The organism is Pseudomonas sp. CFSAN084952, assembly GCF_009648855.1.
Lineage (GTDB): Bacteria > Pseudomonadota > Gammaproteobacteria > Pseudomonadales > Pseudomonadaceae > Aquipseudomonas > Aquipseudomonas paracarnis.
Genome location: NZ_CP045767.1, coordinates 1 through 57,671, shown reverse-complemented (window position 1 = coordinate 57,671; position 57,671 = coordinate 1). Strand labels below are relative to the sequence as shown.

The 57,671-nt window shown below is 56.5% G+C and carries 48 protein-coding genes, 4 tRNA genes and 5 pseudogenes (1 of these 57 running past the window's edge); 25 read left to right on the top strand and 32 right to left on the bottom strand.

Features of this window, described 5'->3' with window-relative positions:
• Positions 1-2,145 carry the 5' portion of an S-type pyocin domain-containing protein gene (locus tag GH769_RS00285; RefSeq protein ID WP_153649392.1) on the bottom strand. Its footprint begins 15 nt before the window's first position, so the window shows 2,145 of its 2,160 coding nt (coding positions 1-2,145); it begins with the start codon at positions 2,143-2,145; its stop codon lies beyond the left edge, outside the window.
• 366 nt (positions 2,146-2,511) lie between these two features.
• On the opposite strand from GH769_RS00285, the gene GH769_RS28910 reads away from it, so the two are divergent.
• Positions 2,512-2,625: a helix-turn-helix domain-containing protein gene (locus tag GH769_RS28910; RefSeq protein ID WP_256670330.1), complete on the top strand. Its 114-nt coding sequence runs from the start codon at positions 2,512-2,514 to the stop codon at positions 2,623-2,625.
• A gap of 421 nt (positions 2,626-3,046) precedes the next feature.
• Here the strand turns inward: GH769_RS28910 and GH769_RS00275 are convergent, their stop codons facing one another.
• The 5 genes from GH769_RS00275 to GH769_RS00250 all read right to left on the bottom strand — a co-directional run bounded on the left by GH769_RS00275 (position 3,047) and on the right by GH769_RS00250 (position 9,056).
• A complete protein-coding gene (locus tag GH769_RS00275) occupies positions 3,047-3,241 on the bottom strand; it encodes a heavy-metal-associated domain-containing protein (protein WP_153649391.1) in 195 nt (64 codons plus the stop codon).
• A gap of 1,157 nt (positions 3,242-4,398) precedes the next feature.
• Positions 4,399-5,817 carry an efflux transporter outer membrane subunit gene (locus tag GH769_RS00265; RefSeq protein WP_153649389.1) on the bottom strand — a complete coding sequence of 473 codons (1,419 nt, stop codon included), beginning with the start codon at positions 5,815-5,817 and terminating at the stop codon, positions 4,399-4,401.
• 8 nt (positions 5,818-5,825) lie between these two features.
• Positions 5,826-6,737, bottom strand: a complete 912-nt coding sequence (locus tag GH769_RS00260) for an HlyD family secretion protein (RefSeq protein ID WP_153649388.1) — start codon at positions 6,735-6,737, stop codon at positions 5,826-5,828.
• A gap of 7 nt (positions 6,738-6,744) precedes the next feature.
• Positions 6,745-6,939, bottom strand: coding sequence for a DUF1656 domain-containing protein (locus GH769_RS29305; protein WP_153649387.1), 195 nt, complete (start codon positions 6,937-6,939; stop codon positions 6,745-6,747).
• Positions 6,933-9,056 (bottom strand): FUSC family protein, encoded by a 2,124-nt coding sequence (locus GH769_RS00250; RefSeq protein ID WP_153649386.1) that lies wholly within the window; start codon positions 9,054-9,056, stop codon positions 6,933-6,935. Before GH769_RS00250 ends, GH769_RS29305 begins: the two co-directional genes overlap by 7 nt.
• A gap of 288 nt (positions 9,057-9,344) precedes the next feature.
• On the opposite strand from GH769_RS00250, the pseudogene GH769_RS28905 reads away from it, so the two are divergent.
• A pseudogene (locus GH769_RS28905) lies at positions 9,345-9,866 on the top strand (transposase); the annotation flags it as partial.
• A 141-nt stretch (positions 9,867-10,007) separates the two neighbouring features.
• Here GH769_RS28905 and flgB read toward each other — a convergent pair.
• A pseudogene (gene flgB / locus GH769_RS00240) lies at positions 10,008-10,423 on the bottom strand (flagellar basal body rod protein FlgB).
• A gap of 757 nt (positions 10,424-11,180) precedes the next feature.
• Between flgB and GH769_RS00235 the strand changes: the two are divergent.
• The 6 genes and pseudogenes from GH769_RS00235 to GH769_RS00215 all read left to right on the top strand — a co-directional run bounded on the left by GH769_RS00235 (position 11,181) and on the right by GH769_RS00215 (position 16,347).
• Complete coding sequence (locus GH769_RS00235; protein WP_153649384.1) at positions 11,181-12,938, top strand: copper resistance system multicopper oxidase; 1,758 nt, start codon at positions 11,181-11,183, stop codon at positions 12,936-12,938.
• Between the two features lie 12 nt (positions 12,939-12,950).
• Positions 12,951-13,199, top strand: a complete 249-nt coding sequence (locus tag GH769_RS00230; RefSeq protein WP_153649383.1) for a hypothetical protein — start codon at positions 12,951-12,953, stop codon at positions 13,197-13,199.
• Positions 13,171-14,211: a copper resistance protein B gene (locus GH769_RS00225; RefSeq protein WP_153649382.1), complete on the top strand. Its 1,041-nt coding sequence runs from the start codon at positions 13,171-13,173 to the stop codon at positions 14,209-14,211. Before GH769_RS00230 ends, GH769_RS00225 begins: the two co-directional genes overlap by 29 nt.
• Before the next feature lie 156 nt (positions 14,212-14,367).
• Positions 14,368-14,816 (top strand): annotated as a pseudogene (locus tag GH769_RS00220) (DUF411 domain-containing protein).
• 336 nt (positions 14,817-15,152) lie between these two features.
• Positions 15,153-15,335: pseudogene (locus GH769_RS28900) on the top strand (transposase); the annotation flags it as partial.
• A gap of 271 nt (positions 15,336-15,606) precedes the next feature.
• Complete coding sequence (locus tag GH769_RS00215) at positions 15,607-16,347, top strand: FadR/GntR family transcriptional regulator (RefSeq protein ID WP_153649381.1); 741 nt, start codon at positions 15,607-15,609, stop codon at positions 16,345-16,347.
• 401 nt (positions 16,348-16,748) lie between these two features.
• Here GH769_RS00215 and GH769_RS00210 read toward each other — a convergent pair.
• A pseudogene (locus GH769_RS00210) lies at positions 16,749-17,045 on the bottom strand (integrase core domain-containing protein); the annotation flags it as partial.
• A 54-nt stretch (positions 17,046-17,099) separates the two neighbouring features.
• On the opposite strand from GH769_RS00210, the gene GH769_RS00205 reads away from it, so the two are divergent.
• Positions 17,100-17,417: a hypothetical protein gene (locus GH769_RS00205; protein WP_153649380.1), complete on the top strand. Its 318-nt coding sequence runs from the start codon at positions 17,100-17,102 to the stop codon at positions 17,415-17,417.
• 155 nt (positions 17,418-17,572) lie between these two features.
• On the opposite strand, the gene GH769_RS00200 is transcribed toward GH769_RS00205, so the two are convergent.
• The gene (locus tag GH769_RS00200) at positions 17,573-17,935 is read right to left on the bottom strand and encodes a LexA family transcriptional regulator (RefSeq protein ID WP_256670271.1); all 363 of its coding nucleotides are present in this window, start codon (positions 17,933-17,935) and stop codon (positions 17,573-17,575) included.
• A 198-nt stretch (positions 17,936-18,133) separates the two neighbouring features.
• On the opposite strand from GH769_RS00200, the gene GH769_RS00195 reads away from it, so the two are divergent.
• Genes GH769_RS00195 through GH769_RS00175 form a run of 5 tightly spaced genes read left to right on the top strand, consistent with a single transcriptional unit; the run spans position 18,134 to position 22,774 of the window.
• Positions 18,134-18,565, top strand: a complete 432-nt coding sequence (locus GH769_RS00195) for a TIGR03757 family integrating conjugative element protein (RefSeq protein ID WP_178128906.1) — start codon at positions 18,134-18,136, stop codon at positions 18,563-18,565.
• Positions 18,562-19,503, top strand: a complete 942-nt coding sequence (locus tag GH769_RS00190; protein WP_153649378.1) for a TIGR03756 family integrating conjugative element protein — start codon at positions 18,562-18,564, stop codon at positions 19,501-19,503. The genes GH769_RS00195 and GH769_RS00190 overlap by 4 nt, the downstream gene beginning before the upstream one ends.
• A 22-nt stretch (positions 19,504-19,525) precedes the next feature.
• Positions 19,526-20,884, top strand: a complete 1,359-nt coding sequence (locus GH769_RS00185) for an integrating conjugative element protein (protein ID WP_153649377.1) — start codon at positions 19,526-19,528, stop codon at positions 20,882-20,884.
• Positions 20,885-20,897: 13 nt separating this feature from the next.
• Positions 20,898-21,266: a hypothetical protein gene (locus tag GH769_RS00180; RefSeq protein WP_153649376.1), complete on the top strand. Its 369-nt coding sequence runs from the start codon at positions 20,898-20,900 to the stop codon at positions 21,264-21,266.
• Complete coding sequence (locus tag GH769_RS00175; protein WP_153649375.1) at positions 21,263-22,774, top strand: conjugal transfer protein TraG N-terminal domain-containing protein; 1,512 nt, start codon at positions 21,263-21,265, stop codon at positions 22,772-22,774. The genes GH769_RS00180 and GH769_RS00175 overlap by 4 nt, the downstream gene beginning before the upstream one ends.
• 65 nt (positions 22,775-22,839) lie before the next feature.
• Here GH769_RS00175 and GH769_RS00170 read toward each other — a convergent pair whose 3' ends face one another.
• The gene (locus tag GH769_RS00170; RefSeq protein ID WP_153649374.1) at positions 22,840-23,190 is read right to left on the bottom strand and encodes a hypothetical protein; all 351 of its coding nucleotides are present in this window, start codon (positions 23,188-23,190) and stop codon (positions 22,840-22,842) included.
• A 455-nt stretch (positions 23,191-23,645) separates the two neighbouring features.
• Between GH769_RS00170 and mobH the strand changes: the two genes are divergently transcribed.
• Together mobH and xerC are read left to right on the top strand one after the other, a co-directional pair.
• Positions 23,646-25,532: a MobH family relaxase gene (gene mobH / locus GH769_RS00165; RefSeq protein WP_153649954.1), complete on the top strand. Its 1,887-nt coding sequence runs from the start codon at positions 23,646-23,648 to the stop codon at positions 25,530-25,532.
• A complete protein-coding gene (gene xerC, locus GH769_RS00160; RefSeq protein WP_153649373.1) occupies positions 25,529-26,848 on the top strand; it encodes a tyrosine recombinase XerC in 1,320 nt (439 codons plus the stop codon). Before mobH ends, xerC begins: the two co-directional genes overlap by 4 nt.
• Positions 26,849-27,020: 172 nt before the next feature.
• Here xerC and GH769_RS00155 read toward each other — a convergent pair.
• The 7 genes from GH769_RS00155 to rluD all read right to left on the bottom strand — a co-directional run bounded on the left by GH769_RS00155 (position 27,021) and on the right by rluD (position 32,209).
• Positions 27,021-27,097: transfer RNA gene (locus tag GH769_RS00155), tRNA-Pro, on the bottom strand.
• Between the two features lie 189 nt (positions 27,098-27,286).
• A tRNA-Lys gene (locus GH769_RS00150) sits at positions 27,287-27,362 on the bottom strand.
• A 5-nt stretch (positions 27,363-27,367) separates the two neighbouring features.
• Positions 27,368-27,444, bottom strand: a tRNA-Pro gene (locus GH769_RS00145).
• A gap of 9 nt (positions 27,445-27,453) precedes the next feature.
• Positions 27,454-27,529, bottom strand: a tRNA-Asn gene (locus GH769_RS00140).
• Positions 27,530-27,824: 295 nt separating this feature from the next.
• Positions 27,825-30,389, bottom strand: a complete 2,565-nt coding sequence (gene clpB, locus GH769_RS00135; protein WP_014716867.1) for an ATP-dependent chaperone ClpB — start codon at positions 30,387-30,389, stop codon at positions 27,825-27,827.
• A gap of 135 nt (positions 30,390-30,524) precedes the next feature.
• A complete protein-coding gene (pgeF, locus tag GH769_RS00130; protein WP_032903989.1) occupies positions 30,525-31,250 on the bottom strand; it encodes a peptidoglycan editing factor PgeF in 726 nt (241 codons plus the stop codon).
• Complete coding sequence (gene rluD, locus GH769_RS00125) at positions 31,247-32,209, bottom strand: 23S rRNA pseudouridine(1911/1915/1917) synthase RluD (RefSeq protein ID WP_003188422.1); 963 nt, start codon at positions 32,207-32,209, stop codon at positions 31,247-31,249. The genes pgeF and rluD overlap by 4 nt, the downstream gene beginning before the upstream one ends.
• Before the next feature lie 149 nt (positions 32,210-32,358).
• On the opposite strand from rluD, the gene GH769_RS00120 reads away from it, so the two are divergent.
• Together GH769_RS00120 and GH769_RS00115 are read left to right on the top strand one after the other, a co-directional pair.
• Positions 32,359-33,384, top strand: a complete 1,026-nt coding sequence (locus GH769_RS00120) for an outer membrane protein assembly factor BamD (RefSeq protein WP_003188421.1) — start codon at positions 32,359-32,361, stop codon at positions 33,382-33,384.
• Between the two features lie 127 nt (positions 33,385-33,511).
• A complete protein-coding gene (locus GH769_RS00115) occupies positions 33,512-33,745 on the top strand; it encodes a PP0621 family protein (RefSeq protein ID WP_014716865.1) in 234 nt (77 codons plus the stop codon).
• Here the strand turns inward: GH769_RS00115 and thiO are convergent.
• The 5 genes from thiO to pilV are packed head-to-tail and all read right to left on the bottom strand — an operon-like array spanning position 33,732 to position 37,039.
• Positions 33,732-34,841: a glycine oxidase ThiO gene (gene thiO, locus GH769_RS00110; protein ID WP_014716864.1), complete on the bottom strand. Its 1,110-nt coding sequence runs from the start codon at positions 34,839-34,841 to the stop codon at positions 33,732-33,734. The two genes, GH769_RS00115 and thiO, sit on opposite strands and share 14 nt — an antisense overlap.
• Before the next feature lie 59 nt (positions 34,842-34,900).
• A complete protein-coding gene (locus GH769_RS00105) occupies positions 34,901-35,305 on the bottom strand; it encodes a type IV pilin protein (protein ID WP_020302966.1) in 405 nt (134 codons plus the stop codon).
• A gap of 11 nt (positions 35,306-35,316) precedes the next feature.
• Positions 35,317-35,847, bottom strand: a complete 531-nt coding sequence (locus tag GH769_RS00100; RefSeq protein ID WP_032903988.1) for a PilX N-terminal domain-containing pilus assembly protein — start codon at positions 35,845-35,847, stop codon at positions 35,317-35,319.
• A gap of 5 nt (positions 35,848-35,852) precedes the next feature.
• Entirely contained in the window at positions 35,853-36,560 is a 708-nt protein-coding gene (locus tag GH769_RS00095; RefSeq protein ID WP_014716862.1) for a PilW family protein, read from the bottom strand.
• On the bottom strand, positions 36,557-37,039 hold the full coding sequence (gene pilV / locus GH769_RS00090; protein ID WP_014716861.1) for a type IV pilus modification protein PilV: 483 nt from the start codon (positions 37,037-37,039) through the stop codon (positions 36,557-36,559). Before pilV ends, GH769_RS00095 begins: the two co-directional genes overlap by 4 nt.
• 196 nt (positions 37,040-37,235) lie before the next feature.
• Between pilV and GH769_RS00085 the strand changes: the two genes are divergently transcribed.
• Positions 37,236-37,817 (top strand): GspH/FimT family pseudopilin, encoded by a 582-nt coding sequence (locus GH769_RS00085; protein WP_032903987.1) that lies wholly within the window; start codon positions 37,236-37,238, stop codon positions 37,815-37,817.
• On the opposite strand, the gene ispH is transcribed toward GH769_RS00085, so the two are convergent.
• From ispH to murJ, 6 genes are all read right to left on the bottom strand, one after another.
• Positions 37,771-38,718 carry a 4-hydroxy-3-methylbut-2-enyl diphosphate reductase gene (ispH, locus tag GH769_RS00080; RefSeq protein ID WP_003188409.1) on the bottom strand — a complete coding sequence of 316 codons (948 nt, stop codon included), beginning with the start codon at positions 38,716-38,718 and terminating at the stop codon, positions 37,771-37,773. The genes GH769_RS00085 and ispH overlap by 47 nt on opposite strands.
• A gap of 181 nt (positions 38,719-38,899) precedes the next feature.
• On the bottom strand, positions 38,900-39,337 hold the full coding sequence (locus tag GH769_RS00075; protein WP_169855857.1) for a peptidylprolyl isomerase: 438 nt from the start codon (positions 39,335-39,337) through the stop codon (positions 38,900-38,902).
• Positions 39,338-39,344: 7 nt separating this feature from the next.
• Positions 39,345-39,857 carry a signal peptidase II gene (lspA, locus tag GH769_RS00070; RefSeq protein WP_014716859.1) on the bottom strand — a complete coding sequence of 171 codons (513 nt, stop codon included), beginning with the start codon at positions 39,855-39,857 and terminating at the stop codon, positions 39,345-39,347.
• Positions 39,850-42,681, bottom strand: coding sequence for an isoleucine--tRNA ligase (gene ileS / locus GH769_RS00065; RefSeq protein ID WP_019817502.1), 2,832 nt, complete (start codon positions 42,679-42,681; stop codon positions 39,850-39,852). Before ileS ends, lspA begins: the two co-directional genes overlap by 8 nt.
• Before the next feature lie 14 nt (positions 42,682-42,695).
• Entirely contained in the window at positions 42,696-43,634 is a 939-nt protein-coding gene (ribF, locus tag GH769_RS00060; RefSeq protein WP_003188404.1) for a bifunctional riboflavin kinase/FAD synthetase, read from the bottom strand.
• Positions 43,635-43,753: 119 nt separating this feature from the next.
• A complete protein-coding gene (murJ, locus tag GH769_RS00055) occupies positions 43,754-45,292 on the bottom strand; it encodes a murein biosynthesis integral membrane protein MurJ (protein WP_014716857.1) in 1,539 nt (512 codons plus the stop codon).
• Positions 45,293-45,545: 253 nt separating this feature from the next.
• Between murJ and rpsT the strand changes: the two genes are divergently transcribed.
• Positions 45,546-45,824 (top strand): 30S ribosomal protein S20, encoded by a 279-nt coding sequence (gene rpsT, locus GH769_RS00050; RefSeq protein WP_003188401.1) that lies wholly within the window; start codon positions 45,546-45,548, stop codon positions 45,822-45,824.
• 277 nt (positions 45,825-46,101) lie between these two features.
• Here rpsT and GH769_RS00045 read toward each other — a convergent pair whose 3' ends face one another.
• Positions 46,102-46,587, bottom strand: a complete 486-nt coding sequence (locus tag GH769_RS00045; protein WP_003188398.1) for a peptidylprolyl isomerase — start codon at positions 46,585-46,587, stop codon at positions 46,102-46,104.
• Here GH769_RS00045 and GH769_RS00040 point away from each other — a divergent pair.
• From GH769_RS00040 to GH769_RS00030, 3 genes are all read left to right on the top strand, one after another.
• Positions 46,586-46,873, top strand: coding sequence for a DUF3565 domain-containing protein (locus tag GH769_RS00040; protein ID WP_102666761.1), 288 nt, complete (start codon positions 46,586-46,588; stop codon positions 46,871-46,873). The two genes, GH769_RS00045 and GH769_RS00040, sit on opposite strands and share 2 nt — an antisense overlap.
• A gap of 79 nt (positions 46,874-46,952) precedes the next feature.
• Positions 46,953-49,052 carry a phosphate acetyltransferase gene (gene pta / locus GH769_RS00035; RefSeq protein ID WP_003188396.1) on the top strand — a complete coding sequence of 700 codons (2,100 nt, stop codon included), beginning with the start codon at positions 46,953-46,955 and terminating at the stop codon, positions 49,050-49,052.
• The gene (locus GH769_RS00030) at positions 49,053-49,952 is read left to right on the top strand and encodes an acyltransferase (protein ID WP_014716856.1); all 900 of its coding nucleotides are present in this window, start codon (positions 49,053-49,055) and stop codon (positions 49,950-49,952) included.
• A gap of 194 nt (positions 49,953-50,146) precedes the next feature.
• Here GH769_RS00030 and cysN read toward each other — a convergent pair whose 3' ends face one another.
• The 3 genes from cysN to GH769_RS00015 all read right to left on the bottom strand — a co-directional run bounded on the left by cysN (position 50,147) and on the right by GH769_RS00015 (position 53,983).
• Positions 50,147-52,045, bottom strand: a complete 1,899-nt coding sequence (gene cysN, locus GH769_RS00025) for a sulfate adenylyltransferase subunit CysN (protein ID WP_003188392.1) — start codon at positions 52,043-52,045, stop codon at positions 50,147-50,149.
• A 9-nt stretch (positions 52,046-52,054) separates the two neighbouring features.
• Entirely contained in the window at positions 52,055-52,972 is a 918-nt protein-coding gene (cysD, locus tag GH769_RS00020; RefSeq protein WP_016971196.1) for a sulfate adenylyltransferase subunit CysD, read from the bottom strand.
• A 252-nt stretch (positions 52,973-53,224) separates the two neighbouring features.
• Complete coding sequence (locus tag GH769_RS00015) at positions 53,225-53,983, bottom strand: Nif3-like dinuclear metal center hexameric protein (protein WP_014716853.1); 759 nt, start codon at positions 53,981-53,983, stop codon at positions 53,225-53,227.
• A 101-nt stretch (positions 53,984-54,084) separates the two neighbouring features.
• On the opposite strand from GH769_RS00015, the gene algW reads away from it, so the two are divergent.
• Together algW and GH769_RS00005 are read left to right on the top strand one after the other, a co-directional pair.
• On the top strand, positions 54,085-55,245 hold the full coding sequence (gene algW / locus GH769_RS00010; RefSeq protein WP_003188388.1) for a Do family serine endopeptidase AlgW: 1,161 nt from the start codon (positions 54,085-54,087) through the stop codon (positions 55,243-55,245).
• Positions 55,246-55,357: 112 nt separating this feature from the next.
• Positions 55,358-57,451 (top strand): TonB-dependent siderophore receptor, encoded by a 2,094-nt coding sequence (locus GH769_RS00005; protein WP_020302960.1) that lies wholly within the window; start codon positions 55,358-55,360, stop codon positions 57,449-57,451.
• The last annotated feature ends 220 nt before the right edge of the window (positions 57,452-57,671 follow it).

Here is a 57,671-nt window from a genome sequence, read left to right as displayed (position 1 = left end):
TTTTGGGTGCGTATACTTTTTGTCTAGCTGTCGGCGGGTGAATATCCCCGAGTCCAACGGCTCGCTGAACATCAAATAAATCGGTTCAAGCCCCGAATTCGCTGGGAAGGAAATGATCAGGTCACTAACATCCGTCACCACGCCTGGATACGTCTCAGCCTCAATGACCAAGGGCTTTAGCTCCACGCCTGTGTAGGTAGGCACCGTTGGCGTTACTGCTAGTGTAGTGGCCGTCAAGGAATGCTCTCCGGGAAGATTCGCCGGTGTCCAGGTCAACGTAATGCCAGGCTGGTCAACCACCAAACTCGGCACAGTCAGGCTATAGAGCCCCGTCTGAAGATCAAGCGTTGCTCCTCGTACGGATACACTCGAAGGGACATTCACCTCATCCACCTTTACCAACGATACGTAGGAACGGCCATCACTGAGGGTCTCGTTGATCAACCTGAAGGGCAAGTCCACGCTGCCTTGGACCGCTGCGGCACTGGCCAAATAAGTACCCGAAGGTAATTCCAACAGATCGGGTGACACACCTAACGCGTAACGAAAACGGGCTGGTCGTTCATCTTGCTCTGGACCGGCCATGGAACTGGAATAAGCGAGTGTAAACAGCCCTACGGTGGACGCCGCGCTCGCAGCTGCGAAGTCCACTTCTCCCATTAAGGCAACAACTCCCTTGATGGCTTGACACAGAGCAGAGGCGGCCTCCCCCAATGGCACTACGCCCTGCCCAGGGATCGTCAGTGCTGTAGTTACAGAGGCGTTAAAGCAATAGGTATTGGCAACACGCGCTAACCCAGCCTGCACACTGTGAGGAATCCCCTGCAAGCTGGCTTGGGCGGTCTCCTGAGCCAGGCGCAGTGCTGCGGTGGTCTCTTCTGCCTTTGACCGTACTGCGGCTTCTGCCTGATAGGCCTGCGCATTGACGTTGGCCGAGGCCGCGTCAGTGGTTTGTTGCAAGAGCTGTTGCGCATTCTGAGCTGCAGCCCGTGTGGGAGTGGCTTGCACTTGTGCGCCAAGCTCGCTCAAACGCACGGACATCTGCTTTGTTTCGTTTTCAATTGATTGATTTAAAGAGCTCTTTTGGGTTCCAGCAAATGCGGTTGCCTCAGTGATCAAGCGGTTGGTGTTGTGGATAAACCTGGGAACACTGCTTTCCCTTTGGGCTTGCGCGTCTTTAATAATCATATCCAGTTCCCCGGCATTGATTTGACCGGTAGCAGCTGAGACAAGCTGAGTGACCTGCGCCTCTACTTCATTGAAGGTTTGTTGTGTTGACTGGTATACTGAGTTTAGCGTGTTGCTGATCTGCTCAGCGACTACGGATATAGCGGTATCAACCTGTTTGGCAAGTTGTGTCACTTGCTGCTGCATAGGCGCAGTAATAGCAGTGAGTTGGGTTCCCAATTGCAGGAGTACTTCTTGCGCCTCCTGCTGGGTAGCTCGTTCGGCATCGATACGTGCCTGTTCGTCTGCCAAACGCTTAGCTTCCACCTGTGCAGCGACTCTTCCCGCCTCATCGGCAATACATTTGGCCTCAACGTTTTCGCATGCTTGATTAGTCTGCGCTTGAAGGTTCTGCTTCAGGATATTAAAATAATCGATCTCGCGGCTGCTATATTTTGCAGCAGACGCACTCTCAAGCAAGGCGTACCATTCTTTATAGTTTTTATCCTGAGGGTAATTTGTCTTGCTTACGCTGATTACATCTTTAATAAATTGCATAGGCGAAAATCGAAATAAGTCTCCATAGCAATACTTATCAGCAATCATTTTTTGAGCAGCAGACGCTTGTGTTTTTTTAGCAATTAGTGGTTCAACTGAAAGAATATGCTGTTCTATTTTCGCGACTTCACTCTCGGGACTTCCTTCATTCTGCTCTGTTGCACTGATGCTATTTGCAACAGATTCAGGCATCATCGGAAGCTTCATGGAAAAGCTCGCCTCTAGATCCTTAACACTTTGTAAAATGATGGCAGGGCATGTATTTAGTACATAGGTATGCGTTGCAACGTTAATGAGCTGTCCGGTGTAACTATGGGAAAAACCACTATCTCCACCATCGCCTGCGAATTTCTGAGGTTCATATTTATTAATAAAGTTGATTTCGATTTCTGGAAGACAAATCGTATCGCCATTCGACATAGTGAATTTTCCTTTTAGCTAGTTCCGACATAAAGGTTCTGTATATGTCAGCGGGAAAGACGGCTGATTTTCCCGTTACCTAATTACGCTCTGATGAACGGCTTCTGCTCTTAAAGGTTCTGTTTTCTCGAGCAATTGGTGATGAGCTTGCTGCTCGTTGCGTGAGATTGCAGATCGGGACCAGTGTTCCTGACCCATCCGATCCGACGGGCAAGCTGTTCTTCAATATTTTCGCCACGTTCGCAATTCGCGTCGAACATCATAAGGCTGCGAACGCGAGAGGGAATATCCATCGCACGGGCCAAAGGTCAGCTGCGAGGCAACAAATCACAGCTTTCCGATCGTCAGCAGAATGAACTGCGCCGCATGCACGACCCTGGGGAGTATTCGAGCAGTGATCTTGCCAAGGTGTTTTCGATATCAAGATCAACCGCCTATCGGGCACTTGCGCGCCAAGCCAACGGAGTAGCTGGGAGATGAGCTCTAGACCTTGGCAGGCCGCGAGCCACCAAGGCCCCTCACTGGCCTTAAGCACACTTTCGGTCCCGTTGCCCCCAAGTACAGCATGTTCAGATTGTTGCGGAAGCCGTAGCACATCTCGATCGCTCATAACATCACGAGGTTACATGTCGACATGGCTCAGGGCCGATGAGCAAAGCAAAGAGCAAATATCAGTGCCCGTGCTGAAAGCCGGAATGTTGGTGGTCATTCCTTTGGGGTCAAAAGATTAAACGATCATCACAAACTACTGCGCACCGATATGTCAATGTGGGGGGATGCCTCAGTGCGAGCCCAGCCTGTACGGCAAATGGCCGCAACTGGATTCTCATGGAGACCGGGCAGCGCGTTGACACCGCCGACGCAGCTCACGGCACATCGAATCGATGGGCCGTGAGGAATATTACTCCGCGCGGGAGGGGAAACCGGCTTCGACCAAGGCCTTAGCGATCTGCTCTCTGGAAGCCGAGGAGTGCACCTCGACACGCCGGGTCGGTGGGTCCGTAACGATCTTGGCATTGGGGTCGATCGTCCGGATAGTCTTCGTCACAGTGCGAGCGCAACCGCCGCAGGTCATGTCATCGAGTTGGAATTGCATGGAAAACTCCTTTCTGATTTGGGTGTTCAAAGTCTTGTGGTTGCCACGGTTGGAATGTCAAGCGCTATTTGGATCAACATCACTGCCTAGCTGGCAATTTCTCAGAGCGGCAACACCGTTGTGCTCTTCACGCGGTCAAGAACGAAAGCTGGCCCTGCAGCCCCGCAAGCTCGGTTGCTTTAGCAGCGTGTTCAGCACACAGCGGTAGTAGCGGGCCATGTTCTATGGGTAGTGTCGGAACTGCTTCCCAGTCTGCCGGCACCGGACTGTGAAGCAACCGGTTATCGCGAGTCATTCATTGCACTGGCTGATAAAGTTGTATTGGCCCTGATGGGAGCTGGCTGGTGCCCCATTATGACCTTTGCAGGGTTTATTGCCCTGCTACCCACTACCTCTGGCTGGTCATTGCCATATTTGGTGATGCTTTTGGCCACGGCTGTAATGGGCCTTGGTGGTGCAAACCTGTTGACTGACACGGCTGTCGATATGATGGGCTGTGGCTCCAGACCTGGGGCAAACCAGCACGGCGCGCTCCACTGAGTCCAGTCAGCCTGCCGTTGTAGGCTTGCCGCTAATAAAACACCCACGGCACCAGATCTGTAAGATTCGGTAGGCAATCCTTTTAACCCGCCCGAATTGGCGAGCGTTTCGAAGCATAGATAGTGCTCATTGCATTCAGCAGTATTAGAGGAACGAAAAAGCCACTGTTGCCAAATTAGCTGGTCGATACAAGGGGCGCGCTCTACGTATGAATATATACTATAGAGTAAGCGTTAAGAAACTAAGGCAAACTTGCTAAAGATGTAGAGCACTTGCATGCGCAATCGGCCATATGATGCGCGCGATCAAAGTCGCCCACCTCCCGAATAGAATCAAACATTGCGCTGGGAATGCTCGTGCAGTACAGAGTAGCGTGCAGTAGCATCGGTCACGGCTACTTGACACGCTATGCGATCCAGCAGTCGAACTGACAGCTTCGACAAATGTCCTAGATTTTTCAAACAGACAGATGCAGCGCTCCAACAGCTCGGATGGGGTTCTTGCTCTAAACCACCTGTCCGTGAATTTGCATCACTTCAACACTTCAATCCTTGAAGACACTGCACGCGTATCTAGCCGAACAAACATGTTAACTTTCGCCGGGTTGCTGCCTTCGCTTACTGAAAAGCAGAATCGGGATATAGATTTTGCCAGCCACCACCTAAGGCTTTACTCAATGCGATAATGCCCTGCAACTGCTGGCCGCGGCTCGCCATAGCAGCATCCTCTACGGAATATAAGGTACGCTGCGCGATTAACAGCTGCAAATAATCGATAGTGCCGACTTTTTGCTCTCGCTCGGCACGATTAACGGCAACCTGATGATCTTGAACGGCGGTCATCAGTGCATTTTGTCGAACGCTCTCTTCGCGCACTGAGCTCAAAGCATCCTCGACATCCCGCAGCGCAGTACGAATGCTCTTTTCGAATTCAATGCGCTGCAACTCCGTGACGGCTTTAGCTGCCTCGATGCGTGCTTGTCTACGATCATTATCAAACAGTACATGCGAGCCAGAAAGTGCGGCACTCCAGACAAAGCTTGGGGCGGAAAATAGCGACCCGACGCCGCTGCTGGCGGTACCTAGGCTAAGTGGTATGCGAAAGTGGGGGAAAAGGTCTGCAATAGCTACGTTGGCGCGTGCAGTGGCTACCGCCACTTTGCGCTCCGCGCCGCGTACATCGGGCCGCGCACGCAATACATCCGATGGAACTGAAGCTGGAGTGACTGGAACCTGCGGTAGCGTGTTGCCGGAGGATTCAAAGCTAGCTTTCAGGTCATCCGCCGCCCCCCCGACCAGTAGCCCGATCGTGTGGGCATGCTGAGCAATACTGGCGCGCCATGTAGGCAGTAAGGCAATGGCAGTTTGCATTTCCGCACGCGCCAAAGCTACGCTCGTTTCGCTGACCAAACCAGCGCTGTACAAGCGCTTGTTTGTATCGAGCGTCTCTCTCAGTTTTGTGACATTTCGCTCTGCAATGGCCAGCCGCTGCTGTTTGATACGCAAGTCTATGTAATTCGCTGCGATTTCAGCAAGAAGACTGGTAAATATCGCCCTACGGTCTTCCTCAAGTAGGGCGATATTGGCATCCTCTGCATCGACCGCATAGCGGATACGGCCAAATAGATCGGGCTCCCAACTGGCATCGAGCTGTAGCGTCTGAGATCTAGAGCGACCAATACCTTTTGGCCAGTCCAGCTCTTTACTTGAACGTTGCTCCATAGTTTGTCCTGATACGCCTATAACTGGACTACTTTGGGCAGCAACAGCCTGGCGGTCAGCTCGGGCAGCCAGCAAACGCTGAGAGGCGATTTTCAGGTCTAGGTTATTACAGAGTGCATGCTCAACTAGTTGGTTTAGGACCGGGTCATTGAAATTCTTCCACCATTCACGCAGATCCAGTCTGGCTGTGTTGCTAGGTGGGGCCTCTGACCAATTGGCGGGGGTCTTGTCAGAGGGGCTCTTGTACTCAATGATGTGTGGAATGCTGCAACCCGAAAGAAAAATAACAACGGCAGCTGTTAACAATTGTTTCATGTCGAACCTCACAAGTACGACTGAAGGAGGCGTTGCATCCGCCCTTTCGGCACTTCATTACCCACGGCTACGCTACAGGTCATGCCCGCTGCTAGGATGATATCGTCTGGCACGTCCTCTATCTCGATCCTGACAGGGATGCGTTGCGCGAGGCGGATCCACGTGAACACCGGGTTTACATTGGGAAGACCGCGATGGTCCGGGTTATCGTTCGCATCGGCGATTCCATGAGCAATACTCGCCACGTGGCCTTTGATGGGAGATTCGAAGCCCATTAATCGAACTGCAACCGGGTCGCCCACTTTGATGTTTGCAAGCTTGGTCTCTTCGAAGTATCCCGTTATCCAGAAGCTATTGGCATCCAGGACGGTCACATTCGTGACTCCATCCTGCGCATAGTCGCCAGGGCGCAGCCTCATGTTAGTTACATATCCGTCTACTGGCGCTTTCACGGTTGCACGCTCGAGGTTAAGTCGAGCGACATTCAGGGTTGCGAGCGCACGGCTGTAAGCCGCCTCGGCAATGCGAATCTGCCCGATGCTTTGGTCAATGGTCTCTTTAGCGATAATATCCGCGCCCACTGCGCTTTGTCGCTTCGAGGTCATCTGCCTTAGGGCTAGTTCAGCCTTGCGCCCGTTGACCTCGGCTTCGGCGGCATCCACGGCAAGCTGGAAGCGGACCGGATCTAGTTGATACAGCACCTCACCTTTGTTGATGAACTGGTTATCGCGAACTGCGACTGATTGGACAGTTCCGGAAACCTCCGGCGCAATTTTGACGACCTCTGCACTGACACGGCCGTCTCGCGTCCAAGGTGATAGTACATAAGTGCGCCATAGCTCAATTACCAAGAAGGCGATGGCGATCAGTATTAGCGCAGAGGCAATGAAACGAATGGATACTTTCATGAGTTTTGTCATAAGTGGCTCAAACATAAAGAATCAAGAGGGCCACGATTCCTATTAAAATCGCGATTTCGACCAAGGCGGGATGCCACACGTTGCGAAATACACCGATATAAGTAAGTGTCTTGCGCACGCCCAGGAAAACTGGCCAAGCCAGCATGACGTATAAAAGAAACGGGGGAATGTACACGCCCGCTATCGAGAACTCACTTAGCACGATGTTTGCCCCTTCAGATTTGCGATCCAGCCCCCATGACGCCTTGTTAGGTGGTCCACGTCTGCGACGGCAGCTGCAGTACGATGAATGATTCGCGTGTCATTGGGGTTGTTATCAACGAGTGCAAGTATTCGGTTTTGTACGCTGGCCAGTAGGTGCGCGCCCTCCTCATTACCTAGGCACTTTTGCGCAATATGGAGAGCTCGTTGTGCCAACACGCGAACCTCGATCGGAGAGGCCGGGTTGATGATGATGTGATGGAGCAACAGTGCTGTGCGCCCTAGGTGTATGGCTCCTAATCCTTGGCTAAGCAGTTCTGATGCATGCTCTGGATCGCTCTTTAGACTAAGTGCAACACCAGCGAGACGGTGGTGTTGGAGGTGTTCCCATACTTTGCGGCGCCCTACAAACCCCTTTTGTAGCGTTTCCAGCACATCTTGGCCCAGGGCATGAGCCAAACGATGAGCCTGCTTGTGTGGGTCATTTGGCAGAATCAGCTTCATTGCCAGCCATGTAGCAATTACAGCAATCATCCAGGCCAGTGCTTTGTTGAAGAATGCTACGATCGAGAAAACCAAAGGGGACGTCGATATAAGGTCGAGCTCCATCGGATTGGTCGCGCCAATAAGGGTGTTGAAGGTGACGAGATAAGCCAGACCTGCGAAGGCATACTTAGGTTTGGTGGTGACGAGCAATCCTGCGATCCAGAAGGGCATCATGCAGAGCATTAAAAGCGGGAACCCCTGGATATTGGGTAGTATGACCGTAACAAAAAAGTAGGCTGGAAAAATCCCTACTAGTGTGCCTTTGACGAAAGAAATTGCGCCTTCCACCGGGTTGCCTGTGGTTGCGAGTAAGATACTATAAGGGGCAAGTAGCAGGAGCAGAGTTGACCAATCGTGCCAGCCCGTCACAATGCCGAACAGCCCGCCCAGAACAATAGCTAAAACAGAGCGAATCCCGTTACGTAGACCACCGCTCCAGTCGCGGTTGTATCGAAAGCCCACGCTTTTATAGGGCCGCCGACGGTGCAGTTTTACCAGGCCAATGATAGCTGCCTCCCAGTCCTCCAGTATTTGCTGCAGGCCGTCCAGCCACGTTAATACATTCGCATCACCATCGTTACGCTCAACTTCATTGACGATCTGACTGACATCACGGCGCATTGCCGACACTGCACTCACTGCACACTCAAGGCTTGGCAGCTCATTGTGCTCGATGAGATGGATCACTTCAGGCAGCTTTTCGCAGAGTACCGAACGCGTCTGTTTAGAGGCAGGGTGATCCTCGGTGTAAGCGTGATTAATTTCGGAAACACCAAGAGCAGCGCTGAACAGTGATGCCATGGATTCTCGAACCCAGCCCGCGCTGATACTGACATCGGGGGACTCATGCCGACTGAGCTCCAGCAAGTCGTCAATTGCAAACAAGCCTGATACGAGATCTGGCTCTACTGCCGTGTAACGGTTTCCACTTGCAACACCTTTCACCTGCTGGAGAAGAAGCTGACCTACCTTTGACAATTGTTGTGCGATCGCTGTTTCTAGGCGTGCGCAGGTAGCACGCTTGCTCAGGACTGCGGTCACAACACCGAGACAGACGACGCCTACCGCAACTGTGGCGATGCGTCCTAGCGCTATATTCAGTGCATGCTCTGGTGCCTCCAGTGCACCATAAGATGCGAACCCAACGGTATAGCCCGCAACGGCTGCACCCACTGCCCAGAAGTGGCGCATGACTGTTGCAGCTACGCTACAAAGCCCCAGCCAAAGTCCAAAACTAAGCAGGAAAAGCAGGGGCGCCTGAATGAAGAACCCCATCAGAACGATGGCCACAAGACCGCCGATGAGCGTGCCCACCAGACGCCACCCCCCTTTGGCCAATACTACGCCCTGGTTCATATGGGTCACGAGCAAGACTGTGTTAGCAGCTGAATAGGGGGTTTCTAGCTGCAAAGCATATGCAATGGCATAGGCCAGCACCGCCGCCAGAACGGAACGAAAAATATAGACCCATTGCGGAGAGAAAAAATCCAATTTCGACATTGCGAATTGCAGTTGTTGTACTGCTGCATTTCTGTGATTAACAACGTTTGAACTGCTGGGTAGCTGCTTCATTGCCTATGTCTCATTTGCACTGTGCCGTTGAGCCCTGCCGTTCATATGCGCGCTATCGTTTTTTCCGGAACCGAGCGCCGCTCACTGAAGCGTACTACCTGATAATAGTAATCATACTTGATGAGAATCATCCTACCTTAGGATGTATGTGCTTTGCAAATCGCTTTTTCAGCGAGAACGGTTTTTTAACTGCCTGAGTTGAGCAAGCGCTACCCGAGGTTCTGTACGAAGATCTACAGAAACAAAGATTTCATTGAAATTCATTGCCGTTCCAGCCTGGAGACAATGGTGGCAAAGCGTTCCAAGGTCCCCGATGCAGCCTGGGATTTGCTTGCCGACATCTTTACTCAAACTCGATCCACTGGGCGCTCGAGTCGATGATCGCCTGATGCTCAAATGGGTGCTTTGAGTGCTCTGCTCGGGAGCGGCTTGGAGAGATATGTCAGAGCGCATTGGCCCTTGGTCGACGGTTTATCAACGATTTCGCGACTGGCATATTTATGACGCTCTCGATCAGAATCAGAGCCCCATCAGGCGTGGAAAAGAGGGTTGAAGAGCCGCAAGATCACGCACTCGGACGCAGCAGGGGCGGCCTGACAACCAAAATGCCATGCTATGCAACGCCAATGGTGTGCCGCTGCGCTGCACTTCCTGTTGTCAGACGGGCAAGTCTACGTATTATCTACCCATCCTTTACTGCGTGAGGCTTGCATCCCAAGCTTGCGCGGCGGTCCCCGCAAACGCTGCCGATGGCTGCTGGCCGATAAGGGTGACGATGCTGAAGTCCTGCGCCGGTACTGTGATCGTTACGGTTTTCGTGGATCGCGCCGCTGGTTAAGTGAGCCTTGAAAGTAGCGAAAACCCAGAGCAGTTCCGTAAACTGCCTAGGCACTCGGTTTACCCTCCCAGATCAGCGCCAGAGGCGCTGACTCCCTAGCTGGGCAAAGTTTATTATTCACCTCGCAGCGCTTTAAGTAGCCTCTTAAATCCTCCATTCAGTCTAGTAAAAGCAGTTTCGAAATGAATTTCATTTTACGCATAATTTGCGACCTCTCCCTGTTGACCCACTGTATTTTGATCAATGGAAGGTCGGCTCGGCGTACTGCAAAGCAAAGCGCCGTCGTGAATATCACTCGCCAACTCGTTTACGGCAATATGTTTTGGATTTGTTGCTTTTAAAGAGAAGGGAATAGCCAACCCTCCTTTTTCCTGGCACGCAAGTACAGCGAAGAAGCCAAAATCTTTTTGCGTTAAAGCTAGGAGTATCGGCGTTAGCGATATTATTACTCAGGACCTCAGCTCTTACGCTAAGATAAGCTAATATCTCTTTCTGCCGAGCCAAGTGCTTTTTCAATATGAATATTCACAAATGGCCACCTAGTTTACGCTGCTATTTCCTTCCATCCCAATCTACATCAAACATCCATCGTATTGAACGTAGAGCGCCTGACCCAAGGCACCATCCTAATTCACATGCAAATAAACTTGGAGCCTCAATCACAGTGAGCGGAAGCCTACAAAACCGCATACGCAATTCTGAAATGGGTAATTGCGGTTACGCTGGACAACTTAGACCGCACAAATAATCACTCAGTATCTCAAGAGAAATATCACAATCTGCGATAACTGTAATGTCGGCCTGAGCCTCCTAATAGGGAATGAACCCTATAGTCCTATTGAGCCTCAAGCGCCCACCCAATAATCAACGACTAATATGAACTCAGGGGTTACCAACCTCATCCGAGGAAACCCACCCCCCCCCTATCAAAACCTTGTTCGTCATCGCCGTACTGACTGTCTCTACTTTGGCTATAGCTAAAGACTTTTTCATGCTTGGAAGCGGCCAAGAATAACTCTGTTGAATCGTATCAAGTAGCTCAAACGCAAACGTCCAACCTCCCGTCGCTGAAAGCAAAGCCAAAGCGATAGACCACAAGAATTGCTAAAAAGCCGGGTGCGCTCCCAAGCTGACAGAATTGTAATCACTTTGATGTTCTAAATGTGGCAATTTCTGAGCTCGCTTGCCGTAAGAGTTCGTCTTTTGTGACGGTGGGCGAAGCTCATCTGGGCAACTCATCTGTTGTTTGGCTCGCGCTCCCTTTTGACTGATTGGACATAAACGACATGCATTCCATAACCTCTAGGCGGACATTCGTAAAAGGCTTGGCCGCTGGTGGCATTCTGAGCGGCCTTGGCCTTTACCGCACTCCTGTATGGGCGGTGACAAGTCCTGGTATTCAGAGCGTTCTCACCGGCAACGAATTTGATCTGTCTGTTAGTGAAACCACTGTAAACATCACCGGTTCGCCACGCACGGCCATGACCATCAATGGAACACTGCCAGGACCCTTGCTGCGTTGGCGCGAAGGAGAGACGGTCACCCTGCGTGTAAAAAACCGCCTGGACCAAGACACCTCGATCCATTGGCACGGGATCATTCTGCCGGCCAACATGGACGGCGTACCTGGACTGAGCTTCCATGGCATTGCACCCGACGGCATGTACGAGTACAAATTCAAGGTTCATCAGAACGGTACGTACTGGTATCACAGCCACTCGGGCTTGCAGGAACAGGCAGGCGTTTACGGGCCAATCGTTATCGAATCGAAAGAGCCTGAACCTTTTCAATACAATCGCGACTACGTGGTGATGCTAACTGACTGGACCGATGAAGATCCTAGTCGCGTCATGGCAAAGCTGAAGAAGCAATCTGACTACTACAACCACCACAAACGTACCGTTGGCGATTTCTTCGACGATGTCAGCAAGCAAGGCTGGTCATCTGCCGTAGCAGACCGGAAGATGTGGGCTGAAATGAAAATGAACCCCACTGACCTTGCAGACGTCAGTGGAGATACTTACACCTACCTGATGAATGGCCAGACGCCTAACGGTAACTGGACCGGTATTTTTAAACCGGGTGAGAAGCTGCGTCTTCGATTTATCAACGGCTCGTCGATGAGCTATTTCGACGTCCGAATTCCTGGTTTGAAAATGATCGTTGTCGCTGCCGACGGTCAACATGTCAAACCGGTCAGCGTTGACGAATTCCGCATCGCCGTAGCTGAAACTTATGATGTGATCGTAGAGCCTGCAAGTGAAGAGGCTTACACCATCTTTGCCCAGTCTATGGACAGAACCGGATATGCATGCGGAACCCTTGCAGTTCGCGAAGGCTTAAAGGCGCAAGTGCCTGCTATCGACCCTCGACCTCTTTTGTCCATGGATGACATGGGAATGGGCGGTATGGCTGGTATGGGCAGCGGCGACATGTCCGGCATGCATGGCATGAATCACAGCAAGATGGCAGGCATGGACCACGGTAAGATGGCAGAGATGAGAGATATGGGTGGAGAAATGCAGACTCACCCAGCCTCCGAAACCAACAACCCTTTGGTTGACATGCAGGCCATGAATCCAACGCCAAAGCTAAACGACCCAGGCATCGGTTTACGGAACAATGGTCGTCGGGTGCTCACATACTCTGATCTGAAAAGCTCGTTCCAAGATCCTGACGGCCGCCAGCCCAATCGCACCATTGAGCTTCATCTGACCGGTCACATGGAGAAGTTTTCGTGGTCCTTCAACGGAATCAAATTTTCTGACGCCGAGCCGCTTCGTCTGAAGTATGGGGAACGTCTTCGCATCACCCTGGTGAACGATACCATGATGACCCATCCCATTCACCTACACGGCATGTGGAGTGACCTCGAGGATGAGAACGGCAAGTTCATGGTGCGCAAGCACACGATCGATATGCCACCAGGTACCAAACGCAGCTATCGAGTCACCGCAGATGCCTTAGGCCGTTGGGCCTACCACTGCCACCTGCTTTTCCATATGGAAATGGGCATGTTCCGTGAAGTACGGGTTGATGAGTAAAGGAGACGATCTGTGAGTACATACCTATATCGTAATTCCCTGGTTGGCTGCCTCTTTGCGGCTGGTCTGCTAGGTGGACTCTCGTCAATTGTGCTGGCAAAGGAAAATGGCAGCGATCATTCAACCATTGCTCCTGCTCAGACAACAGACAAACCAGCAATTACAGCGAGCAATTCGATGCTAGATCACGGGTCAATGGACCATAGCAAGATGAGCCATGAGTCGATGGATCATGACCAAAAAATCAAAAAGGAAGATTGAGATCATGACCGGCAATTTTTTACGCCCCACGCTGATGGCACTTGCAGTTTCTACAAGCCCTGCATTCTTTTTCATGGTCCAAGCTGCTGAAGATATGGATCCGTCGATGGCGACGCCATCAAGTGCGGACGCAAAGCCTTCGGCTGCACAAAAATCCAAACCAGCCAAAGCGAAAGATAATGCGATGGATCACTCCAAGATGGACCACGGCTCAATGGGAACTATGGACCATAGCAAGATGAACATGGACGATGAGAATATGAACGGTATGGCAAGCATGGATGGAGGGGTGACTACCACGAGCCGAACCCCAATCCCCTTACTTACCGACGCTGACCGTGCAGCCGCCTTTCCAGATGTGGCAGGCCATGGTGTTCATGATAAAAAAATTAACTCGTTTATCCTTCTGGATAAGTTCGAGTACCAAGAGGCTGACAACGGTAGTGCGCTGGCATGGGATACCAAAGGGTGGATCGGCGGTGACGTTGATCGCCTGTGGCTGCGTTCAGAAGGTGAACGTACCAATGGCATAACGGAAAACGCGGAATTTCAAGCACTTTGGGGGCATGCCATTGGTCCATGGTGGGATGTTGTCACAGGCGTTCGGCAAGACTTCAAACCCGGATCGCCTCAAACATGGGGAGCGCTCGGTGTTCAGGGCATGGCCCTCTATAACTTTGAAGCTGAAGCGACTGCCTATATCGGTGAGCACGGTCAAACCGCCGCTCGATTTGAAGGCGATTACGACATCCTGCTGACCAATCGCCTGATCTTGCAACCGACAGCCGAAGTAAATTTGTACGGAAAAAATGATTCTCAGCGCGGCATAGGATCAGGATTGGCCAACACCGAAGTAGGATTCAGGTTGCGCTATGAGATTGTTCGCCAATTTGCCCCTTATGTCGGGGTTACCTGGAATCGCTCCTACGGCAAGACCGCCGACCTAGCCAGCGATAATGGCGAAAAGACCAACGAGGCTCGATTTGTAGCAGGTATTCGTATGTGGTTCTGATTGTTTGAGCAACACCCCTACGAATTTTGAATAACGGGGAGTCGTCTCCCCGACTCAAAAGTGCGACCTTCACCTTTGCAGTGGCATTGAACGCTTGAGTGAAGTTCTACTGCTCCGCGGAACGTTTCGCTGCCGCCAAGGGAAAAGGAAATATTCATGACAGGTAGCTTCCGACTTCAAGTCGATTTCTGCGTATCGCAACATTCGCCGCGCTTTTTCATCGGCTCAACGGCTCAAGCCCTGACCATAGATGTACACCGAAATGCAAACTGCAGTTGCTACAAAAATGGATTCAGCACAATGGCTTCACCATCGTGGATCATGTAGGAACTAACATGAGTGCTGTCAAACAAGATCTGGGTGTCGCTCCACTACTCTCGGCTTGTCACACCGCGATGATCAACAGGAAGTGTGTAGAAGGTCATTTGCCCGCAGTGCAAATAATTGTGATGAGTAACAGTGACGACCTTCTCGGAATCGCCCCCCCCTGGCATGCCGGCAGGCTCTCCAGGAATGGAAGTCAATGTATTACATGAGGCGAATCAGATAATCGGCTTGGCCAAAGCAGGTACAGATTAGTCCTTGCTGAATATACTGCAAATTAATCCGATCCTCTACGTCCGATCCCTGCATGGTCAGCTTTTTTCCTAGCCATGCAGTGGGTTAGACGCTATCCATTTTTCGTTCAAGCAAGACGCCTTGGACAACCAGGTACAGTTATATTGAACCCTATCTAACTGCTGCTTTGGCTCCCATAGAGCTCCTTCGCTTGAAAGGGGCGCTCGTGTGGAAGTGAGCGGGGGGGGGACAAACTCTGCGGTCTAGGCTCACTGATGAATGTCGACGGGTCATGGACCCAGGTTTCGTACGAAAACCCACGGAAACACTGATTTCTGTAAAACTCATTGCCATTCCAGCCTGCAGACCAAGATGGCAAAGCGTTGCGAGATCACGATGCAGCCTGGGATTTGGTTGCCGATATCTTTACTCAAGCCCGACGCACTGGGCGCGCTCTAGTCGATGATTGCATGATGGTCAACTGCGTGTGTTGGGTGCTCTGCTAGGGAGCGGCTTGGCGAGACATGCCAGAGCGCTTTGGCGGAAGACCAAAATCTTACTTGCGAGCAAATTTGCCGTAAGCTCGTACCTATGCCCTGTTGGGACTGAGTCCACGTACAGACCGCCAATTCAGGCGGCTTTTATTCCGAAATAAACTGGGCTGAAGAATACGCGTCATTTCCTCACCTAGATGTGGGACCTTCTTATCGGCGGCATAGCCGTCAATCCTTGCAGGCTATTGCGCTATCGGAGAGGAGCCCCTTTTCCCCTAGTGCTGCGAAGTACCAAAAAAAATCGTATGATAGGACGTCACACTGCTCGGTTAACAGGCTCCCTATGAATTCAGTGCTACCTCAGGCTCCAAGGCTTTCTCTTGTTGACTCAGCGATTTCCGTTATCCGTCGCCAGATCGAAAGTGGCGAATGGAGGGTGGGAGAACGCATCCCGAAAGAGCAGGAATTGGCGGAGATGCTTCAAGTAGGCCGCAACACCGTCCGCGAGGCAATCCGTGTGCTTTCCCACGCTCAGGTACTTGAAGTTCGTCAGGGTGACGGGACCTACCTGCTGACTTCGCTCGACCCAACTGAAGTCATGCGCCGAATCAGCAGGTCTAGCTTGCGGGAGCATCTTGAATTACGTTTAATGCTGGAAACCGAAGCCGCTCGACTGGCTGCGCAGAATCGAACAGAAAATGATGTAATCAAATTGCGTCAGTTACTCACTGTCAGAACTCAGACAGAATTAAGCCAATACAAAGAAGCCTTTGCAGATGCTGATACGGACTTCCATGTAGCTGTCGTCGCGATGGGGGGTAATACCGCCCTCACAGAACTGTATCGCTACTTCTCCCATTCCGTGCGACAGAATAGTCTATCAGTGATCAACGACACCAACCTGCAAATACCGGATCTCAAGGCCCATAGCGCAATTGTCGATGCTATTGAGCGACAAGACCGCGACGCAGCAGCAGCAGCCGTAGAAGCGGTCGTCAAGCCGCTACTCAATGCTTTGCGTAACACGAAATTTGATAATTGGGCCGACCCATGCCGTGAGGCTCAATACACAACAACCTATTGAATAGCGGATTGCAGACTAACAACAGTTATACACCAATATTTAAATCGGAGTTTTTTACAACACCTTTTTATTTCGCTACAGCAGTTACCAAATAAAGAGCCATTCAATACTTATTTTCCATTTTGCTAACATTCTAGCATAGCGATCATCTTCCCTGAAATACAGCTTTAATTATTTAATTAGCAATCTATAGCGATCAACCTTACCATTAATAGCTTGGTTTTAAATGTGCCATCCGGTATCGGTATTTCGGACCTTGGGGGAAGTGTTCGCCGACTAGCGAAGTGTCCAATAGGTAAGCTTAAACTCCATCGTTGTTGCCGAGAAGGACAATGGGTGTATGGGCTAAGTCCATCGGAAACACGCTTAACAGCGCCGTAGAAATGATTGCAATGTAGTGGTCAACTAATCCCGGACACGGCTTTAAGTTTTTCTTCGGCCCGAGTTGGCGCCAGCCCACCGTTGAATTGATGGGGGCGAATCCAGTTGTACCGGTGCATCAAGAATTGGCTGATATCGCGCAGGGCTTCTTGAGCCGTTCGGTAACCCGTCGTCGGTATCCACTCCGTTTTCAAGCTGCGGAACACGCGCTCCATTGGCGCATTGTCCCAGCAATTTCCCCGGCGAGTCATGCTCTGGCGCATGCGATAACGCCACAGCCGCTGGCGAAATAAACGACTCGCGTACTGGGCGGATTCAACCGGTCGTCGCAACACCTGATCGAGGTGTTTATGGGACGACCCGCAGGATGGATGCAAAAATTGACGGGCCGGGGAGCGATGCGTTCTTCAGGTGCACCCTCACTTCGTAATACCCTCACTTCAGCAAACCAGGCGACACAACAGACCTTCAATGAAGTAGAGGCGCAAGTTACTCAGCTTGTCTTAACGGCTACCGGTCAAATCAGTGCCGTGGAACTGGATGCAATTGTTAAAGCCGCACAAGCCCAAGGGCAAAGCAGCGTTTCCAGGTTTACCGACAACACCAACCGCTTGATCGCTGAGGCATCAGCATTTGCGGAAGCGGAGCCAATCTTTATCCCAATCGAGCGAGGCGGAATTATCGTGTGATGGCCAGACGCTTACAAGACTGTCGCCGTTGATCCACGAGCACATCAATATGCTAGGGCGGTATTCGTTCGCGGTACCGGAAGAGGTCGAACGTGGGGAATTGCGACCGCTGCGGAGTCCAGAAGATGATCTGTGAACAGGCAGTCACTTGAACGCTACCTGTTGAGTGCATGATTGGGGAGCCAGGGCTTAAGTGCACTTTCTGTTCCGTTGCTCCCCAAACGCTTGCACACGCACTCGGCATTGAGCGCCGCAATGACGATATCGCCATGCCGCGCCGTTTTGCTTCGATCAACTACCACCAGGTCACCGCTGAAAATCCCGGCGCCTTGCATGCTGTCGCCTTGGATCTCGGCCAGGTACATGTGGGGGGCTCGGATTTCGAACAGCTCATCGAGCGATATCAATTTTTCAGGGTGGTCCGCTGCCGGCGATGGAAAACCGGCAGACACCTGAGAGGAATACGACGGGAGTGATACACCACCAGTGGCAATGGGACCAAAAAGGGTCACGCTCATAAACCTGGCCTGAACAAATAACTGTATGGATACACAGTTAACTGCGCCTCAGAAGTCGCGTCAATCTGAGCCGACCAAATGCCCTCTAACCTGAATTGAGCCCAGCCGAAAACCTATAGCACTCGAACTCCTATTTCTTAATGCACTCAACGAGGCCATCCGGTTTCCTGTACCTGAACTCACTTCAGGTACGGTGCGATGCCCCCTATCCATAAGCCTTCCCGCACGACGAAGCATTGGCTTGCGTCCATGGCCTTAACGTTCCTGTCTGCCACAGCACACGCGGAAACGTGGGTCATCACTGATCAGGCACATCCTGTGTCCGTACCTACTGGCGTGCGCATCACTCATCTCGACGACCAGCAACGCCTCGAAGAGCTGCTGTCTCAACAGCTTCCTAACGATCAACGCCAGGCTGAAGCAACCATTCAACGTTACTTAGCAACTCCAGTCGGCAAACGTCTTCAAAGCGACTTGGTTCAAGCACAGCAGGGCATTACAGATGCCTGGAGTGTGGGGGTTGAAAAAATCCCCGCAGTTGTCGTCGACCGCCGCTACGTTGTGTACGGGGAGGCGGAAGTGGCAAAAGCCATAGCGCAGATTGATCGAGCTAGGAACCTGTCACGATGAGACGCTCACGCTTGGCGATCCGCCCACTGTCACTGGCCATCGCCTTCAGCTTGTCCTGCAACGCATCAGCTGCGATCACTTCGGCCACAATCATTGCTTCGACGCTGTCGCCGACCTGTCTGGAATACAAAGTCGTCGGCATTTGCTATTGGCTGCTCTGCACACCCTTCGGTTGCAAGGTCAAAACTTCGACCAAGGTTCGTCACTACGTCCCGGACGCCGTGGTGTCTGCATACTCAAATACGGGGATGAACCCCTGGATAGAGATGTCGCCTCTCGGCACACCTAACCCGATGGCTCAAGCAGGTAACGATGGCACCACCAACCACGTCGCCGAAAACAACATGATCAAGTTCAAGGAAGCCGACGTGATCGGCCATCCTGGTGGTGCGGCACTGAGTCAGTTCGCCAGCGCCTCTGGCTATGTCTGCAAAGGCGCAACGTTACCACTTGTCCCCTACTTCCTCAGCACCCTGGACCCCATAGCCTGGCGGTACGGCGTACCTGAAGCTGTATACCCCGAGGCGCTTATTCCAGGGATGCGTGAGGTCGATAGCCTGCTCACTGCAAGCAGCTGGGGGAATGTCTACCCACGCAGTGGTTTTCTTAATCAAGTCGATGACTACAAGACCGGTGCCGTAATTGCACAGCGCGCCGGTGACGTTACCACCCGACTAGGTCAGGTCCATGTCTACCTACCGATGCTTGCCCTACCCTACCCTGGTTACTGGCCAGCGGGAGCACTGCGCGAAGGTGACGCATCCACCGGTAAGTGGCAGGAACTGACCCCGGTGCTCAATCCCACCTGCGCAACATTTCCAACCATCACACCCAATATCGATGCTCAGGACGGCGGATACGCCTGGGCGCTCTGGCGTCCATATTCGTGCTGCCAACGTCGTGGCCAGACCTTTCTGGGCAGTACGGACTTCCAATGAACTTCAGTGATCGGAGCACTACATGAAACTCACCCCCTTGGCGATCTGCCTAATCTTCTGTTTCAGCAGCGCAGTAGTGCATGCGGCTGACCCAATCAACGTCTCGTCCTCTGGCAGCGTCATTGGTGACGACGTGCTCTACAACATCGGCGGGGGGAACGCCGTGACAATGGGAAGCGCCGGCAATATGGACAGTATTTCCGTCGGCGGTGGCTGGAACAACAACCTGGTCTGCGGAAACATGAGTATGAGCAACACCCTGCAGAACCAGTTGAATGGTGCCACCTCTGGATTCCAGAACATCATGAGCTCGGTGGTGCAGAACGCCACCAGCGCCGTCGCCTCGCTGCCAGCCTTGATCCTCCAACGCGCAAACCCAGCGCTGTACAACCTCATCACGAATGGCATCTTGCAGGCTCGATTGGACTTTGACCGGTCCAAAGGCACCTGCAGGGCCATTGGCGAAAAAATGGCGGATATCGCCGGAAATCAAATGGGTTGGGGCAAGCTCGCAGAGGGTCAGGCGATGAGCCAGGCGCTGACCTCCAACACGGACGCAGTGTCGGCTGTGGAGCAGGTCGAAAAGAAAGGTGGCAACGATGGCGTCACCTGGGTGGGGGGTGATCGAGCAGGAGGTTCCGGCCAGAAGCCAATCCGCATTGTCGGTGACGTCACCAAAGCAGGCTACAACCTGCTGAATAAACGTGCGGCCGGTGACACCGGCTCGATCAGCAAAGACAGCTGCAACAACGGAATGGTCTGCAATGTCTGGTCATCGCCCCAAGAGGCGACCACATTCGCCAATCGCGTGCTGGGAGAACAGCAACAACAAACCTGTGACAGTTGCCCTAAAACGGTGACAGCAGCAGGTGTGGGCCTCACGCCGCTGATCCAAGAAACGTACGACACCAAGCTTAAGGCACTGCAGGAGCTGCTGACTGGCAGCAAAAGTCTATCGGTCGAAAACCTAGAGGCTGCAAGTAGCAACTCTCTGCCCATCACCCGTGGTGTTGTGGCGGCTCTCAAGGATGAGCGAGATCAAGACGTACTCGCTCGCAGACTTGCCTCCGAAGTCGCGCTGTCCGATGTGCTGGAGAAAGCCTTGACCCTTCAACGCACCCTGATGGCAGGTAGCCGAGAACCAAACGTCGCGGCTAACGACCTGGCCGTTCAGGCAGTCGGTCAGCAGAGCTCCTCGCTGCAGCAGGAAATTGGCAACCTGAAGATGGAGCTGGACATGCGTCAGCAGCTCGCGAAGAACTCACCACTGACCATCATTGAGCGTGGCAAAGCTCGGGCCGAAGACTCACGCGGCGTATTTCCAGGAGATCCAGAAACAGATCGCCTGAATCAGTTGCAATCACCTGCGAAGAGCAAATAGTGAGGTGAAGGCCATGACTGATATTCAAGATCCTGTCGCCGCCCCCAACCGCTCACTGATAAGACGTGTCGGGCGGGGCACTCTAGTTGTTCTAGGTACTCTGCTAGCCACTACAGCCCTCGTGGTGTTACTCAACGCCGTCTTGATGAGCATGTTCGACAGTGCTGAGCAATGGCAAGCATGGCGTGTCGTCAACCATTGGCCGCTCTTCACTTGGCGACTGATGCTTTATATCGCACTGACGGTTGCCTGGCTCAAGCTCAAGGCTAGTTTGCCGCTATCGAGGCGCAAAGGCCTGTTGAAGATCGAGGTCATGGTTATCTTGCTGTTCGTCATGATCGAACTGAGCAAAGCTTTTCTCCCTAGTGGAGGCATCCAATGACGCTCTACACCAATGACTATCTAGAGTACTACCTAACGCTGGTGGGCTGGATCATCAACAACGGCATCTGGGACATGATTTCAGATACCGGCCTGTTCGCCCTGCCCTTCTGCATAATCGTTATTCGAGAATGGCTCAAGGTCCGTGGAGAGGGGGCTGACGAGGGCAATAAAGGCGTGCTCTCACTGGCCCGTATCGAGACCCAAATTTACGTGGGTTACATCGTTGTTGCATTCTTCGCAGTCCCTGCCGTCAATGTGAGCTTCGATACCTTGGCGTTCGATCAAAGTAGAGCCCAGCAATGTCAGTACAACTTACCTAAACCAGCTGATACGGGTTGGAACACAACATTCAGCTCTCTGGCTGGAAAGAGTGCGCAGATGCCCATGTGGTGGGCTTTCATGCATGCGCTGTCAAAAGGGTTAACCAACGGAGCAGTCGCAGCCATCCCTTGTGGGACCGACCTGCGACAAGTCCGGATGGAGGTGAACAACACCAAGATCAACAATCCACTGCTGGCCCAGGAAATCGGCGACTTTACCCACGACTGTTACGGACCTTCACGCGCCCGGCTCTTCATGCGTCAACCAGACTGGGGCACTAAAGCCAATGATCCCCAGTTCTTGCAGGACCTTAGTTGGATCGGCTCCCACTTCTTGCTGAACACCTCGGGTTTCTACGACACGGATTACTCCAAGACACCCAGAACGTCCTGGCCCTACAACGCTTCGCGTGACGTGGGGTTGCCACAGGTGAGCGGAGGTGGAGGATATCCAACATGTAAACAATGGTGGTCCGATAGCGGAGTGGGCTTACGAGATCGTATCAAAGATCAGGTATCACCTGACCTCATGACAAAAATGCTTAGTTGGGCGAAGTGGCTGTCCCAGGACGAAGTGAGCGACTCGCTTGTTCGTCAACTGGTCTCGCCGTCGAACCAGGTGAAAGGGAATGTTTATACAGACTACGGTGGGCAAATTAACGGGACGGTGTGGAATGGCGCGGCCCGTGTCACCGGCACCCTAGGGGTAGCACTGGGCTCATTGGCTTATTTCCCGGCCATGGACATGGTTCGTCAGGCGCTACCAATGGTTATGGCGTTCTTGAAGATGGCGATGGTGATTTGCATCCCGCTGGTACTGGTAGTGGGTGCCTATCAACTGCAGGTGGCCATGACCATGACAGTAGTATTTTTCGCGCTGATCTTCGTGGACTTTTGGTTTCAACTGGCGCGGTGGGTAGACACAACTATCTTGGACGCCCTGTATGGAGCAGGCTCACCCCATTTGTCTTTTGACCCTGTCATGGGACTGAACTCAACGGCCCAAGATGCGATTCTGAACTTCGTCATGGGAGCCATGTTCATCATCCTACCGATGTTTTGGATAGGCGCACTGGGATGGGCGGGAATAAGTGCAGGTAAGACGATGGAGGGGCTCACACGTGGGACGCAACCAGTTGAAAAGGCAGGTTCAGCTGGAGCAGACATTATCAAAAAAGCAATATAATAAACTCAGGAAGTTACGGATCCATTCATTCTGGATAGATCCGTAAGCGGGTTCTATGCCTTAAATTAATGGGAAAAATTATCCTCATCAGAAATTTCACCCTCAACATTACCCCATGGGTCTAATGGTTGGCCAAATACGTTTCGCCCGTAAGGCGCATCTCGATCCTCAGAATTGCCTATGCCACGTAGTCTGGAAAAGTCTCCTACAACCAAAGCCAGCAATATAAGACCAACAGTCAGGACAGCCATGAACGTATGAGCCAACCATACCCAGGAATATACAGCTAACGCGATTAGGGCAAGACGTTTGACCCAGCGTAAAGTGTGGTTCTCGCTGCACCAAACGATGCGCACCGCACGACCAAGGCTATAGCCCAAGCGGCTTGCAAAGGTCTGTGAGGTGTAAGCGGTCATCATGCATCTCCTAGCCCTCCGTAAACTGGAGGCGCTTTGACATTATTTATAATCCTGATTTCGCGCTGCCGCAAGACCAATGGATAAACGGATGCGCCGTTATGCGTACGCGGACGCCCTACCCCACCCCACAGTCAAATGGCCCAAAGGGTAAATGGTCTCTAAAAGCGAATGGAATGGTTCACAAGGGTAAAAGCCCTACCCGAAAGGGCTTGCTACGCAAAAAGGTCGTCGCCCTCACCAGCTGTTAGTCGCAACTCCTGGAGCGACACTCAATAAAAAGGGTTCGGAACCTCGTCGTGCAACTGTTCTGCGCAGGCGAAGTCACCTGGAGCGTCACACTGATGGCGTAACGCCTCTCGAAATACCCTAACGCAGCCGGTGACCTTTTCCCATTGAAGTAAACCCACCAGATAGCGGAAAAGCCAGTCCATGATTCATTGATGGAGCTGGTGATGTTCTCATTTTTCCGCCGCAGCAAAATCTTACCTGCTGCCGCCCCTTCACCAAACGGTTTTCTGAAACCTGCCCAGGGACAGGATTTGCTGGCGACGCCACGGCGTCAAAAATTGCTGGAGAACATCTGGCAGCGCGCTTCGTTATCACGCTCACAGTTTGTGGAGCTCTATCGGCGCCCACTGGAGCGCTACGCAGAGTTGGTCCAGCAGCTCCCTGCCTCGCAGAACCACCACCATGCACACCCAGGCGGGATGCTTGATCACGGCTTAGAGATCGTCGCCTATGCGTTGAAGATTCGACAGACCTACCTCCTACCCATCGGTGCACCACCGGAATCTCAATCGGCCCAGGCCGAAGCGTGGACTGCCGCAGCTGCTTATGGCGCTTTGATTCACGACCTCGGCAAGATTGCCGTCGACGTGCACATCGAACTGGAGGGAGGTAAAACCTGGCACCCATGGCATGGCCCAATCAACCGCCCTTATCGCTTTCGCTATGTGAAAGGACGCAACTACCAATTGCACGGGGCCGCTGCCGCACTGATCTACGCGCAGATCCTGTCCTCGGAAATCCTGGATTGGCTCAGCGGGTTCCCCGAAGCCTGGTCGCAACTGATCTTTGTGCTGGCCGGCCAGTATGAGCACGCCGGCATATTGGGCGAGATTGTGGTCAAGGCCGACCAAGCCTCTGTCGCGCGGGAACTCGGCGGTAACCCTGCTCGTGCGTTGTCAGCGCCAAAACAGTCCTTGCAACGTCAACTGGCGGACGGTTTGCGCTACCTGGTGCGTAACACGTTCAAGCTGAATCAGCCTGATGGCCCCTCAGATGGGTGGCTGACACAAGAGGCTCTATGGCTCGTCAGCAAACCGATTGCCGATCAACTACGCGCTTACTTGCTGACCCAAGGCGTTGAAGGTGTTCCCAGCTCGAACGCCCCCTTCTTCAACATGCTGCAGGACCAGGGTGTAATCCAGACCAACGCCCAGGATAAGGCCATCTGGAAAGCAACGATCGACAACGGTCGCGGCTGGAGAAATACCTTCACCCTGCTCAAGCTCTCACCTGCCCTGATCTGGAATGACCCAAATGACCGACCTACAGCTTTCACAGGCACTCTTGAGGTAGAAACCGGCAATCCGGCAGAAGAGCCCTCGATAGAAAACCCTGTCGCTGCACCAGCGAAAACCTCGCCCCTTAACCTTGAACCTAATGCTGATCCAGCGGTTTTAGCGCCGGCAGAATTATCGCCCTTTGAAACTCAGCAACACCCTTCGAACAATCCTGCTGAATTTGACGCACTACTGGCCCTGCTTGGTAATATCAATGAGCCATCAGAAGACACCAAAAACAATCAGGTCTCAGCGGCAAACACCGCGCTCCCGAAACTGGATGACATCCAGCCTTCCCAAACCTCCGAGCAAGGAGGTGCGCCTCATGCAACTGTCGAAGAAGTCGCTCCGATGCCAAGCAATAACACCGAGCTCGGTCAGGGATTTGTTGAATGGCTTAAAAAAGGCATCGCATCCCGCAGCATCGTTATCAACGACACCAAAGCACTGGTTCATACCGTAGCAGGGACCGCCATGCTGGTGACGCCGGGAATATTCAAGCGCTACGTCCTTGAGTTTCCGCACATTGAACAGCAAGCCAAAGCCCAGCAAGTTAACGCTTGGCAGTTGGTTCAGCGCAGTTTCGAGAAGCAGAAACTTCATCAAAAAACCCATAAAAGCCTGAATATTTGGACGTGTGACGTTGTTGGACCTCGAAAATCGAAGCAGCTTAAGGGGTACTTACTCCAAGATCCTCTCACGATCTTCTCGGAGGTCCCCTTCGACAACATCAGCCTGTCCCTTAAGTCAGAATTAATGGAGCCGCCACAATGACGACGCCCTTGACGCTGACGGAGGAGTACATCTTTGCCCACGATCTACGCTCCGCTAGCGCAAAAATCTATCGCGCATCCACCAAAGCGCTACTCAAGCATTTCGGTACTACCCCGATCGAGGAAATCGACCATCGTGCGATACTGGCCTGGCGAAAGAAGCGACTTGAGGGTGGATTATCCAAACGTAGCTGGAACACCTACGCAAATCACCTTCGCACTGTTTGGGGCTATGCAATAGAACATGGCCTGACTACTCACTCCTCGATCAACCCATTCAAAAAAACCAGCGTTATTCCGCCAAAACGGGCCAGCAAGACGGTCAACGGAGAAGCCATCCAAAGAGCACGCAACTGGCTCACCGCTCTCGTAGGACAAGAACGCTGTACCCACGAACGCAGCCAAATAACACCTGCATGGTTCTGGCTTGCTGCTTTCGAGATGTTTTATTACACAGGCATTCGACTCAATGCCCTGCTGTGCCTGCGCTACAAGGATATTGACTGGGACAACCAGATGATCTTGGTCCGAGGTGAAACGGAAAAAACCCATCGCGAGTTTTTCCTGCCGATAATGGAGGGCCTCGCCCCGCACCTATGCAGGATTCTGGGCGAAGCGGAAAAGATAGGATTCTCACCGGACGACCAGTTGTTCAACGTCAACAGATTCTCTCGTCACTATCATGGGAAGGAAATGAACATCGACCAGGTGGAGTCGATGTACCGCAAGCTCACCGATAAGATCGGCGTGCGGATGACCCCTCACCGCTTTAGACACACCCTGGCAACAGATCTGATGAAACAGCCAGAACGCAACATCCACCTGACAAAAAGCCTATTGAACCACTCAAATATAGCGACGACGATGAACTACATCGAGGCCGACTACGACCACATGCGGGCGGTTCTGCATGAGCGAAGTTTGGCTCAAGGTGCTTTAAGCCGGGTTAGGCGGGTAGACCCTAGTGGAACACCCGTACCCGCCACCAGCCATAGAAGGTTACCTCAACCAGAAACGGCCAATCAAGAGCCCAAAAAGTTGCCGATACGACAACATCCGGAGAGCTCCGAAGAAATTATTGTTGATAGGCCAAGCAGATCGGTTGGACCAAGCGCGCTTCAGAGGGCACTTGAATATGCATCAGCGCAACTGCATCGCGGGCCCACGCCATCTGCAATGGATCCCACTGCAGATCAGATAGACCAGAGTCTATTATTGACGCTAATGGCGAGCGGGCTAGGTGTCGGCACATTCAAGAAGCGCACCTCAACTGAGCGATCAATGGGAATCTCATCGTTCTCTCAAGCTTCTCCATAGCACGTCCTAAAAGTCAAAGCGCACCGCTAAAAAGAATTTCGGTTAACCGGAAGATTTTGCGCGCCCGCAAAAAATATTTAGAACGCTTCAACAAAGCATTTCTCTATTAACGAATCATTTTTGATAGAAAAACGAAAAAAGGCGCCATAAAGGCGCCTTTTTTCTTTGAATATGGTCGGGGTAGGGGGATTCGAACTCCCGACATCCTGCTCCCAAAGCAGGCGCGCTACCGGACTGCGCTATACCCCGGAATGCGCATCGCAAAACCGATGCACATTGACATCATGACGAACCGAAACTACTGTTCGCCTCAGACGGCTGCATGTCTACGGCGTTATCTAAGTGCTGCAACACTTTTCCAAAACCGTAAAACCGCCTCTACCAGAGCAACAACCTCTGATTCTAAGATTTGATTCCAGCGCTAACTGGTCTCAAAAATGGTGGGTCGTGTGGGATTCGAACCTACGACCAATTGGTTAAAAGCCAACTGCTCTACCAACTGAGCTAACGACCCAAATATGGTCGGGGTAGGGGGATTCGAACTCCCGACATCCTGCTCCCAAAGCAGGCGCGCTACCGGACTGCGCTATACCCCGGTTTGAAATTGGCTCCGTGACCAGGACTCGAACCTGGGACCCAATGATTAACAGTCATTTGCTCTACCGACTGAGCTATCACGGAACTACATATTTCAAAGTTACTGCTGTGTTGCTTCCTCTTCGACCCTGTCCGTATCGCTACGTTAGCGTCTCTGAGGCGCGCTATTCTACAATCTTAAAAACCCCTGTCAACCCTTTAAATTGCTTTTAAGACAATGATTTGCGCTTCTTTCTGATTTCTTCTTGGGGAGAAGAAACCCGTGGGCTGACGTTGCTGCGGGGCGCACTTTACAAGCCTTTGCCTTACAGTTCAACGCCCTATCGAAAAAAAAGGCCCCGCAATGCGGGGCCTTCTCTGGTTGCGCCAAGCGCAGGCCTTAATGGAAGACGATTTCGTCGTCTTTCACCGTCGCCGTGACGCGGGTGCCAGGCATAAAGCTGCCCGACAGGATCAGCTGCGCCAGTGGGTTCTCGATCCAGCGCTGGATCGCACGTTTGAGTGGCCGTGCGCCATACACTGGGTCGTAACCGACCGCGATCAGCTTGTCCAACGCTTCGCTGCTCAACTCCAGGTCCAACTCGCGCTCAGCCAGACGGCTACGCAGGCGGCCCAACTGAATTTCGGTAATGCCCGCGATCTGATCCCGCGCCAGAGGCTCGAAGATCACCACTTCGTCGACCCGGTTGATGAATTCCGGACGGAAGTGCGTGGTCAACGCATCCATCACCGCCGCACGCTGGGCTTCACGATCACCCACCAATTCCTGGATCTGAGCCGAGCCCAGGTTGGAGGTCATCACGATCACCGTATTGCGGAAGTCCACCGTGCGCCCGTGGCTGTCCGTCAAGCGACCATCTTCCAGCACCTGCAGCAAGATGTTGAACACATCCGGGTGCGCCTTCTCGACCTCATCCAGCAGGATCACCGAGTAAGGCTTGCGCCGTACGGCTTCGGTCAGATAACCGCCCTCTTCGTAACCCACATAGCCTGGTGGCGCACCGATCAGACGAGCCACCGAGTGTTTCTCCATGAATTCGGACATATCGATCCGCACCATGGCCTCTTCAGTATCAAAGAGGAACTCGGCCAGGGCCTTGCACAACTCGGTCTTACCCACACCGGTTGGGCCGAGGAACATGAACGAGCCGCTTGGACGGTTCGGGTCGGACAAACCTGCCCGGGAACGCCGTACCGCGTTGGACACCGCCACCACTGCCTCTTCCTGGCCGATGACGCGCTGATGCAACAGGCTTTCCATCTTCAGCAACTTGTCGCGCTCGCCTTCGAGCATCTTCGACACGGGAATACCGGTCCACTTGGAGACCACTTCGGCAATTTCTTCCTCGGTCACCTTGCTGCGCAGCAACTGGTTCTCAGGCTTGCCGTGCTGGTCAACCATCTGCAGGCTGCGCTCCAGGTCCGGGATCACCCCGTACTGCAACTCGGCCATGCGGTTCAGGTCGCCTTTACGGCGCGCCGCTTCCAGTTCCTGACGGGACTGCTCGATCTTTTGCTGGATCTGCGCCGAACCCTGTACTTCGGCTTTTTCCGAGGTCCAGATTTCTTCGAGGTCCGAATACTCGCGTTCCAGGCGAACAATTTCTTCCTGGAGTTTTTCCAGACGCTTCTTGGCCGCTTCGTCTTCTTCTTTCTTCAGCGCCTGGGATTCGACTTTCAGTTGAATCAGGCGCCGATCCAGGCGATCAAGCACTTCCGGCTTGGAATCGATCTCCATACGGATGCGGCTGGCCGCTTCGTCGATCAGGTCGATAGCCTTGTCCGGCAACTGACGATCAGTGATATAGCGATGGCTCAACTTGGCCGCCGCGATGATCGCACCGTCGGTAATAGCCACCTTATGGTGGACCTCATAGCGCTCTTTCAGGCCCCGCAGGATCGCGATGGTGTCTTCTTCGCTGGGTTCTTCCACCAGAACTTTCTGGAAGCGACGCTCAAGGGCTGCGTCCTTTTCGATGTACTGACGGTATTCGTTAAGCGTAGTTGCACCGACGCAGTGCAACTCACCCCGCGCCAAGGCGGGCTTGAGCATATTGCCGGCGTCCATGGAGCCTTCGCCCTTACCGGCGCCGACCATGGTGTGCAATTCGTCGATAAACAGAATGATCTGCCCTTCCTGCTTCGACAATTCGTTAAGCAAGGATTTCAAGCGCTCTTCGAACTCACCCCGGAACTTGGCTCCGGCAATCAGCGAGCCCATATCCAGAGACAGCAGGCGCTTGCCTTTGAGGCCGTCCGGCACTTCACCATTAATGATGCGCTGAGCCAGGCCCTCGGCAATCGCGGTTTTACCCACACCAGGTTCACCGATCAACACGGGGTTGTTCTTGGTGCGACGTTGCAACACCTGGATGGTGCGACGAATTTCGTCGTCACGGCCGATCACCGGGTCCAGCTTGCCTTCTTCGGCACGCTTGGTCAGGTCTACGGTGTACTTGTCCAAGGCCTGGCGCGACTCCTCATGGTTAGGGTCGTTCACCGCCTCGCCGCCACGCAGGTTGTTGATGGCGTTTTCCAGGGCTTTCTTGCTCACGCCCTGGCCCAGCAACAACTTGCCGAGCTTGCTGTTGTCGTCCATGGCGGCGAGCAACACCAATTCACTGGAGATGAACTGGTCACCTTTCTGCTGGGCCAGGCGGTCGGCCTGGTTGAGCAGGCGCGCCAGATCCTGGGACATATTCACGTCCCCGGTGGGATTCTGGATTTTCGGCAGTTGGTCGAGCTCTTTGCTCAACTCCTTGCGCAGGCTGTTGACGTCAAAGCCCACCTGCATCAGCAAGGGTTTGATAGAGCCACCCTGCTGTTCCAGGAGTGCCTGCATCAAGTGTGCAGGCTCAATGGCCGGGTGGTCGAGGCCCACCGCCAAGGATTGAGAGTCGGACAAGGCCAACTGTAATTTGCTGGTTAAACGATCAATACGCATTAGTCACCTTCCTTTTGAGCAGGCCGGAGCTATGAACAAACACATCCTGAATGAAGAAACCTGCCAGATACCCTTATAGATGGGGTGGATTCTGGGCGTTTCAAGCGGCGGACGGTTGATACAGATCAGGACAGTCTAGCGTTCAAGCCAGATAAGGGAGGCGAATCGGCCCGTACGTGGGCTTCGGCGATAAGAAAAGAAACGCGGGTCGGTCACAGTGCACAAACCGCCACCATACACAGCGCTAACACCGCGCGCGGCCAGACGCAGGCGCGCCAGCTGGTAAATGTCGGCCAGGTACTTGCCAGGGTTGTGGCTGGGAACAAAGGCCTCAGCGGTGGCACGCAGTTGCTGCATGAACACTTCACGCACTTCCGGGCCGACCTCAAAGGCTTGTGGGCCTATGGCAGGGCCGAGCCAGACCAGAACGTCTTCGGGTGCGCTATCCAGGCTTTCGAAAGCGGCCTCCAGCACGCCGGCCGCCAAACCACGCCAACCGGCATGGGCTGCGGCAACCCGGGTGCCCGCTCGATCACAGAACAGCGCAGGCAGGCAATCAGCGGTCATGGATGTGCAGGCGATGCCAGCGGTGCTGGTCCAACTACCGTCAGCCTCGACAGTACGGCCCGGATCGGCCTCAACCACGCGAGTACCATGGACTTGACGCAACCAGGCAGGCTGGATATCGAAGGCCTCACTCAGGCGACGGCGATTCTCAAGGACGGCCTCGAGGCTGTCCTCGACATGATCACCCAGGTTGAGGCTATCGAACGGCGCCAGGCTGACGCCGCCCGCACGGGTGGTGACGCAGGCTTTTACCCGAGCCGGCGCGGGCCAGTCAGGTATCAGCCAGTCATTCATCCGACAAACGCCTCGCGATCCTGCTTGAGCAGCGAAAGCAGCCAGACCAGATCGTCTGGAAGTGGCGATTCCCAGCTCATGCGCTTACCGCTCGTCGGATGATCCAGTTCCAGGAAGCGTGCATGCAGTGCCTGGCGCGGGAACGTCTTGAGCGACTCAACCATGGTCTGGCTGGCCGCCGGCGGAATACGGAAGCGGCCACCGTAGGCCGGGTCGCCGACCAACGGGAAGTTGATGTGCGCCATGTGCACGCGAATCTGGTGGGTACGCCCGGTTTCCAGCTTGACCCGCACATGGGTGTGGGAACGGAAACGCTCCAGCACACGGTAGTGGCTGACGGCCTGCTTGCCACCTTCCATCACCGCCATACGCTGGCGCTGCTGGCCGTGACGACCAATGGGTGCGTTGATTTTGCCACCGGCCACAACGACGCCGATCACAATGCACTCATAGATGCGGCTGACGCTCCGGCTCTGCAATTGCGTAACCAGTTGCGTCTGCGCCTGAATGGTCTTGGCCACCACCATAAGGCCGGTGGTGTCCTTGTCCAGACGGTGAACAATGCCGCAGCGCGGCACATTGATGATGTCCGGCACGTGGTGCAACAGGGCATTGAGCAAGGTGCCATCAGCGTGCCCGGCGGCCGGGTGAACCACCAGGCCTGCGGGTTTGTTGATGACCAGGATGTCGTCGTCTTCATAGACGATATCCAGCTCGATGTCCTGGGCAACCCATTCTCCCTGGGCTTCCTGCTCGGCAGTCAGCTCAAGAATCGCACCGCCATGGACTATGTCTCGCGGGCGGATAACCGCTCCATCCACAGTCAGGCGGCCGTCTTTGATCCAGGCGGAAAGGCGCGAGCGCGAGTGCTCAGCGAATAATTGTGCGGCGACTTGATCGAGGCGTTGGCCGCCCAATTCGGACGGCACCTCTGCGCGAAGTTCAATTTTATCGGACATGCTCAGACTAGGCGTGGCGTAGCCTTTGGTTTCGGCTGCGCGCTTGTGGTTAAATACGGCGTCTTTTGCCCCGAGGCTTTCAACGGGGCGCTCATCATAACAGGACGGCCCCGCCCAAGACAGCGGCCGTCATAGGGACGCAAGCCGCCATGCAAGTGAAACACCTGCTGCTGATCGCCATCCTCGCCATGACTGCTGCTTGCTCGTCAACAAAGGACGTCGTCGACGAAAACCTGAGCGAAGTCGAGCTGTACCAGCAAGCTCAGACAGACTTGGACAATAATAGCTTCACCAGCGCCACAGCGAAGCTGAAGGCATTGGAGTCGCGTTACCCGTTCGGCCGCTATGCCGACCAGGCCCAGCTTGAGCTGATCTACGCCAACTACAAGAACGCCGAGCCGGAAGCTGCCAAGTCCGCTGCCGAGCGTTTCATCCGCCTGCACCCGCAGCACCCGAACGTGGACTACGCCTACTACATGAAGGGCCTGACCTCGTTCGACCAGGATGTTGGCCTGCTGGCGCGCTTCCTGCCGCTGGACATGACCAAGCGCGACCCGGGTGCTGCCCGTGACTCCTATAACGAGTTCGCCCAGCTGACCAGCCGCTACCCCAACAGCCGCTACGCGCCGGACGCCAAGCAGCGCATGATCTACTTGCGCAACCTGCTGGCTTCGTACGAGATCCACGTGGCCCACTACTACCTGACCCGTCAGGCTTATGTGGCCGCCGCCAACCGTGGCCGCTACGTGGTGGAAAACTTCCAGGAAACCCCGTCCGTGGGTGACGGCCTGGCCGTGATGACCGAGGCATACCAGCGTCTGCACCTGGACACACTGGCGACGACCAGCCTGGAAACCCTGAAGCTCAACTACCCCGACCACCCTAGCCTGAAAGACGGCCAGTTCGTGCCTCAGGTTGCCGAAGCGGACAACCGTTCGTGGCTGAGCAAGTACACCCTGGGCCTGATCGAGTCCCGTCCACCACTGCCGCCGGGTGAAACTCGCGCCAACCAGGACGTGATCAAGATGTACCAGGACGCCAAGGACGCTATTCCTTCGGATCTCAAGCCGCACGACGAGAACGGTGACGTGATCGAAGAAGAAGAGCCGCAAGCCCTCGGCAACAACCAGGACCGCTCGTGGTTCAGCTACATGACCTTCGGTGTGTTCGACTGATTGTTCGACGCAACGCAAAAGGGAGCTCTGAAGGAGCTCCCTTTTTTATGAGCGAGTATTTATTGCCCTGTGCGCCCGTGACCACCTTGGCTAAACTGGCGCATTCCTTGTCGAGAAACTGCCCATCATGCTTCGTCTACTGTTCTGGATTGCCGTCATTGCTGCCGCGGTATGGTTCTGGCGCAAATTCAAAAAAAATGCCTCCCATCAGCAACGGCCTGCCGAACCGGATGCGGCCCTGATGGTGCGTTGCGCCCACTGTGGCGTGCACCTGCCGCAGGACCGCGCACTGAGTTCACGCCAGGAATGGTACTGCACCCAGGCGCATCTGGAACAAGGGCCAAAGTCTATTCAGCGTTGAGGCGACCTGCGGGGGCGTAAGGCGCTGGATCGATGATCGGAGCCCGCGCCAGCAGCAAGTCGGTGAACAACTGGCAAGATGCCGGTGCGAGTACCAGACCATTGCGGTAATGCCCGCAATTGAGCCACAACCCCTTGAAGCCAGGGACCTCACCGATAAACGGTATACCTTCGGGGGAGCCAGGCCGTAAACCGGCCCAATGCCCGACCACCTCGGCGTCCGCCAAGGCGGGAATCAGTTCCAGCGCAGACGCCTTGAGGCTTTCCAGCGCGGTGTCGGTTGGCGTCTTGTCGAATCCTTCATGCTCCAACGTGCTGCCGATCAGGATGTGCCCATCCCGCCGGGGAATCGCATAACGCCCCTTGGCCAGGACCATGCTGGATAAAAAGTCGGACGCGCATTTGTACAGGATCATTTGGCCTTTGACCGGCTCCACGGGTAGCCCCAAGCCCAGCGTACCCAACAATTGTCCGCTCCAGGCGCCGGCCGCGAGCACCACCTGATCCCCCAAAACCTGGCCCGTAGCGGTATTCACACCCACCACCCTGCCGTCGCCGAGCACAAAACCCGACACATCGCATTGCTCGCAAATCGTCACGTTCGGCAACGCCAGCAGGGCCGCCTTCAGTGATTTGACCAGGCGCGGGTTGCGTACGTTGGCCACATCGGCCATGTAGATCGCCTGAGAATAGCCACCCCCCAACACCGGCACCGCGTCATGGGCCGCAGATACGTCCACCTTGCTCAACGGTCTCCCTTCACGGGCAGCCCAGGCCAGTGCTTGCGCTTCGTCATCCAGGTCGAGCCAATACAACCCCGTGGTATGTACCTCTGGATCGACGCCGGTCGCTGCAAACAGCCGTTGCGCCAGTTGCGGGTAAAAATCCTGGGACCAATGGGCCAAGGCAGTGACCGCCTGGCTATAGCGCCACGGGTACAACGGCGAGACAATCCCACCGCCCGCCCAGGAAGACTCTTGCCCAAGCCCACCGCGCTCCAGCAGCGTGACCGCCTGGCCCTCACTGGCGAGGTTGTACGCCGTCAACAGCCCGATTACTCCGCCGCCGACAATCACCACTTGCTGTTGCTTAGCCATCATTTGATCCAGCCGATAAACAGGGAAAGGCGCGCCCGGCGCCCACGCTTCAAGTACGCTCATCCTTGCCCCCAGCAGACCTTGGGCGACATTTCAGGCCCTGCTCCCGGGTTGCCGCGCATACCGGTGCTGGTCAAGCTGAATGCTGCGCATGCGTCGTTCGCCATGACCGAGTCCGCAGCGGGAGTGGCGAGCAGGTCAAAATCCTGAGGGTTGAGGACGGCACTGATTCTATAATGATCATTGCCCGCGCTGACGTCGCCTGCATCAATAAAAGTGCCATTCCTCGTATAAGAACGCTCCAGGTGCTGGGCCTGTTCGCTCAACAACGCGACGATCTGCGCCCGATACACCTTCTTCACCTGGCTGAGGTACCCGGGATACGCAATCCCGGCCAGCAACGCGATGATCGCCACGACGATCAGTAACTCAATCAGGGTAAAACCCTGGCTCTCCTTGCCCATCCGATTGCTCCTTATTGAAGTTGCCGCCATAAGACCCGTCGAAACTTGACGCGGCCGCCCTCCTCCACCCGTGCATAGACCGTCTCCAGCACCGTGCGCGTTTGCCCCGCAAGCCCGACCGAGGTGACACGAAAAAGTGTGCCTACGGTTTGGGAGGGTAAATGAGCAAGCCCTGCACCTTCCCCAAGAGATTGAATGCCATAAAACCCATCCTTCAAGGCGAGCCAGGTGACCGCCGAGACCGGGTTCGTCCCGGCCGCCGTCAAGGAAGACGCTTCAGCAGGCGGCGCACAACGGATGATCGAGTGGCAGACAGGCATCGCCTGGCCAACCTTTTGCACGGTCGACTCCCCCAATCTCAGGCCGCTTTCGGCAGATTGAAACGATTGATTGCGATGCCACAGGCTGCTCGCGACTTTTTGCTGGGAGACCGCAGCCTGTATTGATGACAGTCCCACTTGCGACAGCACCAACAGGAACACCAGACTGATCAGCAGCACCATCCCGGTCTGCCGTACATGAATGCCGCCATGCATGATCATTGCCCCTACCCCAGCCGATTTCGCAGTGCCGCCACGACACTATAGGTCTGGTCCTTCACCCGCCCAGCGGGGTCTTGAAGGGTCATGAGGATGCGCACGCTACGTATCAGCGACTCATCGGCGGGATGGCTGTCATAGCGCTCCACAACTGTTGATGCCGAGGTGGCTGCCATGCCGAAGCTGACGTCGAATGCCCTTACGTTATCCATCAATACCGCCCTGGCCGGCGCCGCCGGGGTACTGATCTTCAACTGGCCCGATTCGTAGGTGTAGGTAAGTTGGCGTATGCCAAAGCGAAGTTGGCCGGGCTCGGCGCCGGGTGGCGTGCCTGCATAAGCCCTGGCCGCCTCCTTGCAGTCGGACAACACTGTCCAGTCAGGCCTGCCGACGCCATCGCCGACATTCGCGGTCACCAGCGTCAGTGACTTCGCACTCCCTGCCGCTTCCCAGCTTATCGGCCGATCAAAGGCAACCGGAGCATTGTCGATAGCCGCCACGGCCAAACACCCCAGCATGCCCGCCTGGCGAATATCCTGGGTGATCTTGCTCAGCACAAAGCGCGCATCATCCTGCAGCACCATGGCGGCCTGCTGGCTGGCATGGGTCAATCGCGAGCTGATCAGTATCTGGCTTGCCCCCAGTATCATGACCAACCCGATGGCGAGCGCCAGCAACACTTCCACCAGGCTGAAACCTCGCCCAAGACGCTTCATTGCGACACTCCCTGTTCATTGCTGATGCGACTGGTCAGGGTGAAGGTTTCCCGCGCCCCAGGGCGATTTGCTGCCCGAGCATCCGCCCAACTGATGCTGATGGTGACCTCGTGCCCGTTCACCACCACTGATCCTTTGGCATCCTCGCCGGCAAAACCCATGATATTGGCTTCGAAATCGTGCAGGTCCAGGTCACGTACGCTGGCGGTGGCAGTGCTGGGTGGCGCCAGCTCCGCCCGGCCCCATGTGTAATCGGCGCCAGCATTGCTGCGAATGCGGTCGAGCATGTCGTAGGCAATAAAACTGGCTTGGCTGGTCATCCTGGCGCTGTTGGTGTACTTGAGCGCGTTGAGTTGCAGCACCGCAGCGCCCATCAGGCCGATCGCCAAAATCAACAGCGCGACCAGCACCTCGACCAGTGTCATGCCGGATTGGCGCAAGTGCGCAACGCGCAGGAATCGGTTCTGGCAGGCAGGCATTTGCGTCGTCATCCATGTCGAAGGCCGGAGAAAAAAGCAGGCAAGGCCTGCTGTGCGACCCAAGACTAGCGTCGGTTTTCGAGCGGCGCTGCTCCCGGAACAAAGGGAAATACTTTGGACATAAAGGCCATCATCCAGCGCCAAGGACCAAGCGCTATACCTAGAAAACCCACTCGTGCCCATGGAGGGAACGCACATGAAACAAAAAGGATTCACCCTGATTGAAATGCTGCTGGGGCTGATCGTCACCAGTTTTCTCGCGCAACTGGCCGTACCCGGTTTCAAGGGCTTGCTTGAATCGCAACAACGACAAAACGCGGCCCAAGCACTCGCCTCCGGGCTGCGCTACGCACGCACCGAGGCCATCGCGCGCAACCGGGCGGTGGTCATTCATGCAAAGGACGAGGACTGGAGCCTGGGATGGCGCGTGATACTGGATGTGAGTGGGCGCGGCCACCTGGATGACGACAATCCAGTATTGCTGGAGCGCGAGGGCAATAGGCGCGTGTCGGTGGCCGGGAATGGCCCGGTTACGAGCCAGGTGCGCTTCAGCGGCCTGGGGGAGCCGGTGTTTGCCGGCGGGGGATTTCGTGCCGGCACCGTACATGTGTGTGACAAGGACCAGGCACAGAGCCTGTATCAGATCGTGCTGGCCCCCAGCGGGCGCATCAGCCTGCGCAGTGACAAGACCGAACAGGCATTATGCCGAGGCTATTCCAGCACCCTGGCCGTCAGAGCAGCGAGCGGACCCGCAGTTCCTTGGGCATGGAGAACGTGATGTTTTCTTCACGGCCCGCCAGCTCATCGGCGCCGGTGGCACCCCAGGCTTGCAACTGTTGGATCACACCGCGCACCAGTACTTCCGGAGCGGAGGCGCCCGCCGTGATGCCGATACGCTCGACACCGTCGAACCAGCTGCGCTGCATGTCTTCGGCGCCGTCGATCAGGTACGCCGGTGTGGCCATGCGCTCGGCCAGCTCGCGCAGGCGGTTGGAGTTGGAACTGTTAGGGCTGCCGACCACCAGCACTACATCGCATTCGTCCGCCAGTTGCTTGACCGCATCCTGGCGGTTTTGCGTGGCGTAGCAGATGTCATCCTTGCGGGGGCCGCCAATAGCAGGAAACCGCGTGCGCAGGGCGTCGATGACGCGGCTGGTATCGTCCATGGACAAGGTGGTCTGGGTGACGAAAGCCAGACGATCAGGGTTGTGTACCTGCAAGTTGGCAACGTCTTTTTCGTCTTCCACCAGGTAGATGGCGCCGCCGTTGCTGGCGTCGTACTGGCCCATGGTGCCTTCGACCTCCGGGTGACCGGCATGGCCGATCAGGATGCATTCGCGACCGTCGCGGCTATAACGGGCCACCTCGATGTGCACCTTGGTCACCAGCGGGCAGGTGGCATCGAACACTTTAAGGCCACGGCCAGCCGCTTCGGTACGCACGGCCTGGGACACGCCATGGGCACTGAAGATGACGATAACGTCGTCGGGTACCTGATCGAGTTCTTCGACAAAGATCGCACCGCGTGCGCGCAGGTCTTCGACCACGAACTTGTTATGCACGACTTCGTGGCGCACATAAATCGGCGGCCCGAAGACCTCCAGGGCGCGGTTGACGATTTCGATCGCCCGGTCCACGCCAGCGCAGAAGCCACGGGGGTTGGCGAGTTTGATTTGCATGCTGTGCCTCGTGCCTTGCAGGCCAAGAAATTGGATCAACTCAGCTCTATAGAATAAGCATCTGTGGGAGCGGGCTTGCCCGCGATGCAAACGACTCGATGTATCAGATACACCTAGGTGATGCTATCGCAGGCAAGCCAGCTCCCACACAAGCCAGCCCCACAGGAACCGGTTTCGTCAGTTAGAGCGCTTTAACGTCGATGATTTCAACATCAAACGTCAAGGTTTTACCGGCCAACGGATGGTTGAAATCGATGGTCACTTGCGCATCATCGAAGGCTTTAACCACACCGGGCAATTCGGTATTGGCCGCATCATTGAAGATCACCAGCAAACCTTCCGACAGGTCCATACCTTCGAACTGCGAACGCGGGATGATCTGCACGTTTTGCGGGTTGGGTTGGCCGAAAGCGTTTTCCGGCAGAATCTGCAGGTTGCGCTTGTCGCCCGCCTTGAACCCGAACAATGCCGCTTCAAAACCAGGCAGCAGGTTACCGTCGCCAACCTTGAAGGTCGCCGGGGCTTTGTCGAAGGTGCTGTCGACCGTGTCGCCATTTTCCAGGCGCAATGCGAAATGCAAAGTGACTTCCGTGTTCTGGCCGATGCGTTGCTCAGCCAATACCTGATCAGTCATTGACGGTTTCTCCGGTTTTCTTGCTCTTGAACATATCCAGCGCCAGCATGATTGCACCAACGGTGATGGCGCTGTCGGCAAAGTTGAACGCCGGGAAGTAGTGGCGGTTCTGCCAATGCACCAGGATGAAGTCGATCACATGGCCCAGGGCGATGCGGTCATACAGGTTACCCAGCGCGCCGCCCAACACCAGGGCCAGCGCGATAGCCAGCCAGGTGTCGTCGCGGCCCAGGCGCTTGAGCCACACCACCAGCACGGCACTGACCACCACGGCGATCAGCGCGAACAGCCAGCGCTGCCAGCCACCGCCATCAGCGAGGAAGCTGAAGGCGGCACCCGTGTTATAGGCCAGGGTCCAGCTGAAGTAATCCGGGATCACCACGATTTGCTGGAACATTTCCAGGGAGCCCTCGAAGTGAGCCTTGCTGACCTGGTCAATGACCAGCACCAGCAGGCTCAGTACGAGCCAGCCCAGACGTCCGAAACGACTGGCTGTATTAGGCATAGTGACGAACCTCGCCTTCACCGCTGATGTTGTCGACACAACGACCACAGATTTCCGGGTGCTCAGGGTTCACGCCGACATCTTCACGGCAGTGCCAGCAACGGGCGCATTTAGGGAAGGCCGACTTCACCACCTTGAGCTTCAGGCCCGGCACCTCGGTGACCACGGCATCTGCCGGGGCCTGGGCGAAAGGTGCCAGGCTCGCGGTGGAGGTGATCAGTACGAAGCGCAGTTCGTTGCTCAGCTTGGCCAGGTCTGCAGTCAGGCCGTCCTCGGCAAACAAGGTGACTTCGGCTTGCAGGTTGCCGCCCACGGCCTTGGCCGCACGCTGAACTTCCAGCTCCTTGTTCACCGCAACCTTGACAGCCATGACGCCTTCCCAGTACTCGCGGCCCAGTTCGAAGTCGGCCGGCAGTTCGGTCAGGCCTTCGTACCAGGTGTTGAGCATGACCGACTCGTTACGCTCGCCCGGCAGGTATTCCCACAGCTCGTCGGCGGTGAACGCCAGGATCGGCGCGATCCAGCGCACCAGCGCTTCGCTGATGTGGTACAGCGCGGTCTGCGCCGAACGGCGAGCCTTGCTGTTGGCGCCGGTGGTGTACTGGCGGTCCTTGATGATATCGAGGTAGAAACCGCCCAACTCCTGCACGCAGAAGTTGTGGATCTTGGAGTAGACGTTCCAGAAGCGGTATTCGCCGTAGTGTTCCTGCAACTCGCGCTGCAACAACAGGGTACGGTCCACGGCCCAACGGTCCAGCGCGAGCATGTCTTCGGCCGGCAGCAGGTCGGTGGCCGGGTTGAAACCGGTCAGGTTCGACAGCATGAAGCGCGCGGTATTGCGGATACGACGGTAGGCGTCGGCGCTGCGGGCCAGGATCTGGTCCGACACGGCGATTTCACCCGAATAATCGGTGGAAGCCACCCACAGACGCATGATGTCGGCGCCCAACGTATCGTTGATCTTTTTCGGCTCGATCACGTTCTTCAGCGATTTGGACATCTTGCGGCCCGTCTCGTCGACGGTGAAGCCGTGGGTCAGCAGCTCGCGGTACGGCGCGTGGTTGTCGATGGCGCAACCGGTCAGCAGCGACGAGTGGAACCAGCCACGGTGCTGGTCCGAACCTTCCAGGTACAGGTCGGCACGCGGGCCGGTCTCGTGGCCCATAGGGTGCGAACCGCGCAGCACGTGCCAGTGAGTGGTGCCCGAATCGAACCACACGTCGAGGGTGTCGCTGATCTTGTCGTACAGCGGCGCTTCATCGCCCAGCAACTCGGCGGCGTCCAGCTTGAACCAGGCTTCGATGCCTTCCTGTTCAACGCGCTGGGCCACGACTTCCATCAGCTCGACGGTGCGCGGGTGCAGCTCACCGCTTTCCTTGTTCAGGAAAAACGGGATCGGCACGCCCCAGTTACGCTGGCGGGAGATGCACCAGTCAGGACGGTTGGCGATCATCGAGTGCAGGCGCGCCTGGCCCCAGGCCGGGACGAACTTGGTGTCTTCGATGGCTTTGAGCGAGCGTACACGCAGGGTGTCGCCGCTGGTCGGCTCTTTGTCCATGCCGATAAACCACTGCGCCGTAGCGCGGTAGATCAGCGGGGTCTTGTGACGCCAGCAATGCATGTAGCTGTGCTGGATGGTGGCGGTTTGCATCAACGCACCGACTTCACGCAGCTTTTCGATGATCGGCTGGTCAGCCTTGAAGATGAACTGGCCACCGAAGAACTCGAGCGAAGGCACGTAGACGCCATTGCTCTGCACCGGGTTGATGATGTCATCGTTGACCATGCCGTACTTCTTGCAGATCACGAAGTCGTCCACCCCATAGGCAGGCGAGCAGTGGACAATGCCGGTACCCGAACCCAACTCGACGTAGTCAGCCAGGTACACCGGCGACAGACGGTCATAGAACGGGTGACGGAAGTTGATCAGCTCCAGCGCAGAACCAGTGGTGGTGGCGATCACCGAACCTTTTAGTTCGTAACGCGCCAGGCACGACTCGACCATTTCTTCGGCCAGCACCAGCAGGCGATCACCGACGTCCACCAGGGCGTAGGTGAATTCCGGGTGCACGTTCAGCGCCTGGTTGGCCGGGATGGTCCACGGGGTAGTGGTCCAGATCACGATGGCCGCTGGCTTGCTCAGGCTTGCCAGGCCAAAGGCCTCGGCCAGCTTGGCGTCGTCGGCGATCGGGAAGGCCACGTCGATGGTCGAGGACTTCTTGTCTTCGTACTCCACTTCCGCTTCGGCCAGGGCCGAACCGCAGTCGAAGCACCAGTTCACGGGCTTGAGGCCCTTGAACACGAAACCGCCCTTGACGATTTCAGCCAAGGCGCGGATTTCACCGGCCTCGTTCTTGAAGTTCATGGTCTTGTAGGGGTTGTCCCACTCGCCCAGCACGCCCAGGCGGATGAATTCGGACTTCTGGCCTTCGATCTGCTCAGTGGCGTAGGCACGGCACAGTTCGCGGGTCTTGTCCGCGCCCAGGTTCTTGCCGTAGGTCACTTCAACTTTATGCTCGATCGGCAGGCCATGGCAGTCCCAGCCCGGAACGTACGGCGCGTCAAAGCCCGACAGGGTTTTGGAGCGCAGGATCATGTCCTTGAGAATCTTGTTCAGCGCATGACCGATATGAATCGTGCCGTTGGCATAAGGAGGGCCGTCGTGCAGGACGAATTTCGGACGATCCTTGCCAATTTCGCGCAACTTTCCGTACAGGCCAATACTGTCCCAGCGCTGCAGGATCTGCGGTTCGCGCTGTGGCAGGCCGGCCTTCATTGGGAAGGCGGTGTCCGGAAGGTTTAGCGTGGCTTTATAGTCGGTCATTTAAGGCTCTTCGGTTAGCGATGGGCGCTAGGTGCGGCTAGTGCACGGGCGGCGGCGACATCCGCATTGATCGCCGTTTTCAACGCCTCCAGGGAGGCGAAACGCTGCTCTTCACGCAGCTTCTGGTGGAAAACCACCGTCAAACGCCGGTCGTATAAATCACCGGCAAAATCCAAAAGGTGAACTTCCAGGTGGGCCTTGCCATCACCTGCAACCGTGGGCCTGACGCCTATATTGGCGACTCCTGGCCACGATTGGCCGTCGATGTCGACGCTTACCAGGTAAACCCCGGTCAGCGGCACACGACGGCGCTTGAGTTGCACGTTGGCGGTTGGCGTGCCCAATTGGCGCGCCAGCTTCTGGCCGTGCAATACCCGTCCGGCAATGCGGAACGGGCGACCGAGCAAACGCTCGGCCAGGTCGAAGTCGGCGGCGGCCAGGGCGTTACGCACCTGGGTGCTGCTCACGCGCAGGCCGTCCAGTTCGACGGTTTGCGCGGCTTCGACAGTGAAACCCTGATTGACGCCGGCATGTTGCAGGAAATCGAAATCCCCGACCCGGTCACAACCGAAATGGAAGTCGTCGCCGACCTCCAGGTGCTGTACACCCAAGCCGTCCACCAGGATGCGGTCGACGAACTCGGCGGCGCTGAGGCTGCGCAAACGCTGGTTGAATGCCAGGCAGAGGACACGGTCCACGCCCTCCTCCGCCAACAGTTGCAGCTTGTCCCGCAAGCGCGCCAAGCGGGCCGGCGCGGTTTCGGGGGTAAAGAACTCCCGCGGTTGTGGCTCAAAAATCACCACGCAGCTGGGCACGCCCAACTCGACCGCACGCTCGCGCAGCCGAGCCAGGATAGCCTGGTGGCCACGGTGAACACCGTCAAAGTTGCCAATAGTGGCGACGCAGCCCCGATGCTCGGGGCGCAGGTTGTGGAGACCTCGAACCAGCTGCATAACGCGCTTCTTGCTCATAAAGTGGTCGATTATAACCACACCCAGCCCCGGACGACAGGCAACTGCGCAGGCCAAATGGGTCGAATCGATAAAACAACCGTTTTATCGCGGCAAAGTCTCTATCCCAACGACTTGCGATTGAAATCACGCAGGCGGAAACCCTGCAACAGCAACATCCCGAAGTACACCGCCACGCCCGCCACCACCAATACACCCAGGCGCATGAAGCGCTCCAGCATATTACCTTGGTCCCAGGCCGGCATGAGGTGCATCAGGGCAAAGAGCACAACCGACATCGCGGCGACCGCCACCAGCAGCTTGAGCGCAAACACGCCCCAGCCGGGCTGTGGTTGATACATCTGCTGTTTACGCAATTGGTAAAACAGCAGGCCTGCGTTTATACATGCCCCCGCGCTGATCGCCAAAGCCAGGCCGGCGTGGGCCAGCGGGCCGATAAACACCAGGTTGAGCAGTTGCGTAACCACCAGGGTGAAAATCGCGATTTTCACCGGGGTACGGATGTTTTGCTGAGCGTAGAAGCCGGGCGCCAGCACCTTGATCACGATAATGCCGAGCAGGCCGACAGAGTAGGCGACCAGCGCATGCTGGGTCATCAAGGCGTCATGGGCGTCGAACTGCCCGTATTGAAACAGCGAGACCGTCAACGGTTCGGCGAGGATGCCCAGGGCCAGGGCGCACGGCAACACCAGCAGAAAGCATAGGCGCAGGCCCCAATCGAGTATGCGTGAGTATTCCTGGCGATCCTTGCTGGCGTAGGTACGCGCCAGGGTCGGCAGCAGGATGGTGCCCAACGCCACGCCCAGCACACCGGATGGCAATTCCATCAGGCGGTCGGCGTAGTACATCCACGACACCGAGCCGGATACCAGCAACGAGGCGAACGCGGTGTTGATGATCAGGGAAATCTGACTGACCGACACCCCGAGGATCGCCGGCAGCATGTTGCGCATCACGCGCCAGACGCCGGAATCCTTGAGGTTCAAGCGCGGCAGTACAAGCATGCCGATTTTTTTCAGGTGCGGCAGCTGGTACAGCAACTGTGCCAGGCCGCCGGCCAGGACCGCCCAGCCCAGGGCCATGACGGGCGGATCGAAATACGGCGTAAGGAACAACGCAAAGATAATCATGCTGACGTTCAGCAAGGTCGGCACAAAGGCCGGTACCGAGAAACGATTCCAGGTATTGAGGATCGCCCCGGCGAGCGAAGACAGGGAAATCAGCAATATATAAGGAAAGGTCACCCGCAGCAGATCAGTGGTCAGCGCGAACTTTTCCGGCGTATTGGCAAAACCGGGCGCCGTGGCCCAGATCACCCAGGGCGCGGCGAGCATCCCGACGATGGTTACCAGCATCAGCACCAGCGTCAGCAAACCTGAGACGTAGGCGATAAACGTACGGGTCGCCTCCTCGCCATGCTGGGTCTTGTACTCGGCCAGAATCGGCACGAACGCCTGGGAAAACGCGCCTTCGGCAAAGATCCGCCGCAACAGGTTGGGCAGTTTAAAGGCAATAAAGAACGCATCCGTGGCCATGCTGGCGCCAAAGATGCGGGCCAGCAGGGTGTCACGCACGAACCCCAACACCCTGGAAATCATCGTGATAGAGCTGACGGCAGCCAACGATTTGAGCAGATTCATTGAAAGAGTTTGCGCCTATAGATAAAGAGCAGGCGAACTACGCGCCCACTTATGCGATACTGCGCGCCTGCAACAGCACAGAGCCAAAGCTCGCGAGTTTACAGGTCAAGCGCCGGAAATAAATCACCCGCCTCTTCAGATCGACCACTCAGCAGTTCGCATCAGCCGCCCTTGACAACCCGTCAAGTCATCGGCATGATTCGCGGCCTATTTTGTTTGCTATTTCCTAAAAAGTCTTTCGAGGAGCTCGACGGTGGCCAACACACCTTCCGCCAAAAAACGTGCAAAACAGGCTGAGAAGCGTCGCAGCCACAACGCCAGCCTGCGTTCCATGGTTCGCACCTACATCAAGAATGTAGTCAAAGCCATCGACACCAAAGACGCTGAAAAAGCTCAAGCAGCTTACGTTCTGGCTGTGCCTGTTATCGACCGTATGGCCGATAAAGGCATCATCCACAAGAACAAGGCCGCTCGCCATAAGAGCCGCCTGAATGGCCACATCAAGGCTCTGAGCGTTCCTGCTGCAGCCTAAGTGGTAACAACTGCCACGTAGCCCAGGTTGCGTAACAGTTAAGAAATGCCCCGTACCGAAAGGTCCGGGGCATTTTTGTTTGCCCCCTGAAAACTGTAGGAGCGAGCTTGCTCGCGAAGATCGTTAACGATGACGCGGGAAGCCTGGCGCCCGAGGGGTTCTCAGGTTTTTCGCGAGCACGCTCGCGCCTACAGAAAGTTGACCGGGAATATTCTCAAGGCAAAAAAACGCCCCGAACCAGTCGGGGCGTTTTTGATACCGATTGATCAAACCACAATCAATGGTGATGACCGCCTTCACCGTGGACGTGGCCGTGAGCCACTTCTTCCTGGGAAGCGTCGCGGATGGCCACGATCTTCACTTGGAAGTTCAGGCGCTGGCCAGCCAGAGGGTGGTTGCCGTCAACGGTAACGTCGTCGCCGTCCAGGTCGCGGATGGTGACGATCTGCATTTGGCCGTCCGGCGCGGAAGCGTGGAACTGCATGCCCACTTCCAGCTCATCAACACCTTCGAACATGCTGCGGCTCAAGGTGCTGACCAGTTCGGCGGAGTATTCGCCGTAGGCATCTTCAGGTTCTACGGCGACGGTCAGTTCGTCACCGACGTTCTTGCCTTCCAGAGCCTTTTCCAGGCCCGGGATGATGTTACCTGCGCCTTGCAGGTAAACCAGCGGCGCGCCGCCGGCGGAGCTGTCGATGACCTCACCAGCGTCGTTGGTCAGGGTATAGTCGATGGAGACAGCCTTGTTAGCGGCGATCGTCATGGGGCGAGACCTTTTGCATAAGAATGAAGAACGGACAAGTCTAAACAAGGATTTGCCCGAAAGCGAACGGAACCCGGACGGACGGGGCCGATCAACGGTCACGATCACAGGTTTTCATCAGGACGACGATGGCCACTGGGTGGCCGAGCTGTCCTGCGGCCACACCCAGCACCTGCGCCACCAACCGCCCTGGCAGTCGCGCGCCTGGGTGCTCGACCCCGCGCAACGCCTTGAAAAAATAGGCCAGGCCTTTGCGTGCGGCTGGTGTGCGCAAGGGCACGAATAACGATAACCTTGGCGCCTGATTCGCGGTAGGCACTCACCCATAGAGCGCCACCCAAGCCATGCACCTCCAGAGAATTCGCATGCAGACTTTTTTTATCGCGCCCACCGATTTTGGTGTGGGTCTGACCTCCATCAGCCTTGGGCTGGTGCGCACCCTGGAACGGGCCGGCCTGAAAGTCGGTTTTTTCAAACCCATCGCCCAGCCACACCCTGGCGATACCGGGCCGGAACGCTCCACCGAGCTGGTGGCGCGCACCCACGGCCTGAAACCGCCGCAGCCCCTGGGCCTGGCTCACGTGGAGCGCATGCTCGGCGACGGCCAGCTCGATGAGCTGCTCGAAGAGATCATCACCCTTTACCAACAGGCAGCCGTAGGCAAAGACGTGCTGATCGTCGAAGGCATGGTGCCGACCCGCAGCGCCAGCTACGCGGCACGGGTCAACCTGCACTTGGCCAAGAGCCTGGACGCCGAAGTGATCCTGGTCTCGGCGCCGGAAAATGAAGTGCTCACCGAGCTTTCCGGCCGTGTGGAATTGCAGGCCCAACTGTTTGGCGGTCCCAAAGACCCGAAAGTGCTGGGCGTAATCCTCAACAAGGTACGCACCGACGAAAGCATGGAAGCCTTCTCGGCGCGCCTCAAAGAGCATTCGCCGCTGTTGCGCAGCGGCGATTTCCGGCTGCTCGGCTGCATCCCCTACCAACCCGAGCTGAATGCCCCGCGCACCCGCGACGTGGCCGACCTGATGGGCGCGCAGATCCTCAATGCCGGCGACTACGAAAGCCGGCGCATGACCAAGATCATCATTTGCGCACGCACCATGCGTAACACCGTCGAGCTGCTCAAACCCGGCGTGTTGGTGGTGACCCCGGGAGATCGCGATGACATCATCCTCGCCGTCAGCCTGGCCGCCATCAATGGCGTGCCGCTGGCCGGGCTGCTGCTGACCAGCGACACCCTGCCCGACCCACGCATCATGGATCTGTGCCGGGGCGCCTTCCAGGCCGGGTTGCCGGTGTTGTCGGTGAGCACCGGCTCCTATGACACCGCCAACCAGCTCAATAGCCTCAACAAGGAAATCCCTATCGATGACCGCGAGCGTGCGGAAATCATCACCGACTTCGTCGCCAGCCACCTCGATGCGCGCTGGCTGCACCAGCGTTGCGGCACGCCGCGGGAGATGCGCCTGTCGCCGGCGGTGTTCCGTTACCAGTTGATCCAACGCGCCCAGGCCGCCAACAAACGCATCGTGTTGCCCGAAGGCAGCGAGCCGCTGACCGTACAGGCCGCCGCAATCTGCCAGGCCCGCGGCATTGCCCGTTGCGTGCTGCTGGCCAAGCCTGCGGATGTGGAGGCAGTCGCCCGCGCCCAGGGTATCGACCTGCCCGAAGGCCTGGAGATTCTCGACCCCGACCTGATTCGCCAACGCTACGTGGAGCCAATGGTCGCCTTGCGCAAGAGCAAAAGCCTCAACGCGCCCATGGCCGAGCAACAACTGGAAGACACCGTGGTGATCGCCACCATGATGCTCGCTCTCGACGAAGTGGATGGCCTGGTCTCCGGCGTTATTCACTCCACCGCCAATACCATTCGCCCTGCCCTGCAACTGATCAAGACCGCGCCGGGCTGCACCTTGGTGTCGTCGGTGTTCTTTATGCTGTTCCCCGAGCAGGTACTGGTGTACGGCGACTGCGTGATGAACCCGCACCCAAGCGCTGCGGAACTGGCGGAAATCGCCCTGCAAAGCGCCGACTCGGCGGCCGCGTTCGGCATCACGCCACGGGTGGCGATGATCAGCTATTCCAGCGGTGACTCGGCCAGCGGCGAGGAGGTGGAAAAAGTCCGCGAAGCCACCCTGCTCGCCCACGAACAACAAAGCTCGCTGCTGATCGACGGCCCGTTGCAATACGACGCTGCCGCCAACGAAAACGTCGCCCGACAACTGGCGCCCAACAGCCAGGTGGCAGGCAAGGCCACCGTCTTTGTATTCCCGGACCTGAACACCGGCAACACTACCCACAAAGCCGTACAACGCAGCGCCGATTGCGTGAGCCTGGGGCCGATGCTCCAGGGCCTGCGCAAACCGGTCAATGACCTGCCACGAGGCGCCCAGGTGGACGACATCGTGTACACCATCGCCCTGACGGCGATCCAAGCCGCCAACCGACCCATGGATATCTAAATGCTGGATTTTCTACCTGCCGCCGTGCGCGGGGTGATCGCTTCGCTGTTGCTGGCGCTGAACACGATCCTGCTGTGTTCGTTCCTGTTTATCGTGGCGCTGTTCAAGGCGCTGCCGTTCGCCAAGCGCCTGAGCGAATGGCTGATGAACCACACCCATGAAGCCTGGGTCACCAACAACAAGGGTTGGATGAACCTGGTGCGCCGTACGCGCTGGCACCTGACTGGCCTTGAGGGCCTGGACTACCAGCACTCGTACCTGGTGACCAGCAACCATCAGAGCTGGGTCGACATCATGGTGTTGCAGTACGTGCTCAATCGGCGCATTCGCCCCCTGAAGTTCTTCCTCAAGCAAGAGCTGATCTGGGTACCGGTGATTGGTCTGGCGTGGTGGGCGCTGGGCTTCCCCTTCATGAAGCGCTACAGCAAGGCTTATTTGGAGAAGCACCCGGAGAAGAAAGGCAAAGACCTGGAAACCACGCGCAAGACCTGTGCGAAGTTTCGCGACAATCCCGTGGGGATTTTCAACTTTGCCGAAGGCACACGCTTTACGCCGGGCAAGCATGCGCAGCAGCAGTCACCGTTTCGCTACCTGCTTAAACCCAAGGCGGGCGGCATTGCGTTTGTGTTGGATGCCATGGGCGAGCAGCTCAAGTCACTGATCAATGTGACCATCCACTACCCCGCCGGGCGCCCAGGTTATTGGGATTTGCTGTGCGGTAACGTGAAGGACGTGGTGGTGCACTTTGAAGAGGTGCAGATACCGGCCGAATTCATCGGCAAGAATTATGAGCAGGATGGGGAATATCGACTGGCGTTCCAGGGCTGGATCAACCAGTTGTGGCAAGACAAGGATGCATTGTTGGAACAGCTGCACAAAGACTTTCCGGCCAGCCGCTGATCAACATGTGGATGCAATTTAATGTGGGGGCTGGCTTGCCTGCGATAGCGGTGGATCAGCTAAGGATCAATAAACTGACAGTCTGCTATCGCAGGCAAGCCAGCTCCCACATTGACCGAGTCCATATTTGAGAATATGTAAAAAGCCCGCCACCGGGTAACCGGTGGCGGGCTTTTTTGTGCGGCAATTAAAGCTTAGATCGCGCCGCGCTGACGTAACAGTTCCAGCACTTGCTTGACGCTGTCTTCCAGCGACAACGCCTGGGTGTCGATCACAAGGTCGGCATTCAGCGGCACGTCATACGGGAAGGATTCGCCAGGGATGTTATCCCCACCGGCCGCGTACAAACCTTGCGGGTCACGCTCGGCGCACACCAACGGCGATGCCTGCACGTAGACGGTCAGCAGTCGGTCCGCACCAATCAGCGCCTTGGCCTGTTCACGGCCTTCGGCATCCGGCGCAACGAAGGCTGCCAGAGTCAACAGGCCGGCTTCATTGAACTGACGCGCCACATGAGCGGCACGACGCCAGTTCTCGGTACGCCCGGCACGGTCCTGCGGCAACCCTTTGTTCAGGTCGTGACGCAGGTTCTGGCCGTCCAGTACGAACACCGCACGGCCCATGTCGAACAGCTTGCGCTCGACCGCATAGGCCAGAGTGCTCTTGCCTGCGCCCGACAAGCCGCTGAACAACACCGTGGCCGGCTGCTGGCCGAAACGCAGGGCGCGCTCTTCGGTGGCGACATGCGCCAGGCTGCCGTGCTGCGCAGCGCCGCCATGACCCACCGGTGGCGCGATGATCATGCCCGCGGCGACCGTGCCGTTGGTCAAGCGATCGATCACGATGAACGCGCCGGTGGTGCGGTTGCTGTCGTAACCGTCCAGGGCGATGGCGGCGTCCAGGCTGACCTTGACCCGGCCAATTTCGTTGAGCTGCAGCGAACTCGCCGGGCCTTCGGCCAGGGTGTTTACGTCCACGCGGTGCACGATGCTGGTGATGGAACCCGGCACGTAGCTGGTGGCGCGTTTGATGTCGTATTTCTTGCCCGGCAGCATCGGTTCTTCAGCCATCCACACCAGCATGGCGTCGAAGGCGTCGGTCACTTGCGGCACGTTGTCGGCATGCACCAACAGGTCGCCACGGGAGATGTCGATCTCGTCTTCCATGGTCAAGGTCACAGCCTGGCCTGGGCCTGCGTGTTCCAGCTCACCTTCAAAGGTGACGATGGATTTGACGCGGCTGCTCTTGCCCGACGGCAATACCACCACTTCGTCACCCTTGTGCACGATGCCGCTCGCCAGGGTGCCGGCAAACCCACGGAAGTTCAGGTTCGGGCGGTTGACGTATTGCACCGGGAAACGCAGGTCGGTGTAGTTGCGGTCGTTGGCGATCTCGACAGTCTCCAAGATCTCCATCAGCGACTGGCCGGTGTACCAGGGCGAACGCTCGCTCTTGTTCACCACGTTGTCGCCCTTGAGCGCCGACATCGGCACGAAGGCCAGGGTGCTCGGCTTGAATGCGATACCTTCGGCGAACTTCAGGTAATCGGCCTTGATCGACTCGAATACGCTTTGGTCAAAGCCGTTGATGTCCATCTTGTTGATGGCCACCACGATGTGTTTGATGCCCAGCAACGAGGCGATGTAGCTGTGACGACGGGTCTGGGTCTGCACGCCGTAGCGGGCGTCGATCAGGATGATCGCCAGGTCACAGGTAGACGCACCGGTGGCCATGTTGCGGGTGTACTGCTCATGGCCGGGGGTATCGGCGATGATGAATTTGCGCTTGGCGGTGGAGAAATAGCGGTAGGCAACATCGATGGTGATGCCCTGCTCACGCTCGGCCTGCAGGCCATCGACCAGCAACGCCAGGTCGATATCGTCACCGGTGGTGCCGGACTTCTTCGAGTCGCGGGTAATGGCTTCCAGGTGATCTTCGTAGATCATCTTGGAGTCGTGCAGCAGGCGCCCGATCAGGGTGCTCTTGCCGTCATCGACGTTGCCGCAGGTCAGGAAGCGCAACATCTCTTTGCGCTCGTGCTGGCCCAGGTAGGCGAGGATGTCCTCGCTGATCAAATCAGATTGATGCGACATGACAGCCCCTTAGAAATAGCCTTGACGTTTTTTATCTTCCATCGAGCCTGCACCATCGTGGTCGATGACACGGCCCTGGCGCTCGGAAGTTCGCGTCAGGAGCATTTCCTGAATGATGTCCGTCAGCGTCTCGGCTTCGGACTCCACCGCACCCGTCAACGGGTAGCAGCCAAGGGTGCGGAAACGTACTTTCTTTTTGACGATACGGGCTTTGTCTTCGTCGGACAGGTGCTCGAGGATGCGGTCGTCGTCGATCATGATCAACGTGCCGTTCTTCTCGATCACCTCGCGCTCGGCGGCGAAGTACAGCGGCACGATCGGAATGCCTTCCAGGTAGATGTACTGCCAGATGTCAAGCTCGGTCCAGTTGGACAGCGGGAACACGCGGATCGACTCGCCCTTGTTGACGTTGCCGTTGTAGACGTTCCACAGCTCCGGGCGTTGGTTCTTCGGGTCCCAACGGTGCTTGCTGTCGCGGAACGAGTACACGCGCTCTTTGGCACGGGATTTCTCTTCATCGCGACGGGCACCGCCGAATGCTGCGTCGAAACCATGCTTGTCCAGCGCCTGCTTGAGGCCCTCGGTCTTCATGATATCGGTGTGCTTGGCACTGCCGTGGGTGAACGGGTTGATGTTCTGCGCCACGCCATCGGGGTTGATGTGGGTGATGAGGTCCAGCCCCAATTCCTCGACCATCTTGTCGCGGAACTTGTACATCTCCTGGAATTTCCAGCGAGTGTCGACGTGCATCACCGGAAATGGCAGTTTGCCCGGGAAGAAGGCCTTGCGTGCCAGGTGCAGCATCACGGCGGAGTCTTTACCGATCGAGTAGAGCATCACCGGGTTATCGAACTCGGCGGCGACCTCGCGGATGATGTGGATGCTTTCCGCCTCCAGCTGTTTCAGATGCGTCAGTTTGTCGACCATGGTTACTCACGGAAAAACGATCTTATGGACGGCCAGCGGGCCGTGTTCGAGCGAGGCATGCTAGCACAGCAACTTCTTCTATTTAGGGAGCCAGCTAGACCGAAACGGTATATGAATATGCCGCCGAGTTTGGCGCCCAACTCGCTCAATGTGGGATCTGGCTTGCCTGCGATACAGGCGCCGTGCTCCTTCAGGCTGACCGAGGTGATGCCATCGCAGGCAAGCCAGCGCCCACGGTGTTCATGCTGTGCTTTAGATCGGATTGGGGCAGTCGATGAACAGATGCTCCAGGGCAAAGCGCCGCGCCAGATAGTCGCCTAGCGCCTGCACGCCATAGCGTTCGGTGGCGTGATGGCCGGCGGCGATGAAGCTGATGTCGTTTTCCCGGGCGCTGTGGAAGGTCTGTTCGGACGCTTCACCGCTCAGGTACAAATCGACACCCGCGGCAATCGCCTGGTCGATGTAGCCCTGGCCGCCACCGGTACACCAGCCGACGCGGCGAATCATCTCGCTGCCTTCGATCAGCAGCGGTTCGCGGCCCATCACTTCCTGCACGCGGCGGGCGAAGTCGCGGGGTGACAAGGGCTCGGCCAGGGAGCCGACCAGGCCGACGATTTTTGGGTTGCCGGGGTCCAGCGGGCCTTCGACGGTGATGTCCAGGTGGCGAGCCAGTTGCACGTTGTTGCCGACATCGGCGTGCAGGTCCAGGGGTAAGTGGTAGGCCAGCAGGCTGATGTCATGCTTGAGCAGGGTTTTGAGGCGGCGCTGCTTCATGCCGGTGATGCATGGGTTTTCGCCCTTCCAGAAGTAACCGTGGTGCACCAGCACCAGGTCGGCCTTGGCTTCGACGGCGGCGTCCAGCAGGGCTTGGCTGGCGGTCACGCCGCTGACGATGCGCATCACTTGGGGCCGGCCCTCGACCTGCAGGCCATTGGGGCAGTAATCGGCAATTTTGGCGCTGCCGAGGTAGCGGTCGGCTTCCTCGACGAGGGTAGTAAGGGGCACGGCCATAAAAGACTCCTAAATATCCCGTTCGCAGGCGTCACAGCCTCGTATAATGCGCGACATTATGGGCGCTCTCCCGCCCCCTGCAACCTGTCAGGACTTACTTGATGCTCAAGGCACTGCGTTTTTTTGGATGGCCATTGTTGGCTGGCGTGCTGATCGCGATGCTGATTATCCAGCGTTATCCCCAGTGGGTGGGCCTGCCCACACTGGATGTGAACCTGCAACAGGCGCCGCAGACCAACACAGTGGTGCAAGGGCCGGTGACCTATGCCGATGCCGTGGTCATCGCCGCTCCGGCGGTGGTCAACTTGTACACCACCAAGGTCATCAACAAACCTGCGCATCCGTTGTTTGAAGACCCGCAATTTCGCCGCTATTTCGGTGACAACGGCCCCAAGCAGCGCCGCATGGAATCCAGCCTCGGCTCCGGCGTGATCATGAGCCCCGAAGGCTACATCCTCACCAACAACCACGTGACCACGGGCGCCGACCAGATCGTGGTGGCCCTGCGTGACGGCCGCGAAACCCTGGCCCGTGTGGTGGGCAGCGACCCGGAAACGGATCTGGCGGTACTCAAGATTGATCTGAAGAACCTGCCGGCCATCACCCTCGGCCGCTCCGACGGTTTGCGCGTGGGCGATGTGGCGCTGGCCATCGGCAACCCGTTCGGAGTGGGGCAAACGGTGACCATGGGCATCATCAGCGCCACCGGGCGTAACCAGTTGGGCCTTAACAGCTACGAAGATTTCATCCAGACCGACGCGGCGATCAACCCCGGCAACTCGGGCGGTGCGCTGGTGGACGCCAATGGCAACCTGACTGGCATCAACACCGCGATTTTTTCCAAGTCTGGCGGTTCACAGGGCATTGGTTTTGCCATCCCGGTAAAGCTGGCGATGGAAGTGATGAAGTCGATCATTGAGCACGGCCAGGTGATTCGCGGCTGGCTGGGCATTGAAGTACAGCCTTTGACCAAGGAACTGGCCGAGTCATTTGGCCTGACCGGGCGTCCAGGCATCGTGGTAGCGGGGATCTTCCGCGACGGCCCGGCGCAGAAAGCCGGCCTGCAACTGGGCGATGTGATCCTCAGCATCGACGGCGCGCCGGCGGGTGATGGCCGCAAGTCCATGAACCAGGTGGCGCGGATCAAGCCGACCGACAAGGTGGCGATCCTGGTGATGCGCAACGGCAAGGAGATCAAACTGTCGGCGGAAATCGGCCTGCGCCCACCACCGGCGACCGCGCCAGTGAAAGAAGAGCAATAACCGTCGCGACCCACGCGCCCGTTCGCGGGCGCTTGTAAGGCTATATTTCTTAGCGATTCATTCTCATTAGGCATGTTATATTGTTTCAATATCGCTATTGGAACGCTCTATCATGTCGTCTCGAAAGTTTGTGCCCCTGGCCGGCCTGGCCCTGGGTTTGCTGCTCGACCCTGCCTACGCCGAAGAAAACACCCTGGAGCTGGACACCATCAGCGTCACTTCCGACGCCTATGAATCCGCCACCGGTCCGGTCGACGGCTACCGTGCCACCCGCTCTGCCAGTGCGACCAAGACCGACACGGCCTTGCGCGACATCCCGCAGTCGATCAGCGTGATTCCGGCCACGGTACTCAAAGACCTGGGCAGTACCAGCGTTGAACGCGCCCTGGAATTCGCCGGCGGTGTGTCCAAGCAAAACAACTTCGGCGGCCTGACCCTCTACGAATACAGCGTGCGCGGCTTCACCACGTCCGAGTTCTACCAGGATGGTTTCAGCGCCAACCGTGGTTACCCCAGCACCCCGGACGCAGCGAATATCGAGCGCATCGAAGTGCTCAAGGGCCCCGCCGCCAGCCTCTATGGGCGTGGCGATCCCGGCGGCACGGTGAATATCGTCACCAAGAAACCCCAGCCCGAGGCCTTCACCACGCTGCAGACCAGCGCCGGCAGTTGGGACCGTTACCGCACCGCGCTGGATGTGAATACGCCGCTGGACAGCGAGGGGCGCGTGCTGACGCGAGTGAACCTGGCGGTTGAAGACAACCACAGCTTTCGCGATCACGTCGACGCCAAGCGCGTGTTCGTCGCGCCCTCCTTCAGTTGGCAACTGGACCCGGACACCACGCTGCTGGTGGAAAGCGAATTCGTGCGCCACAGCTCCACCTTCGACCGGGGCATCGTCGCCAACACCGGCATGTCCCATTCCACCTTCCTCGGCGAGCCCAACGACGGCAATATCCGCAACCACAACAACCGCATTCAGGCGGCGTTGGAACACCACCTCAACGACGCCTGGAAACTGCGCCTGGCCAGCCATTACAAGCAAGGCAGCCTGTGGGGCGATGCTTCGGAAAGCCGGGCGTTGAACGCAGACGGCCACAGCGTCAATCGCCGCTACCGTGAACGCTCCACCGGTTGGCATGACAGCATCACCCAGCTGGAACTGCGCGGGGTGTTCGATATCGGCAGTTGGCAACATGAACTGTTGATCGGCACCGAATACGAGGATTACCGCAAGAAAGAGCGTGTGACGACGATCGCTGGCGACTATCCCATCGACATCTACAAACCGGTGTACGGCCAGCCCAAACCCAACGGCATACGCTCCGGCACTGACTTCTTCGAACAAACCAAAAGCCACGCACTGAACCTGCAAGACCAGATCATCTTCACCGACCGCCTGCGCGGCATGATCGGTGCGCGCTTCGAACACTTCGAACAAAGCACCGACGACTTCACCCGCAACCACGCCAAGAGCCGCCAAACCCACGACGCCTTCACTCAACGCGCCGGCCTGCTCTACCAGCTCACGCCAGAAGTCGGCGTGTTTGCCAACGCCTCCACCTCGTTCAAGCCCAATGGCGGTCTGGATGCCGGTGGCAAGTCCTTCAAGCCCGAAGAAGGCGTGGGTTATGAGGTGGGCATCAAGAGCGAGCTGTTTGACGACCGCCTCAGCGCCACTCTGGCGGCCTTTCATATCGAAAAGGAAAACGTGCTGACCCTGGACCCGGCGACCAACCTCAACCGCGCCATGGGCAAGGCCCGCAGCCAGGGCTTCGACCTGCAAGTAACCGGGCAAGTGACCGACGCAGTCCGCGTGATCGGCGCCTTGGCCTACATCGACGCTGAAGTGACCAAGGGCGACAAAATCATCCCCACGGGCAGCCGCATTCTCGGCGTGGCCAAGCGCAGCGGCAGTGTGTTGGGTGTGTATGAATTCCAGGACGGCGCATTGCGTGGCTCAGACCTGGGCGCAGCGTTCACCTATGTAGGTGACCGCTCAGGCGAAGCCGGCACAGGCTTCGAACTGCCCGCCTACCACACCGTGGATTTGCTGGCCCATTACAAGGCCACGCAGAACGTGACGGTGGGGCTGAACCTCAACAACCTGTTCAATGAAAAGTACTACGAGCGGTCCTACAGCAACTATTGGGTCAACCCCGGCGAGCCGCGCAACTTCACGGTTAGCCTGACCCTTAATCTGTAGATACAGTCAAAATGTGTGGCTTGCCTGCGATGACCATAGGTAATCACGATGCGAAGCGAGCCGCTCTTGATCTTGATCTGCTTTTGATCTCAGGCGCCCCGTCAAACCACGCTGGCCGAACGCAGGCTTGAATTCGTGGGTAACCCGGCAGGACGCCGGGTTAGCCGCCCCGCGCCATGGATGGCGCGTGGCGGCGGCCCACGGATTCAAGCCTGCGTTC

What these genes read in the sequence shown, in the direction of transcription:
- GH769_RS28910 (WP_256670330.1), top strand. Translation starts at nt 2,512, where the DNA reads ATGCACGACCCTGGGGAGTATTCGAGCAGTGATCTTGCCAAGGTGTTT.
- GH769_RS00275 (WP_153649391.1), bottom strand. Translation starts at nt 3,241, where the DNA reads ATGCAATTCCAACTCGATGACATGACCTGCGGCGGTTGCGCTCGCACT.
- GH769_RS00265 (WP_153649389.1), bottom strand. Translation starts at nt 5,817, where the DNA reads ATGAAACAATTGTTAACAGCTGCCGTTGTTATTTTTCTTTCGGGTTGC.
- GH769_RS00260 (WP_153649388.1), bottom strand. Translation starts at nt 6,737, where the DNA reads ATGACAAAACTCATGAAAGTATCCATTCGTTTCATTGCCTCTGCGCTA.
- GH769_RS00250 (WP_153649386.1), bottom strand. Translation starts at nt 9,056, where the DNA reads ATGAAGCAGCTACCCAGCAGTTCAAACGTTGTTAATCACAGAAATGCA.
- GH769_RS00235 (WP_153649384.1), top strand. Translation starts at nt 11,181, where the DNA reads ATGCATTCCATAACCTCTAGGCGGACATTCGTAAAAGGCTTGGCCGCT.
- GH769_RS00225 (WP_153649382.1), top strand. Translation starts at nt 13,171, where the DNA reads ATGACCAAAAAATCAAAAAGGAAGATTGAGATCATGACCGGCAATTTT.
- GH769_RS00215 (WP_153649381.1), top strand. Translation starts at nt 15,607, where the DNA reads ATGAATTCAGTGCTACCTCAGGCTCCAAGGCTTTCTCTTGTTGACTCA.
- GH769_RS00205 (WP_153649380.1), top strand. Translation starts at nt 17,100, where the DNA reads ATGCAAAAATTGACGGGCCGGGGAGCGATGCGTTCTTCAGGTGCACCC.
- GH769_RS00200 (WP_256670271.1), bottom strand. Translation starts at nt 17,935, where the DNA reads ATGAGCGTGACCCTTTTTGGTCCCATTGCCACTGGTGGTGTATCACTC.
- GH769_RS00195 (WP_178128906.1), top strand. Translation starts at nt 18,134, where the DNA reads ATGCCCCCTATCCATAAGCCTTCCCGCACGACGAAGCATTGGCTTGCG.
- GH769_RS00190 (WP_153649378.1), top strand. Translation starts at nt 18,562, where the DNA reads ATGAGACGCTCACGCTTGGCGATCCGCCCACTGTCACTGGCCATCGCC.
- GH769_RS00185 (WP_153649377.1), top strand. Translation starts at nt 19,526, where the DNA reads ATGAAACTCACCCCCTTGGCGATCTGCCTAATCTTCTGTTTCAGCAGC.
- GH769_RS00180 (WP_153649376.1), top strand. Translation starts at nt 20,898, where the DNA reads ATGACTGATATTCAAGATCCTGTCGCCGCCCCCAACCGCTCACTGATA.
- GH769_RS00175 (WP_153649375.1), top strand. Translation starts at nt 21,263, where the DNA reads ATGACGCTCTACACCAATGACTATCTAGAGTACTACCTAACGCTGGTG.
- GH769_RS00170 (WP_153649374.1), bottom strand. Translation starts at nt 23,190, where the DNA reads ATGACCGCTTACACCTCACAGACCTTTGCAAGCCGCTTGGGCTATAGC.
- mobH (WP_153649954.1), top strand. Translation starts at nt 23,646, where the DNA reads ATGTTCTCATTTTTCCGCCGCAGCAAAATCTTACCTGCTGCCGCCCCT.
- xerC (WP_153649373.1), top strand. Translation starts at nt 25,529, where the DNA reads ATGACGACGCCCTTGACGCTGACGGAGGAGTACATCTTTGCCCACGAT.
- clpB (WP_014716867.1), bottom strand. Translation starts at nt 30,389, where the DNA reads ATGCGTATTGATCGTTTAACCAGCAAATTACAGTTGGCCTTGTCCGAC.
- pgeF (WP_032903989.1), bottom strand. Translation starts at nt 31,250, where the DNA reads ATGAATGACTGGCTGATACCTGACTGGCCCGCGCCGGCTCGGGTAAAA.
- rluD (WP_003188422.1), bottom strand. Translation starts at nt 32,209, where the DNA reads ATGTCCGATAAAATTGAACTTCGCGCAGAGGTGCCGTCCGAATTGGGC.
- GH769_RS00120 (WP_003188421.1), top strand. Translation starts at nt 32,359, where the DNA reads ATGCAAGTGAAACACCTGCTGCTGATCGCCATCCTCGCCATGACTGCT.
- GH769_RS00115 (WP_014716865.1), top strand. Translation starts at nt 33,512, where the DNA reads ATGCTTCGTCTACTGTTCTGGATTGCCGTCATTGCTGCCGCGGTATGG.
- thiO (WP_014716864.1), bottom strand. Translation starts at nt 34,841, where the DNA reads ATGGCTAAGCAACAGCAAGTGGTGATTGTCGGCGGCGGAGTAATCGGG.
- GH769_RS00105 (WP_020302966.1), bottom strand. Translation starts at nt 35,305, where the DNA reads ATGGGCAAGGAGAGCCAGGGTTTTACCCTGATTGAGTTACTGATCGTC.
- GH769_RS00100 (WP_032903988.1), bottom strand. Translation starts at nt 35,847, where the DNA reads ATGATCATGCATGGCGGCATTCATGTACGGCAGACCGGGATGGTGCTG.
- GH769_RS00095 (WP_014716862.1), bottom strand. Translation starts at nt 36,560, where the DNA reads ATGAAGCGTCTTGGGCGAGGTTTCAGCCTGGTGGAAGTGTTGCTGGCG.
- pilV (WP_014716861.1), bottom strand. Translation starts at nt 37,039, where the DNA reads ATGCCTGCCTGCCAGAACCGATTCCTGCGCGTTGCGCACTTGCGCCAA.
- GH769_RS00085 (WP_032903987.1), top strand. Translation starts at nt 37,236, where the DNA reads ATGAAACAAAAAGGATTCACCCTGATTGAAATGCTGCTGGGGCTGATC.
- ispH (WP_003188409.1), bottom strand. Translation starts at nt 38,718, where the DNA reads ATGCAAATCAAACTCGCCAACCCCCGTGGCTTCTGCGCTGGCGTGGAC.
- lspA (WP_014716859.1), bottom strand. Translation starts at nt 39,857, where the DNA reads ATGCCTAATACAGCCAGTCGTTTCGGACGTCTGGGCTGGCTCGTACTG.
- ileS (WP_019817502.1), bottom strand. Translation starts at nt 42,681, where the DNA reads ATGACCGACTATAAAGCCACGCTAAACCTTCCGGACACCGCCTTCCCA.
- ribF (WP_003188404.1), bottom strand. Translation starts at nt 43,634, where the DNA reads ATGCAGCTGGTTCGAGGTCTCCACAACCTGCGCCCCGAGCATCGGGGC.
- murJ (WP_014716857.1), bottom strand. Translation starts at nt 45,292, where the DNA reads ATGAATCTGCTCAAATCGTTGGCTGCCGTCAGCTCTATCACGATGATT.
- GH769_RS00040 (WP_102666761.1), top strand. Translation starts at nt 46,586, where the DNA reads ATGGGGCGAGACCTTTTGCATAAGAATGAAGAACGGACAAGTCTAAAC.
- GH769_RS00045 (WP_003188398.1), bottom strand. Translation starts at nt 46,587, where the DNA reads ATGACGATCGCCGCTAACAAGGCTGTCTCCATCGACTATACCCTGACC.
- pta (WP_003188396.1), top strand. Translation starts at nt 46,953, where the DNA reads ATGCAGACTTTTTTTATCGCGCCCACCGATTTTGGTGTGGGTCTGACC.
- GH769_RS00030 (WP_014716856.1), top strand. Translation starts at nt 49,053, where the DNA reads ATGCTGGATTTTCTACCTGCCGCCGTGCGCGGGGTGATCGCTTCGCTG.
- cysN (WP_003188392.1), bottom strand. Translation starts at nt 52,045, where the DNA reads ATGTCGCATCAATCTGATTTGATCAGCGAGGACATCCTCGCCTACCTG.
- cysD (WP_016971196.1), bottom strand. Translation starts at nt 52,972, where the DNA reads ATGGTCGACAAACTGACGCATCTGAAACAGCTGGAGGCGGAAAGCATC.
- GH769_RS00015 (WP_014716853.1), bottom strand. Translation starts at nt 53,983, where the DNA reads ATGGCCGTGCCCCTTACTACCCTCGTCGAGGAAGCCGACCGCTACCTC.
- algW (WP_003188388.1), top strand. Translation starts at nt 54,085, where the DNA reads ATGCTCAAGGCACTGCGTTTTTTTGGATGGCCATTGTTGGCTGGCGTG.
- GH769_RS00005 (WP_020302960.1), top strand. Translation starts at nt 55,358, where the DNA reads ATGTCGTCTCGAAAGTTTGTGCCCCTGGCCGGCCTGGCCCTGGGTTTG.